Origin of the sequence: Paenibacillus sp. FSL F4-0243 (assembly GCF_037963295.1) — a bacterium.
Lineage (GTDB): Bacteria > Bacillota > Bacilli > Paenibacillales > Paenibacillaceae > Paenibacillus_AQ.
In genome coordinates this window covers 5,359,314-5,416,984 of sequence record NZ_CP150151.1, presented here as the reverse complement: position 1 = coordinate 5,416,984, position 57,671 = coordinate 5,359,314, and the positions used below count along the sequence as shown (strand labels likewise).

The following is a 57,671-nucleotide window of genomic DNA, read 5'->3' as shown; positions in this document are numbered from 1 at the left end:
TATTCATCGAGAATCAATACCGGAACCCGGAGGGAAATCCATACTTATGGGATCTAACCTTACTCGAAGCCGTGAAGGCAGAGTCGAATATCAGCCTGTTCCTAAATACCGATGTACGCGAAGTGGAAGCGGAAGGTGAGGCAGAGGATCGGACGATTCGCAGTGTGATTGGTTGGATGATGGGATCTGAGCGGTTGATTACGTTCAAGAGTGAGGCGTTCATCGATTGCACGGGCGATGGTTTGGTTGGCTTCCTGGCAGGAGCTGATTTCCGATTAGGACGTGAAGCACACCATGAATTTAATGAGGAATGGGCACCTGAAGTGCCTGATAACATTACATTAGGCAGTACATTATTGTTTTATACACAGGATACAGGAAAACCGGTTCGTTATGTTGCTCCATCGTTCGCGAAGGATATTACAACAACGTCGATTCCGATCCGTCGGGTCATTCGGAGTGGAGATTCAGGCTGTCACTACTGGTGGATTGAGTGGGGCGGTGAGCTTGATACAGTGGATGAGAATGAACGTATACGTGATGAGCTATCCTCTGTTATTTATGGGATTTGGGATTACATTAAAAACTCAGGTCATTTTGATGCCGAAAATATGACGCTGGAGTGGGTTGGCTCAATTCCGGGTAAACGTGAATACAGACGGTTTGTTGGCGATACGATCTTAACGCAAAATGATATTCTTGCTCAGCGTGAATTTGAAGACCGGATTGGATTCGGAGGATGGTCGATTGATCTGCATCCACCGCAAGGGATGTACGCAGAAGAGAGCGGCTCGAAGCATCTGCATGCGGATGGGATTTATCATATTCCATTTAGTTCGCTCTATTCGAAGAATGTGCGAAATCTACTCTTCGCGGGTCGGAATATCAGCGCATCTCATGTGGCTTTTGGAACAACACGCGTCATGGCAACCTGTGCGATCATGGGTGAAGCGGCTGGAGCAGGTGCAGCATTATCCGTCATCAAAGGTGTAACCCCTCGTGAAATTCGCAAGCAGCATATGCATGAATTGCAACAGGTGATGTTAAAGCAAGATGCTTCGATTATTGGATTGCGCAACGAAGATCCGCTAGATCTCGCGAGAAATAGTGAGATTCATGCGTCCAGTACGATGAAAGGCATAGTACTGGATCGACCAGCTGAAGCTTATGAGCTTTCTCATGACGTAGGAATTTTGTTTCCGGTTGAAGGAAATATCCTTGGGTTGAAGCTGCTTGTGTCAGCAAGTACTCAGTCAGAGCTGACCGTTGAGCTATGGACGACTGGGCGTGCGGAAAATTACGTTCCAGCAGAGTGTAGACAGGTTGATGTTGTAATAGTACAAGCTGGAGAGCAGCAATGGATTGATGTTCCGGTACAAGAGGAGCAGTGGAGTTCAATCGGCGAATGTAATATCTTCGCTATTATTCGAGCTAATGAGCATATTCAATTGCATATTTCAGAAACCCCAATCACAGGTGTTATTACATTTGAGCGAGGCGTGAAACCTGTAGTCGATTCAGCGCTGGAGGATCATCAGCCAGATCAGCCAGTGATGGAGTGGAGCATGAAACAGCTTGTACGCAGGCATTTCTGCTTTGCGGTAGATACATCCGCATATGCTGCATCCAAAGTCACTGACGGGTATGTTCGACCTTTTGCAGGGCCACATAGCTGGGTTTCTGAGCCGATGACTGCTGGTAGAACGGAGTGGGTAGAGGCGCGTCTCCCGGATGCTGCTTCAGTCTCTGAAATTCATTTTACCTTTAACGATGATGTTAATGAGGATCTTATCAACTTACATCACCATGAAACGCCATTTCTAGTGATTCCTGAACTAGTAAAGGCTTACGATGTAGAGTTACTCATTGATGGCGTGTGGCAAGTCATGTTCCGCATCAAAGACAATCATCGCCGGAAGAACGTACATCGTTTAGAGAAGCCTGTCCTTACGGATGCTGTTCGGATCGTTGTTCATGAAACCAACGGAGGAGAACGCGCAGAACTCGTGGAAATGCGGATATATTAAGAAGAAACGGCTTAGCCGTCCTTATAGGGACAGTATCCGTTTCTGCGAGAAATACAAAATATATAGGATAACGTAAAACTTATACTTTTTTGTATTTTAAAATAGAGATCATTTATAAATGATCGCCCTTGGAGGGAAGCCGTCAGGCTTCCCTTTTCTTGTTTTTTAGATTACACTAGTCAAACGATATTTTTATATAAAGGAGACAGCTAATGACCACGAATACTAATGGCCGTCCCCCTGAGGCCGTATACATTCATATTCCTTTTTGTACCAATAAGTGCTTTTATTGTGATTTTAATTCCTACGTTCTCAAGGATCAGCCGGTTATGGATTATCTCCAAGCCTTGGATCGAGAAATGGAGCTGACCGTCAAGAACACTCCACCGGGTGTTATCAAAACGATCTTTGTCGGCGGTGGTACCCCAACAGTACTGAAGCCGGATGAGATGGCTTATTTTCTAAAATCAGTTCGGACACATTTCCCAAACTGGGATAAAGATATCGAGTTCTCTATGGAAGCAAATCCGGGAACTACGGATATAGATAAGTTGGCGGTTATGAAAGAAGGCGGTGTGAATCGGGTGAGCTTTGGTGTTCAGGCGTTTCAGAACGAACTCCTTACGGGTATTGGCCGGATTCATAATGTTGACGATGTATACCGCAGCTTGGAGAATGCTCGTGCAGTTGGTCTTAACAACCTGTCGGTTGACCTTATGTTTGGTTTGCCGAACCAAACTGTAGAGATGCTGGGCGAAAGTATTCGTAAGGCCTTGGAGCTTGATTTACCCCACTATTCTATTTACAGCTTGAAGGTGGAGGAGAACACTCTTTTTCACACCTTATTTAATAAGAACAAACTTCCTCTTCCTAATGAAGAAGATGAACTGCAAATGTACCTCTTGTTGATGTCATCTATGAAGGAAGCGGGTTATAACCAATACGAAATCAGTAACTTCGCAAAACCAGGTATGGAGAGTCGTCACAATATCACTTACTGGCGTAATGAAGATTATTATGGTCTCGGAGCAGGTGCACATGGATATGTGGGGCGCCAGCGTCATATTAATGTTAAGGGTGTAAATCCTTATGTTGAAGCTACACGTAAAGGGTTGCCTCGATTAGACGCATACCCAATTACTGAAGCAGAAGCGATGGAGGACTTTATGATGGTTGGCTTACGTATGCATGAAGGCGTCTCTAATGAGGCTTTTCAAGCGCAATTTGGGCGTTCGATAGAGGATGTATTTGCGAAATCCTTGCATAAGATGCTGCATGCGGGTCTACTTGAGCACGAAGAGGGGACTTATCGACTCAGCAAGCAAGGGATCCTTTTCGGGAACGATGTTTTCGCGGAATTTGTAGGCGCACTGACAGAAGTTTAATTTTAAAATACCCCTTGAATTGTAATTCACTCTGTTGTATATTTATTCATATTATCAACAGAGGGGTGAATTAAAGTGCTTGCCAAGACGGAAATGATCCGCCATTCGTCTCCAGCAGGAGACGCACAGGTGATTTGCAGAAATGCTGTGATAGAAGATGTTGAACCGTTGTATCTGATGATAGAAGAATACGCACAGCGCGGGATCATGTTGCCCCGTTCCAGGCAGGCGCTGACACGCCAGATCGATCAATTCGTTGTTGCAGAAATTGGCGGCAGATTCGTTGGCTGTGGGTCACTCTTCAGACTCGGGAATGATCTTGTAGAGATTCGCTCGATCGGTCTGAATGACGAAGGTAAGGGCAAAGGTGTAGGCTCAATGATTTTAGAGAAGTTGGTTGAGGAAGCCAGAAACCAGAAAATCCCTAAGGTCATGGCACTAACCTACGCCGTAGATTTCTTTCTTAGAAACGGATTCGAAGTTGTTGAGAAAGAGATTTTTCCCGAAAAGGTATGGACAGATTGCGTGAATTGTAAAAAGCAGCATGCCTGCGATGAAATAGCAGTACTTAAGATGCTGAACTGACTTGACAATGTCAATGTCAGTTTGGTATTTTTGTATTAGTGGTTAGCACTCATCTGAGTCGAGTGCTAACGAATCGGAGCCAACAGCCGATAGGAGGGGATAACATGTTAACTGATCGCCAGAGAATGATACTAAATGCAATTGTAGATGATTATATTTCATCGGCAGAACCAGTAGGATCTCGCAGCATTTCTAAACGGGGTGATGTAGGGTACAGCCCTGCAACTATTCGAAATGAAATGGCTGACCTAGAGGATTTGGGTTATCTCGAGCAGCCTCATACATCGGCGGGGAGAATACCTTCCCATAAAGGATACCGATATTATGTGGATCATTTGGTACCGTGGAATTCCGCCGAAACGGCAGAGATGGGCACGATCCGCGCTTTTTTTGCCGAGAAGCTGAATGCGATGGAGCAGGTAATCCAACATGCGGCGATGATTCTTTCCAATATGACGAATTACACTTCCATCCTTCTGGGACCGGAGGTTTTTCATACATCATTGCGTCATTTTCAGTTGTTACCACTAGATGATAAAACCGCTGTAGCGATTATTGTTACAAGTACGGGTCAAGTTGAGAACCGTACGGTGAACATTCCACCGGAGATATCCGTTTCCGAGATGGAGAAAGTGGTTAACCTACTGAATAGTAAGCTGGTCAATGTACCACTCTATAAGCTGAAGACTCGGCTGTATTCCGAGCTTGGCGAGGAAATGCAGCGTCACATCTCACATTATGAAGAATTAATGCAAGTGCTAGACATTGCGCTGGAAAGTGATCAAGAGCAGCGTATCTATCTTAGTGGAGCGACGAATATGCTTACACAGCCTGAGTTCAAGGATGTTGACAAGGTGAAAAGCATTCTTGATCTGCTGGAAGAGACGCCTACATTGCTCAAAATGCTGGCCCCTACAACTGGCGGCACTGGTATCCAGGTCCGAATAGGGACGGAGAACAATCATGAAGCGTTCGCTAACTGCAGTCTGATCACCGCCACTTATTCTCTTGATGGGCAGGCACTGGGGAGCATTGGTATCCTTGGTCCGACACGAATGGAATATGCAAGAGTGATGGGGATCTTGGGCATTTTATCCCGAGATTTGACAGCGATGCTGGCACACTGGTATAAGTGAACAGAGTCAACATTGATTACGTGAATGATTTTAATGAATGATTTTAAGGAGGTGAAGACAACTTGAAAAAGGAACAAGTTCAAGATGCTAATGAATTCAAAGATGATTTGATAAATGAGGAACCTGAAGCTGATGTAGTTTCGGAAACCGACTCATTTACGGCAGAAGAAATTAGTGAAGGTGCTTCAGACACAGGTTCGGAGGTAAAACGTCTGCAGGATCTCGCTGATGAATATCAAGGACGTGCGTTGCGTGCGCAGGCTGATTTCGATAATTTCCGTCGTCGTACTCAGAAGGAGAAAGAAGAGTTGGCTCAATATGCCACCTCCAAGCTCGTGACTGAATTGCTTTCAGTACTGGACAATTTTGAGCGTGCTTTAGTGACTACTCCTAGCAGCCCAGAATCCGAAGCTTTCGTGAAGGGTGTTAATATGATTTTCCGTCAGCTAGATGGGGTATTGAAGTCCGAGGGACTTACGGCTATGGAAACAGTAGGACAGCCTTTTAATCCTGAATACCATCAGGCTATTATGCAGGTGGAGAGCGAGGAGTACGAAGAGGGTATCGTAACGGAAGAGGTCCAAAAGGGATACCTCCTGAAAGATAAAGTCCTTCGTCCTGCTATGGTCAAAGTCAGCATGTAATCTGTATATATAGGACGGGCAGTATCTGTCCACCATGTACCAATCGAATTTTTTAAATATTTTATTATTTTAATGAGCGAATGCTCCATATACCTTTAGAGGAGGCAAATTATTGTGAGTAAAGTTATCGGTATTGACTTAGGAACCACGAACTCTTGCGTTGCCGTAATGGAAGGCGGCGAAGCCGTTGTAATTCCAAACCCAGAGGGCGCACGTACAACCCCTTCGGTGGTAGGTTTTAAGAAAGACGGCGAGCGTATCGTCGGTGAAACAGCTAAACGCCAAGCAATTACTAACCCTGATCGTACGATCAGCTCTGTTAAACGTCACATGGGTACTAACCATAAAGAAAGCATCGATGGTAAAGACTACTCCCCACAAGAAATTTCAGCAATGATTCTTCAAAAGCTGAAATCCGATGCAGAAGCATATCTTGGCCAAACTGTTACTCAAGCAGTTATCACAGTTCCTGCTTATTTCAATGACAGCCAACGTCAAGCTACTAAAGATGCAGGTAAAATTGCAGGCTTGGAAGTTTTGCGTATTGTGAATGAGCCAACAGCTGCAGCTTTGGCATATGGTCTGGAGAAATCCGAAGATCAAACTATCCTTGTCTATGACCTTGGTGGCGGTACGTTCGACGTATCTATCCTTGAACTGGGCGATGGATTCTTTGAAGTAAAAGCTACAAGCGGCGACAACAAACTTGGTGGCGATGACTTTGACCAAGTGGTTATGGATCATCTGGTATCCGAATTTAAGAAAGAGCAAGGCATTGATCTGAGCAAAGATAAATCTGCTGTACAACGTTTGAAAGATGCAGCTGAAAAAGCGAAGAAAGAATTGTCGGGCGTACTGACAACCACTATTTCTCTTCCGTTCATCACTGTAGTTGACGGAGTACCTCAGCATTTGGAGATCAACTTGACTCGTGCGAAGTTTGATGAGCTTACTGCTGGTCTAGTAGAACGTACTTTGGGACCAACTCGTCAAGCATTGTCTGATGCTGGTATGACGCCTGCAGACCTTACCAGAATCGTTCTGGTTGGTGGTTCTACACGTATTCCTGCTGTACAAGATGCAATTAAGAAGCTTACAGGTAAAGATCCACACAAAGGTGTGAATCCGGATGAAGTTGTAGCTCTTGGTGCTGCTGTTCAAGCGGGTGTATTGACTGGTGATGTTAAGGACGTTGTATTGCTCGACGTAACTCCGCTTTCCCTCGGTATCGAAACTGCAGGTGGCGTGTTCACGAAGATGATCGAGCGTAACACTACAATTCCTACAAGTAAATCCCAAGTATTCTCGACCTTTGCTGACAACCAACCTAGCGTTGAGATTCACGTGCTACAAGGTGAGCGCCAAATGGCGAATGGCAACAAAACATTGGGACGCTTCATGCTGAACGAGATTCCACCAGCACCACGTGGCGTACCACAAATCGAAGTTTCTTTCGATATTGATGCCAACGGTATCGTGAATGTGTCTGCAACTGATAAAGGCACTAACAAGAGCCAAAAGATCACTATCACTTCTTCCAGCGGTCTGAGCGACGCAGAAGTAGAACAAATGATGAAGGATGCCGAGCTTCACGCTGAGGAAGACCGTAAGCGTAAAGAATTGGTAGAAGCGAAGAACAGCGCTGACCAACTCGTGTATTCCACTGAGAAAGTGATCAAAGATCTTGGTGATAAAGCTGATGCTTCCGAAGTTGAAAAAGCAAACGAAGCTAAAGATAAAGTGAAAGCAGCACTTGAAACTGACAATCTTGAAGAAATCAATGCAGCTACAGAAGCGTTGACTGAGATTGTACAACAGTTGTCCATGAAGCTGTACGAACAAGCTGCTCAAGCAGAGCAAGGTGCTGAAGGTGGCGCTGGAGCTGCTGAAGGCGCTCCTAAGAAAGACAATGTAGTTGACGCTGATTACGAGGTTGTTGACGAAGATAAGAATCAAGGGTAACCTTAAACGATAAGTGTATAGGGCGTAACTGATAAATTCTTATATAGTTAAGAAGGGAAGGTCAAAACCGGGTCATCCCGTGTTTTGACTTTCCTTTTGTAATATCAGTTTGCACACTCTTCGCGAATGCGCCTTCTGATATTGTAAGAATAAACATCTGCTGGAACTGGATGGTCAGATCCTGGGGTTTTATCGTATAATGGTTTCTTTGGCAGGTAATTAGGAATTTGAGTATGTAATGTACGGAGGTGAAAGCAGTGGCAGATAAACGCGATTATTATGAAGTGCTTGGCCTCAGTAGAGATGCTTCAGACGACGAGGTGAAGAAAGCGTACCGGAAATTGGCGCGCCAATATCACCCAGACGTGAATAAAGCAGATGACGCTGAAGCTAAGTTTAAAGAAGTAAAAGAAGCTTACGATGTTCTTAGCGACGGACAACAGCGAGCTAGATATGACCAGTATGGCCATATTGATCCTAACCAAGGTATGGGCGGCTTCGGAGGCGGCGGTGGCGACTTCGGAGGATTAGGCGATATCTTTGATATGTTCTTTGGCGGCGGCGGACGTCGTGATCCTAACGCACCACAGCGTGGTGGGGATTTGCAGTATACGATGACCATTGAATTCAAGGAAGCGGTATTCGGTAAAGAAACTGATATCACTATTCCACGTACGGAAACTTGCGATACCTGCTACGGCTCCGGGGCTAAACCGGGTACTAAACCAGAGACTTGTTCCACTTGTCATGGTAGTGGGCAACAGGAATTCGTACAGAATACACCACTTGGACAGATGCGTAATCGTCGTCCATGTTCACATTGCAGTGGTACAGGTAAGATTATTAAGGAAAAATGTACGACTTGTAGCGGACAGGGTAAAGTTAAGAAGCAGCGTAAGATTCATGTACGCATCCCTGCCGGTGTCGATGACGGTGCGCAGCTGCGCATGACTGGCGAAGGCGAGGGCGGCTTACGCGGTGGTCCTGCTGGAGACTTGTATATTGTCATCCGTGTCAAATCGCATGATTTCTTCGTACGTGAGAACGATGATATTATGTGCGAGGTTCCGCTTACATTTGCACAGGCTGCACTTGGCGATGAGATTGAGATTCCTACCTTAACGGAAAAAGTGAAGCTGAAGATTCCTGCGGGAACGCAGACCGGTACTTTCTTCCGCCTTAAAGGTAAAGGTGTTCCACGTCTACGTGGATCTGGCCAAGGTGACCAGCATGTTAGAGTCATTGTTGTGACACCTAGCAAGCTGAATGATGAGCAAAAAGATTTGTTGCGACAGTTCGCCTCTCTAAATGGAGAAAACACACATGAGCATGAGCAATCTTTCTTTGATCGTGTGAAGCGTGCGTTCCGCGGGGACTGATATTTCTAACTTCATTAATTGAGTAAATAAATAATACAGCAGAGCAGCGATCCTCCCGTTATTTGGGGATCGCTGCTCTGCTTTTTTGATTAAGGCAGTTTGCTCATGTCGACTGTTAGTAGGGACAAGCTAGCCAATCTCATGCGGTGCTTTTCAAGCCAATAGCGACTATGGGGTCCGTTAGCATGCCAAAAATCGCATAATCCAGCGTTTAAGGTCATCTGAGTCCGATGACTGACTCGGAAACGCAAATGTGACCTATAGACGAAAAAGCCCCAGCAGTCATTGGCTGCTGGGGCTTTCTTTTAAAGTGCAACTAGATGTTGTTCGAAGAACGTAGGTCCTCTAGCACACGGCTCAGAATTGTTGCTGCTTGTGCACGAGTCAATGTACCTTGTGGATTGAAGCTGTCCGCAGTAACACCTTTGAGATAACCTTTGGTTACAGCATAGGCTACAGCGTTGCGTGCCTCCGCAGCGATGTTATCGGCATCCTTAAAGCTTAAAGGTGTCTTGGCTACTGTAAGATCAGCACCAAGAGCCTTAGCGATGATAAGAGCTGCTTCCTCGCGAGTCAGCACATCACGAGATCCACTTTCTTTGATGCGAGTACTCCAAGTGTCACCTTTTCCAAGTAGACGGTCGAAGAGCGTTAGAAGCTCTGCCTGATTTAAAGTGTCAGCAGGCTTAAAGCTGCCATCGGCTCCTTTGCCGGCAATGATACCATGTGAAGCAAGGATTTCGATATCGGTTTGAGCCCAGTGTGTGCCAATATCTTTAAAGCTTATTTTTCGGGATGCTGCACTGTAAGAACCGTCACCAGTAACGTTAAACTGTAGAATCCCTTCTTTAGAGATAGAACCAGGTAGTAGATAGGACCATTTATGATCCTTTGATTCTACATAAGCGGCAGTCTTTCGTGCATCATGAAGACTGCTGGCTTTTAGATTAAGCTGAAGGATGATCGGCTTTCCGGTTGTCCAACCATTTTTGATAGTGAGAATGGAAGAACCGATATTTAATGCTGCTGAGCTACCTGCTAAAACTGCTGTGTTGCCCGCATCGGTCAGACTAATCGTAAGGGTTAAGCCGTTGCTGTTGATGAAATCCGGAAGTGTCGCCGCTGGAATAAGTACATTAAACCCATTACCATTTAGGCGGAGCGCATTCTCCGATTTCTTTAACTGCTCGGCTTGGGCCGGGGTAAGAGTAACAACAACTTGGCTATATTTATTGAAGCTTACATCGCTAAGATCAAGTACAGAAGTTTTATCTTTTGCATTCTGGATCGAATTTGCTAATGCAGTGTCTAAGATGTTGAACACCGCTGAAGACTTGCCACCTGCTGGATCTGCAGTCTCTACTAGCTTCCCAGATTTCAATGCAATTCCAGAAGCGGGAGCACTGGTTGCCGTAGGTACATTCGATTCAGGTGTAGGTGTTGGCTTCGGTGTTTCAGGTGTGTTAACAGTTACGCTTACCGTTCTCAAACCAGATGGGATCGTTGATGTTGTAGCATCATTCCAGACCTGTACATCGTATAGCTCTAAGTCGTATTTTCCCGCTTTAGATGGTTTGAAGGTTATTTTGCCTAGTGAGCCAGAGCCGTGATAAGCACCACCTGACAGATTGACGCTATACTGTGTCAGTTTGCGGCCGTCTTCTAGATCATAGGTTTGTGAGAATTCTGTAAGTGGAATACCTGAGAAATTCTCCTCTTGATACGTAGCCAGTTGTACGCTTGGCTGGATTACCGGTGTTTCAAGGGAATCGTCGTAAATGACAGCGAATGAAGCTCCATAGACGCCATAAACCTCATCTGTCACGGAATACCCAAGATCAACGGTTACCGGTTGTCCCACATCAATGGTGGCTGCAGATAGAGACGGAGTTACATTGAAAATACCATCTCCTGTGCTATAAAGCAGTCGCTGAGCATAATCATCGTCGTCCGCGCCATTACCTACTTTATCAACCACATAGATTTTGTACTCATTAAGCCCCTCGTTAACAGGAACGTCAATGGAAAAAGCACCATTACTTGCAATTACTCCACCGAATTTATAAGTATTCCCATCATAATGTTTACCTTCGGCGTACACGGTAAACCAATTTCCAATAGGTTGTGTATTAGAAATATAATAGGCCATTAGGTCATCATCAATAAAACCGCTGATTTGAGCCGCACCAGGATCGGTTGGCGCTTCACGTTCATACTCCTCAAGTGTGATGCCGGAAACTAATGGCTTCTCGGTATCAATTGTGAACTCGGTCTTTTGATTCTCGAGCAGTTGCCCATTAGGAAGCACAGGAGTGATGTAGTAATGACCATCTGCTAAAGTGGACTTGGCGGAGGTCTCCAGGTCTGTTAACGTTCCATCCCAATTTGTAATCTCGTAAACGCCACGATAGACCTTTTCATCGATAGAATAAACTTCACCTAAAACTGTCGCAGGAGCATCTATTGGAGAGGCTACGAAACTTATGCCATCCAGTTCTTCATTGACAGAGAAGGTAAAGGTGGTGTCGTCTGAGCGTCCATCCCCATTAGGAGAGATCTGTGGACTTTCAAAAGAAAGCTGATTAACAGGCTCTAAGTTGAATTTATCGCCGACAAGTGCATTAAAGGGAAGATGAAGAGTTTCAGTATCAGAGGTTAGGAACAGGATCCCTTCATATGCACCCTCTTTTGCGGTGTCAGATACCTTTAGTGTAAATTGTGCATATTGATCTACACCTGAGGTAACGCTGTTTGGTGCAATATTAATACTAATGTCATCAGGCACTTCTGTAAGCCATTTGCTGGATAGAGTATAGGTTGATCCATTCTTATTAAAATCTTCCACATAGACTGATTTCGTTACACTAGCTCCCTTTGAGAGCAAGCCAAAGGATAAGGAACCTGTGTAATAAGGGATTTCTACAGTCCCAGGAAGGCCGCTAATTAAGCTCTCTCCGACTTTAGCGATGGATTTAGCGTTTACCGATTTCTCCAGATTAATTAAACCTGCACCTTGTTGATACAGTGAGTAAGGATTCCCATCACGGTTAAAGATAGGATCAGCATTGTTCATTAGCAGTGCTTTAATTTCATTTGGCTTAAGATCAGAGTTTTCACTCAGTAGCAAAGCTACAGCTCCTACAACATGTGGGGTTGCCATGCTGGTGCCGCTTTTTAAGCCATAAGCGTGTTCGTAATCACCATTCCAGCTAGGAATTGTGGAGTTGATACTGACCCCTGGCGCAACAACATCAGGTTTGATTAGATAATCCGGCATCCCCGGACCCATTGAGCTGAAGTTTGCTAACTGATTGACTTCAAGCCCTATATAGTAACTGATGATATCTTTAGCAGCATCCAATTGAGCTTTTATCTTTTTGCCATCTGCTTGAGTAATTCCGTAGGTAGGAACGTAATTCCCAGGCGCACCAAGGGTGGGAGAGATTTCACCAGTAGTATTATTAGCAATTAGGACAAGTTTGGCTCCAGCTGCTTTGGCATTTAGAGATTTATCTCCGAAACTCAGCACACCTCGATCGACAAGGACTACCTTATCTTTGACGTCCAAATTTGTGTAATCGGAAGTACCTCCAAGACCAGTGTAAACGATCTTACTGCCAGCTATATTATCAACTAAGTCTGGGGAGTAAGTTGCTAAGGTCCCTGGAATTTTTTTAACATCGCCAATATCAAAGAATGGGGTATTCACTGGGGTAGTAGAAGCACCTACACTAAGTGCGAGTTGAGATCCAGCAGGTTCGCCCAATGTTCCTACATCCGGTCCAGCGTTACCGGCGGCAACTACAACATTCACGCCCGACTTTATGGCGTTGTCTATCGCGATTGAACTTGCGGAATAGCTTTGGTTAACATCAGAGCCCAGGGAGAGGTTAATTATATCGGCTCCATCAGCGACCGCTTTCTCAATACCCGCGATTACAACCGCTGTTGGACCGGAACCGTAAGGGCCAAGTACGCGATACGCGTACAAATCTACCTCAGGTGCAACATCCAAAATTGTACCTGCTACATGAGTGCCATGCGAGGTTTCATATGGGCTACCATTTTTTGGAGGGAAGTTGGCATCAGGAGGTGTTTCTGACGGATCATTATCCTGATCATAGGCATCGTAACCGCCCTTATAATTATCCTTTAATAAAGGGTGTTTTTTATCGATGCCGGTATCTACAACCGCTACCTGTACCCCTTCTCCTGTGTAACCTAATGCATGTAGTGTATCCGCACCTATAAGATTGCCACTGTCCGAATAAGAACGTGTAACAGGCAAAGTCGCTACCTCTAGACTGTCTGCTAACGCATGTACTTCATCATTTGGATAAACAGCTGCAACGCCCGGAAGCTCTAACAGCTTGTTTACTTGATTGGCTGGCAGAGTAATGGAATATCCGTTAAAAATCTCACTGTATTCAAAACCGATGTCGGCATCGATTTTCTGCGCTGAGGAAATAAAGCTTTTATGCTCTGAGATAATTTTACTGCGTTGTAAGGAGACTGAGGATCGTAAAGAAGAAGTTTTAGCCTCATTTTCATACACACTGACTGGTTTATTAGTTAATTCCACGATCACGGATACTGGTGCTGAACCTTTGAGCACACCCGCGTAGTTATGAGGGGTCACACTTTGAGACTGTACATTATTAGCTAGGTTAGTTGATGTTTCAAGGGATGAGTTCGCAAATGCAGCGGATGGAAAAAGGACAGAAACAGCCAGTCCGAAGCTCGCCGCCCCAATACCAAATTTTTGAATAGAGTGTTTAAAGGTACGTTTCAAATAAGTTCATCCTCCCAAATGAATTTTTATATTGCAGGGTGTATCTGTAGTTCTCCTCCTCAGCGTAAAATGTAAAAAATTATGAAAATTAAATTTATTCTACAGCTATAACTTCAAATCGAATATACAACTTTAGCACTATATTGCAGGGAAGCGTCGAGGAAAATGTCGAATTCCCAGTAAATAAGTGGAGTATGAGAAAAAAAGGGCATAAAAGAAGTGAAATGAAGACAATATAAAGGAATGCAACAGATATCTGAATTTCAAGCGAGAGCGGGGATAAGATGTCGGAAAGATCTATTTTGGCTTATTTTAAAAGTCCTGAGGAAGCGGAGGGTGTTGCTCGTAAGCTCCGTGCACTTCGGGCCATTGAAATTTCCGTTGATCGCTTCAGTAGATATGGAGGCACGAGCTTTAGCTCAGGGGTAAACCCAGTGACAGGCAATGTTGCCAGAATGGACTCCATGACTGCTGAGCGTGCACACACAGGTATACTAGCTGCTGCTGATACCAGCGCCAGTGGGATGAGTCATGGCGGAGATGGAGGACCGACGGGTAGAGATATTTTACTTACGGTGATCTTGAATTCGGAGTCCCATGATCAAGCATTACGCTTAATTGAAGAAGCAGGCGGGATGATTTGAATAATAATTTTCTTAATAAGAAGGGAGATGATCGATACTATGGATAGAGAGAACTCGCAAATATTCTCAAAGACCGAGAAGATGAAAATGCTGTACGAGGCGAAGGCAGAGGACGTAGAGTTTTCAGCAGCGGAGGCAGATCTGGAGGATATCGAAGCCCAGGCCCGGGCTTTAGAAGCAGACAAACGTCAGCTGCATGAAATTATGAAAAAAGAATAGATGCTAAAAACTAAGGCAGATACCTCACATTGTGGGGTATTTTTGCGTTCTGGTGTGTATAATTAGGAGAATAGCCCAAGCAGGAGGGAGAATATGGACAACGTTATTTTATGGATAGGTTTAGCACTACTTATCGCATTCTTAACTTTTATGAATCAGAAGCAACTGTACTCTTCAAAAGTAAAACAGGCCTACCGTGAGCTGCGGGAGCTAACTGAAAAAGTTCGGCTGGAACGATCTGAGGCAAGCGATTTATACCGTTGGGAAGTAGAATTAGCCGAGATGGAGAAACACCCGAACGAACTTAATAAACTGGATGCTGAGATTGGGCTTCGCCAGGCGTTTGTGATGTTTTTGGAAAGACACAGTCCTCTGGATGTAAGACTTCCAAGTTTAAAGGAGGCTGCATCCTATCAGAAGGATTCGGTATGGGGAATTAAGATCGGAGATTACGGATCCAAGAAATAAGGAAATGTACATATAAGAGGCTATGTTTGCTGGACCGTTTGGTATGTGCATTTTGCAAGAGACAAATTAGTATTAATAGGAACTTGCTTCGAACCCTGGCTGGAATTACAGCTGGGGTTTTTGTGGTTAAAAATAAATACGGAAAAACTCCCTGTATTTTTCTCCAGGCGCCTGAAAATGTGAGCTTTTAGGGAGAATCTCCCTCAAATAACTCTTAAAAATAGAAAAAGGCTTGATTTTATAAGATTATAGGGAGCATTTCCCTAAAAAAGAGATAAATCTTCGATATTCGTGTATTTATAGGGAGGTTTTCCCTAATTATCATCACTTAAAAGTATTTCAGGGATCAATCTATTAGAAATGAGCAATACTCGCTCGCCATTGGCCTTTTTTAACAACGAATTTTAATAAATTTAATAAGAATCATGTATTTCTCTCTGCGCAATAAGAGCGTATAATTGTTCAGATATACTTCATGATGACGCGACGAGTAACTTATAGATATCCAGGAGGAATTATTATATGGGAATGGTACACTCTCAGGGAGTTACCGATGAGCTTGTTGTCCGATCTTTAGAAAAAAATTTAGCGATTATAAGGTTTGATCTTGATCGACGAGTGGCTTATGTGAATGACGTTTTTGCTAGTTCGATGGGGTATAACAAAGAAGAGATGTATGGGATGCATCATAAAGAGTTTTGCTTTCCTCACTTTTTAAATAGCCCGGGCTATGAGCTGTTCTGGCAGGATCTTTTTTCAGGAAAAAGTGTTCAGGATAAGATCGAACGAATGGATGCAAAAGGAAATGCGGTATGGCTGGAAGCTACATATATGCCTGTCTTTGATGAAAATAATGAACAGGTCATTGGCGTATCTAAGATAGCGACTAATATCACGGATCGACAAAATAACATGAGTGTTGTGGTACAGCGGATGCAAGAGATGTCGGACAGCTTAAATCATAGAGCCGAGAAAGGCATTGAACGTAGTCAAGAACTATTGCTGAGTATCGATAAAATAGCCGAAGTATCCATTGAAAATACACAGACTCTAGCTAATCTGGAGACACAAGCGGTATCGATTCAGGGAATTGTACAAACTATTCGTAACATTGCTTCGCAAACGCAACTGTTAGCGCTTAACGCAGCAATTGAAGCGGCACATGCCGGGGAGTTTGGGCGTGGTTTTGACGTGGTTGCAAAAGAAGTTAGGAAGCTATCTTCCATGGTGCAGGATTCGATCATTCAAGTGAAAGATAGTGTGGATGCCATTACGCTGGAAATCAATAAGATCTCCAAAGGAACAAACCAGGTGCAAGAAAATATAGAAGCTAGTCAACAGCAGATTCAAATAGCCTTAGATGATTTCAATAATATTTCTTCCTCAGCCCAGGATTTAGATACACAAGCACGAGAGGTTATGAATATCATTTAATTTCTGTATGCTGTTAGCGTGAATATAAAGGAAAGCCAGTTCTCAGATTTATGGGGAGTGGCTTTTTGTGTTGCGAGTATAATTGCTATCTTTCATCTGTTATTACTAGCATCTATAGTTTATGCTCAGAAAAACGAACCTTTTCCAGAGATTGGTTGTCATATAGATATCACGGATAAGAAAGGAGGGAGAAAGATTTGCAGACTAATCGGGAATTATTCGAAGCCTACAACAAGGATGTATATCGGACCTGCTACTATATGGTGCATGACGCGGCGGATGCGGAGGACTTGACGCAGGATGTGTTCATTACCGTATTTCGCACGAATCGTGAGAACGTGGAGCATATGAAGGCTTGGATTATGAAAATAACAGTCAACCATTGCCTGAATCATTTGAAACGGAAGCGTACTTTACAGCAAAAAGTCTCAGACAATCTATATTTGTTTGAGAAATCTCCTGAAATTCCTGTGGAACAATTGATTGAAATGCGAGAGATGACAATGGAATGGGCAAAATATTTGAGAAAGCTACCTGTCAAACTTCGGATGGTGATTACGCTTAGGTACATGCATGATTTCAGCTTGGCTGAAGTATCGGACCTGCTATCCATCCCGCTCGGGACGACCAAATCAAGGCTGCACAAAGGGCTAAAGGTACTGCGGAGAATCCTGCTGGAGGCTGGGGTTCAAATTGAGGGAAAGGAGGGCGAAGTTTATGAAAAAGTTGGAGAATATGCTGGTGCATCAGTTAAATGAGGATAGAAAAGTGCCCTATCCAGATTTTGAAAACATGTGGGAGAGAATAGAACAGAATACTGAAACCTCTTTTCACACTCAGATGAGCAGTGGTAAGCAGAAACGGGGGAGAAACTGGAGCAAATTAGCCCTTGTTTCATCGTTATCCGTACTTCTAGCAGCGGCGCCGGTTTATGCGGCAGTTCATTATAACTGGGATACAATGCTTCGTGGAAGAGAAGGCATTCAGGCGGCACTGCCGCAAAACCTCGGACAACAGCTGGATCAATCAGTGACAAAGAATGGAGTAACGCTAAAGCTACATACCGCTGTCGTGGATGAGAACCGGACGGTGATTTTATACACCTTAGATGTAGGAGAACGGAAGGATAACGAATATTGGCGTGTGGGTGGGATGACTCTGAAAGGTCCTGAGGGGGAGAATAAGTCTGAAGCATTTAAATATCTGAATTGGGATGAGAAAAGCCAAATTTATTACGGTTATTTCGAAAGTGAATGGACACCAAAACAGGACACAGTGAATGCCCAGGTTGTTATGGATAATATCCAGGCCTTTAGTTTACAAACATTGGATTTACCGATGGATGTCGACTCGACGAAGACACAGAGCTTCCCTATTGGACAGGAAGGGATGCGTAGCATAGAAGTGAAGCCGTTTACCCAAGATCAAGACATGCTGTTGTTATCATCAAAAATTATTTTTGACCAGCCGGACGTGAAAAAGTGGGCATACCCAGAGATATTTGTGTATAAAAATGGAACGCTAATAAATTGGCAAACTGGCTCTACATTTGCTCTACCAGGAGTGAATGGGGAGTATACAGCGAAGCAATATTATAAAGCGGAAGATGTTTCCGGCGGTAAAATGACTTATAAGCTGCAATATATGAAGAAAGAAAAAGATATAGCAGTACCAAAGGTATTTAATATTCAATTAAGCAAAAAGCAGATGGAAAACGGGACAATGAGTACAAGCCTAAATCTGCCGCTCGAGGTAGCTGAAACGGACTTCATGCTGGAGAAGCTGGTTGTGACGCCAACGCAAATTCGAGTCATAGTTAGAAGTAAGGATAAATACTATAGCTTCCCTTATAAAAAGTACGCTCTTGAAATAGCAGGTAAGACTATTGAGAGTAGATCAAAGATATCTCCAGATGAGCCAGCGCTGACAGAGCTTCTATTCGAGCGACCATTTGATCTTGAAATTACAAAGGGGACTCCGATTACCTTTGTAGCTAAATATAAGGTGACTCAGCATGGTAGTTACAACATGAATAATGATGATAAAATACCCCTTCTCTTAACAAACATCTCTCAAAAGAAACAGACGATAATCCAGCAGCTCAGCGGATATCCCGTGAAGTGGACCTATTATATGCAGGGAGCCGATCTTTATGTCGAAACTGGAAGCGAAGATGCTCGTTTTGGTGGAATTAACAACACCCATATTGGGCTGGATAGAGAGCGCCTCCTAGGTAAAACGGTTATTCCTACTTTCACAGGAGATGGGAGCAACAAGACTATAGAGGTATATAAGAATTTTAAAGGTACAGAAGCTACTATTTATAATTACTTCTACACCACGGATGATCCGGAAAAAGAGACGAGAGTACAGATCCGGCCTTAAGATGTAGGCAATACGTAAGCGTATAGGAAATAGAATAACTTTTTTAGGGGATGAACCTTGTGTTCTTCCCTTTTTTTCGTTTACAGTGAGTAGACGTTGTAAAGGTTTAGCTATGAATAATTAAAGGGGGAGGAAATGATGGAAGTCACTCGCTGTGCTTGGGTCAATGATGATCCTCTATATATTGCCTATCATGATGAAGAGTGGGGAAAGCCTCTGTACGGTGACCAAAAGCTGTTTGAATTGCTTATGCTGGAAGGGATGCAGGCAGGGCTGAGCTGGTACACGGTACTAAAAAAACGGGCGCGTTTCAGAGAGGTATTTGACGGATTTGATCCGAATAAGATTGTCCATTATGATGAAGCCAAAATGGCAGAGCTAATGAGTGATCCAGGGATTATTAGAAATCGATTGAAAATTGATGCTATCATTCGTAATGCGGGTGTGTATTTGCAAATTTGCGAGGAATATGGCAGCTTTGCAGAGTATCTCTGGAGCTTTGTCGGAGGTGTGCCAACTATTAATCATTGGAAGACTCGTGCAGATGTACCTGCTTCGACGGCTCAGTCTGATGAGATGAGTAAGGCATTAAAGAAGAAAGGCATGAAGTTTGTGGGTACTACAATATGCTATGCTTTTATGCAGGCATCGGGGATGGTGGATGATCATTCGCTCAACTGCTTTTGTAGGCGTAAAGAGGACGTCGCAGGTCGTTGAGCTGTAGTTTGGCGTTACACCAATAAGAAATGTTATACTATGAAGCGAATGCTTTCGAAGCGAGTTTTGCACGAAGTAAACCAATGAAGCAAATGCTCACAAAACTAAGCCTATGCTTTCGAAGCGAGTTTTGCACGAAGTAAACCAATGAAGCAAATGCTCACAAAACTTTTAGGAGGATTACATAAAGATGTTATGGCATGAAGTGACGATACATACAACAGAAGAAGCACAGGAAATGATTTCGAATTTTTTATATGAAGCTGGTGCGGGTGGGGTTTCTATCGAGGAATCCGGCACACTGAATAAAGAACGGGATACACGTTACGGTGAATTGTACGACCAACCTTTGAATGATATTCCTGAAGGGGAAGCGGTCATAAAAGGGTATTATGCCGATTCCACAGATATGGATGCTGTTATAGAAGAATTGACTCCACGGGTAGCCGAATTGCATGAGTACGGGATTGATCCAGGCAAAGCGTTGATTTCTTGGAAGACTGTGGATGAAGACGAATGGGCGCATGCTTGGAAGCAATATTTCAAACCGCTACGCGTATCCAAACGTCTTACCATTAAACCAACCTGGGAGGAATATACGCCTGAGAGTCCAGATGAAGCCATCATTGAGATCGACCCTGGCATGGCATTTGGTACTGGGACTCACCCTACAACAGCTTTGTGCCTCCGTGCACTTGAAAAGAATATTAGCGGCGGTGAAGAAGTTATCGATGTCGGCACCGGTTCAGGAATTCTGGCTGTAGGTGCGATGCTGCTAGGTGCAAAATCCGTGTTGGCCTTAGATTTAGATCCGGTGGCTGTGGAAAGTGCACGGGAGAATGTAGCTCTTAACAAGCTTGAATCATCCATAACGGTAAAAGAGAGCGATCTTCTATCGCTGCTGGGCGGGGAAGGCGTAGCGGATACAGCGGCTGGAGAGATGTGGCCATCCGCTAGACCTGGTCACTCACTAGAAGGAGCCGTTCCTGCTAAGCAAGAGCAGGAAGGCAGCCTTGGCGTGACATTGCCTGTACAAATTGTAGTTGCGAATATTTTGGCGGAAATCATCGTATTGTTTACGGATGATGTGTACCGCGCGCTTCAGCCTGGAGGCCTCTACATTACCTCAGGTATATATAAAGATAAAGAAGGACTTGTAGCGAACGCGCTAAAAGCGTCTGGTTTTGAGATTATTGAAATATCCCGTGAGGAAGATTGGGTGGCGTTTACAGCCGGAAAGAGGTAAAGATGGATATATTACAAAATATAATTCGAGTAGATTTAGATCAGCTTCCTTTCCTGCTCATTACAATTTTAATTGCTTTTACAGTACATGAATTCAGTCATGCATATTTCGCGAATAAGTTCGGTGACCCAACAGCAAGATTACTTGGCCGCATGACGCTTAATCCTGCTGTTCATTTCGATTTCTTTGGTATTTTGCTGCTGCTAGTTGCTGGCTTCGGTTGGGCACGTCCGGTTCCGGTAAACCGCGATAACTTTAGTCGTCCTCGTCTCATGGGAGTCATCGTGTCGGCTGCGGGACCAATCAGTAACCTGCTCTTAGGAATTATTGGTGCTATAATATACGGTGCACTTGCGGCAACTGGAGTTCTAGATAATATCTCGAATGATCGCATGCTCGAGGCTGTATACTTATTCTTTGGTACCTTCATTCAATGGAACTTCTTTCTGTTTCTGTTCAATCTTATTCCGCTGCCGCCACTGGATGGCTATCGGATTGTGGAAGATATCGCCCCACGTTCGATCCGCGGCAAATTACAGCAATTTGAACAATGGGCTGTATTTCTGTTTTTATTGATTCTGTTTATTCCTGGGCTACGGACGTATACGATTGATCCGCTCGCAGGCTGGGCTAGTGAAATGTCGAGAACATTTGTACAGTTGTCTCTAAGAATTTTTGGCAGCTAAGGCAAGGGATGAAGTCTGTTCAACCTTTGTCAAACATTGTATTATGTAATTTGATCAAAATTTGATCGTTAATTTTCGTCTGACCAAACCTTATATTTCTTGAAGAAACGGGTGACGTTCTTATAAGGGCGACTAAGCCGTTTCTTCAAATATATGAAAGTATAAGTATCACTCTATACTTTATGACTTATATTTTTCGATTAAACGCTTAGCGTCCTTATAAGGACGCTGAAGGCGTTTATATTTGTTACTGAATTTATGAACAGGATGATGATGAGATGCAGCGATATTTCGTTACACCGGAGCAGTTTGGTGCGGATACCGTGAGAATTGATGGGGAAGACGCCCGTCATATCGCTAAAGTGATGCGTGGTAAGGCAGGGGACAAGCTTATTGTTAGCGATGGTGTTTCCCGTGAGGCATTAGTAGAGATTGCGCAGATTGAAATTGGGGAAGTCACTGTGAACATTTTGGAGTCCCTGGAGATGACGCATGAACCTCGAATTAAAATTACAGTCGCACAGAGCTTACCTAAAGCCGATAAGATGGAAACTGTCATTCAGAAGTGTACAGAGATTGGTGCTGTAGGCTTTGTTCCTTTTCTGTCAGAACGCACAATAGTGCAATACGACGAGCGTAAAGAAAGCAAACGACTGGATCGCTGGCGTAAAATTTGTAAGGAAGCTGCCGAACAGGCTCATCGGAACATCGTTCCGTCTGTAGGGTCACCGTTGTCCTGGAAGCAGCTTTTGCAGACTTTTAGTGAGTATGATGCTGTTTATTTCTGTTATGAAAAAGAGGAAGGCTTACAGCTTCGAAGCAGCGTCGCTCCATGGTTAGCATCGCTTTCGCCGCAGTCTGGCGGGAAAGTTATGGTTGTGGTAGGTCCTGAAGGAGGTTTTACTCCGGAGGAATGCCTCAAGGCAGAAGAAGCCGGGGCAGTAACCGTAGGACTAGGACGGCGAATTCTGCGCTGTGAGACAGCGGGCATGGTTGCCGCTGCTTGTATATTATATGAATCTGGAGAAATGGGAGGAGCTTAAGAGATGCCATCCGTAGCGTTTTATACTTTAGGTTGTAAAGTGAATTTCTATGATACCGAAGCCATTTGGCAGCTATTTAAAAATGAAGGTTACGAGCAGGTTGATTTCGAGGGTCCCGCCGATGTATATCTGATTAATACTTGTACAGTAACTAACACAGGTGACAAAAAAAGCCGTCAAATGATCCGACGCGCCGTGCGCCGTAATCCAGAGGCCATCGTAGCCGTAACAGGCTGCTATGCACAGACCTCTCCTGGGGAGATTCTAGATATTCCTGGAGTTGACCTTGTCATCGGTAACCAGGACCGCGATCAGATCATGACACATGTGAAGAATATTGAAGCCTCACGTCAGCCGGTCAATGCTGTGCGTAATATTATGAAGACACGTGAGTTCGAAGAGATGGATGTGCCAGGCTTTGCGGATCGGACGCGTGCTTTTATGAAGATTCAGGATGGTTGTAACAACTTCTGCACCTTCTGCATCATTCCATGGTCGCGTGGACTTTCTCGCAGTCGTGATCCAAAAAGCATCGTAGCTCAAGCGCATCAATTGGTAGAAGCAGGGTATAAGGAGTTTGTACTAACGGGTATTCATACCGGAGGTTACGGTGATGATCTTGATAATTACCGTCTTTCCGATTTACTGTGGGATCTAGATAAGGTAGATGGTCTGGAACGGGTGCGTATCAGTTCTATCGAAGCTAGTCAGATTGATGAGAAGCTGCTTGAGGTGCTGAATCGTTCCTCCAAAATGTGCCGTCATCTGCATATTCCTTTACAAGCCGGTCATAATGATGTGCTGAAAGCGATGCGCCGTAAATATACGACAGAAGAGTATTACGCCAAAATGCAATTGATCCGCCAGGCGATGCCAGATGTCGGGATTACCACTGACGTTATCGTTGGATTCCCGGGTGAGACCGATGAGATGTTCCGTGCCGGATACGATTTCATGAAGGCTGTAAATTACTCGGAGATGCATGTATTCCCGTATTCCAAGCGGACAGGTACTCCTGCAGCGCGGATGGAGAATCAGATCGATGAGGAGATCAAAAATGTACGCGTGCAGGAGCTGATTGATCTATCCGAAGAAATGCAATTAGCATATGCCCGTAAGTTTGTAGGACAGACGCTTAGTGTGATTCCGGAAAGATCCGCTAAAGGAGCTCCGGGCCGCAATATCCAGCATGGATTCAGCGACAACTATTTGCAGGTCTTCTTTGATGGAGAGGATTCACTTCAAGGAGAACTTTGTGAGGTGAAGATCACCGAAGCTGGTGTGAACGAATGCCGAGGCGAATTGGTCGGGGTTAGTCAGAGCGGTCTTAAGCTGGCTGTTCGTTAAGGAATAGACGTTAGTTAAAAGACAGCAAAGGAGCAAATCTCCCGTTAATGGAGAATTGCTCCTTTGTGTGTTTGGCGTTAGCTGAGAAATGCAACCGCATAGCAGAGGAATAGCTGCTACATGGGAGAGGTATAGCTCTCTCCTAATCTTGCGGTTTTCTATGGAGATACCAGCATACTTTCGGACTCCAGGGACAATATTCTTGGAAAAGTGGTACATATATTAGCAGTGATTTTGTAAAGAAGCCCAAAACAACGCCCATATCGCCCAGAAGGCGCGAAACGTGAGAAAGAGGGGTATAAATCCCCCAGATATCGCCCGAAAGGCGCGAAAGGTGAAAAAGAGGGGGAAAAATCCCCCAGATATCGTCCGAAAGGTGTGAAACGTGAGAAAGAGGGGTATAAATCCCCCAGATATCGCCCGAAAGGCGCGAAACGTGAGAAAGAGGGGTATAAATCCCCCGATATCGCTGAGAAGGTGGTGCGGAGCGCCTGAAAGAGAAGCTCTCGCTTACAATCACTATAAATGACTTGTACTAAGTCATCTTTTTAACTCTTTTATGGACGAAACTGGCATGATGAATCCTGATCGTTACGCAGAAATAATGCAGCTATTCCTGATAACGAATTCTTACGAATAGCGCCAAGAAGTGGTCAGATAAGAGACGGGGGGGAGCAGCAGCCACGGTAACTCATTGCTTTTGGGGTCCCCTGCATGATCAAAAAAACATCCGCAGGATCATGATCGAAACAATCCCAACCAGTACAGTTCCTAGCAAACTCCGGGTCTTTATAGCGATCCAAAAAGTAGGGATTGCCGCAAAAAGCTCAACGTTATTAGCTATAGGTGAGAATTTTCCATCATTTAAGAGGATCTCCTGACCTATTAGTGCCGCCATAACAGAGATAGGAACATAATTTAACCAGCGCATTCCCCATTCAGGCAATTCGAATCGGCTTAGAATCATTAATGGAGCCACCCTTGGAATGAAGGTTACCAAAGCCGCCCCTAGAATAATCAAAAATACATCCCATCTCACTTCCATTTTTCAAGCACCATCCCTACTGTTGACGCAATGACCGTTGCAATAATGACACCCACACTACCGGAGAATACGAAGGAGCTAGCTACAGCGATGATTACTGCTAGGATTGCGACAACTAAATCAAGTTTTATTTTATTACGATCAATCATGGAAATAACAAGGATGCCAATGAACATGGCAGGTAAAGCAAACTGTAGACCGAATTGATCTGGATCAGAAATCCACTGTGCCAAAAAAGCTCCTGCTATATTCGCAATAAACCAATTTAAATAGGCAGTGAGATTAAGGCCATGCATCCATTTTTCACTGATTTGTTGCTTATTCACTGTTTGATTAATAGCAACTCCAAAGGTCTCATCTGTCAGCAGGGTTCCAACCAGCATGTTTCTCAGTGGGGTAAGATGCCGGAAATAAGGTGACAGAGCTGCACTAAGCAAAATATGACGAAGATTCACGATAAATATCGTAACGATAATAGCAACAGGTGAGCTGCTTACAGCTATCATTCCAGCAGCTATAAACTGTGCTGAACCGGCATAAAGCATCAGACTGATCAAGGCAATCTCAGCAATGCTTAGCCCGGCTGTCTTTTGAACAACACCTGCTGCAAGTCCAATGCTCAAATAACCTAGTAGTGTTGGAATGCAATCTTTTACCCCTTTAAGGAAGCTATCCTCCTCTTTTGGAGTAGGGATTGTCTCTAGTTGAAAGTTCTCTATACTCATCATAGCCCCCTTGGTTCAAAAAAAGAATGTAGTAGCTAGCATATTACTTCCTAATATATTGATCAACCTATCACCTGATTATCTAGTCTGAAAGTCCTGAATTTGGCTTTATGGAGTTATAGGGTAAACACTTGGTGTACAATTGTCGATATAAGTAAAAGAGTGTGGGGATAAACCACCAAACGACATTATAACCTAAGGGAGAGAACAAATGACTGTGTACAGGAAAATGACGAAAATGCTCCTCATCATGATATTGTTAGCTACTGCGGTTTTTCCGGTAAGTGTCTTTGCAGCTGCCGGCGATATCAACTCGATTGAGTTTGAAAGCTCAGCCAAAGTACAGCTTACGGTTGGACAAACGCCAAAGCAACTGAAGGTATATGCGAATGTGGAAGGGTCCTCCTCCAAAAGAGATGTGACCGGTGCAGTGGTATGGAATTCTTCTAACACTAACGCTGTAAAAGTAGTAAATGGCTTATTGACTCCAATAGATAGCGGAAAGGCTATTATTACAGCTACTTATAATCATGCACTCGCTACTATAGAAGTAGAGGTTTCACATCCGATCAAAGAATTGAAGCTCGAATATAGCTCTGAAGGGAACTATAAATTGGGTGACGAAGAGGATAAACTGTTGGTCAAAGCCAATGCGATTGGTGGCGAAACAGCAACTTCTGCCAAGGATGTAACGGCTGATACCACTTGGAGCAGCTCCAATACAAGCGTATTGACGATTGCAGAAGGTAAAATCACACTGGCGGGTGAAGGTACCTCAACCATTACTGCCAAATACAAGGATCTAACAGCAACCTTTAAAGCTGTAGTCAAATTGCCTTATTCTGAAATTGAGCTTAAAAATGATAAGGGCATCGTAATTAAGGAAATTGAAATGCTCGTTGGCGATAATCCGGTGAAAGTAGCTGCGTTTACCAAAGAGACTACAAAGACGACCGCAAATGATATTTCAGAGAAAGCGGAATGGTCTTCTTCTAATACAACTGTCGCTACTGTAGACAAGGGAGAAATCAAAGTACTGTCCGCAGGAAAAGCTGTAATTACAGTATCTTATCTGGGGATTACACAAACTGTGGATGTATATGTACGTGCTCCTTACGAGGCATTATTGCTTACTCCATCAGGCGATCAATTCTTGTTTATGGGTGAGAGCTTGAACGTTAAAGCAGAAGTTAGAGATGCTGCGAATTCCACTCCGAATGTATCCAGTAGTGCAGTATGGAGTTCGGACAACCAGCTCGCGGCGACGGTTACTGCGGGTACTGATGCTGCAGCGATCACCGCAAAAGCAGTGGGAACATCGGTTATTAAAGCAGAGTACAGAGGGATTAGTAAAAGCTTTAAGTTGACGGTATACCCTACGATTACTGAGTTGGAAGCTGATAAAAAGGAACTGGACATGTACACAGAGGATTCCGTTAGTTTGCCAAAGGTCAACGGAACCAAGCTAGATGGAACGAAGCTGGATCTTAGTCAAGAAATCGAGTGGACTTCTGCCAACGATGAGATCGCCACCATCAAAGATGGCAAGCTCGTTGCTGAAAAGGCTGGTACTGTTAATATTGTCGGCAAAATAAAATCAGAGAATCCTACCTCCTCCAAAGCGGCTATCCGGGAAAAAAGTGTTGTAGTGAGTGTTACAGTTAAAGATAAGGTTCATATTTTGCTCGGACCAGAGGAAAACGTTGTGATTGTTACTGGTGAAGAGAAGGCTGTTCCTGAAGTCAAAGCTGTGATGGAAAATGGGAATGAACTCGATGCTACAAGTACTATGGAATGGGAGATTACCGGTACGAATGCAATTATCAAGACAACCTCATCCGGCAAGGTAATCAAAGGGCTGGTGAAGGGTTCTGCCACTTTAAAGGGAACCTACGCTAATAAGACTATTAGTATCCCGGTTACTATTGAACAAAAGGTTACTAAAATTGTTGTAGAACCGAATGCAATTGAATTGAATATTAAAGGTTCTAAATCCATAAAGGTAACGGCTTACTACTCTAATGGTAAGACGGGGAATATCTCCAGCAGCATGAATTGGGAGTCCTCGAATGAAGCAGTTGCCACGGTTAAAAGTACATCTGTTAAAGCCATAACAGAAGGAACTGCGACGTTATCAGGTTCTTACCAAGGGCTCGCTGCTAGTGTCAAAATTAATGTAGTTCCTAAGCTAATGAAGTTGACTGTCAACGAGAATAGACTGAAGATGGCTCCGGGAGCTGTTCAGAATGCAGTTGTGATTGCGCAGTATGATACGGGGAAGACCGCTATTGTTACGGGAAGTGCGGCGTGGACTAGCTCTAAGCCTTCTGTAGCTAGAGTATCTGCTAGCGGCCAGATTGTAGCTGTGAGCAAAGGAACGGCATCCATTAAAGGAAAGATTGGCACCAAGACAGTGACGGTAACCGTTACTGTGAAATAGATAAAGCAAATCACATAATAACTCTATAAGTGGTCTGGGTCTGCAAAGCCAACATTAATGTTGCTTTGCAGATTTTTTTATTTTAATCTATATTAATTCCGACTATTCCGATGTATAATTACATAAAATAAAAGAGAAGCGTTGGGGGAGATGAAAATATGGCAAAACAAAAGGTGTTATCGATTAAGACGATTGTTGCGATTGGTATCGGTTCTGCTTTATTCGTTATTTTGGGCAGGTTCGGTTCGATTCCATCCGGAATTCCAAACACTAACATTGAGACTACATACGCTTTACTGGCATTGTTTGCACTGTTGTACGGTCCGTTTGCCGGATTACTCATTGGCCTGATCGGACATACACTGAAGGATGCGATTTTTTATGGTTCCCCTTGGTTCAGTTGGGTGATCGCTTCTGGAATTGTTGGGCTCGTTGTTGGTCTGCTTGTGGCTAGAATTGGAATTCATGACGGGGAGTTCGGACGAAAGGAACTGATTCGTTTTAATCTGGCCCAGATTGTAGCAAACGCAATCGCCTGGTTCTTAGTAGCACCTGTACTGGATATTCTAATCTATGCAGAACCAGCGAATAAAGTATTCACACAAGGACTTATCGCCGGAGCATCCAATATAGTCACTGTAGCAGTGATTGGCTCACTACTCGCAATTGCATATGCAAAGACAAGAACGAAGCAAGGCAGCTTGACCAGAGAAGCCTGAGTAGCATATAATCCAAACCAAAAGCCGGTGGAGATCACCGGCTTTTTTATGGCTGTAAAACATATAATGGAAGTGAAATTCTTCAAACGAAGCTAAGAGGAAGGTCAAGGATGAAAAAAGCAGTGATTGAATTTAAGGATTTTAGTTTTCAATATCGAGCACAGCAGGAGCCTACACTCATAGATATCAACTTAACGATTGCCGAAGGGGAGAAGGTACTTATTGTGGGACCCTCTGGTTCTGGAAAAAGTACACTGGCTCATTGTATAAACGGACTCATTCCTTTTGCCTATAAAGGTGAAATGTCTGGGTCATTGCGAATTATGGGTCTGGAGCAGAAAGAACTTAGTATTGCAGCATTGTCGGATCAGGTCGGGACTGTACTACAAGACCCGGATGGACAATTTGTTGGATTAACGGTTGGAGAGGATATCGCCTTCAGTCTGGAGAATCACGCGGTTCAACAGGCCGAAATGATAGAAAAGGTAGTGGCTGCGGCAACAGCCGTGGATATCCACGAATATTTAGGAGCGTCACCTCAGGAATTGTCAGGTGGTCAGAAGCAGAAAACAACCTTAGCTGGTGTTCTGGTTGGTAATGTGGACATCCTGTTGTTTGATGAGCCTTTGGCAAACTTAGATCCATATACCGGCACAAAAGCGATTGAGCTTATTGACCGAGTGCAAAAAGAGACCGGTAAAACGGTTATTATTATCGAGCACAGGCTCGAGGAAGTACTTCACCGTGCGGTGGACCGCATTATTGTGATCCATGACGGACGCATTGCGGCGGATATGCCAGCAACTGAGCTATTAAGCACTCGCTTACTTTCAGAAGTAGGCATTCGGGAACCTCTCTATTTAACGGCTTTAAAGTATGCAGGATGTACGATTGCATCAGATATGAATCCACAGCATATAGATGAAATTCGGCTGGACTCTTGCTCCAGCAAGCTTGAGTACTGGTATGATAATAATAATTCGCAGCAGGATAAACGTGAGAGTCTACCTATCCTTGAGTTACATGATGTTTCATTCGGTTATGAGAAGAGCAGACCAGTACTTCATAAACTTAACCTTCTTATTCATAAAGGAGAAATGGTCTGTATAGCTGGGAGAAATGGTGCTGGGAAATCCACGGTATCTAAGCTTATCTGTGGCTTTTATAAGCCCACTTCCGGTTCGATATTGATGAACGGAAGGGATATTGCCAAGGATACGATTAAGGAGCGGGCAGAGCGGATCGGTTTCGTGATGCAGAATCCTAATCATATGATTTCTAAGACGCTTTTATATGATGAGGTTGCGCTAGGCCTTAAATTACGAGGGGTGTCCGAGGAGATTATTCGTGAGCGAGTGCATCATGTTTTGAAAATATGCGGTCTATACGCTTTTCGTAGCTGGCCCATCTCTGCGCTCAGCTACGGTCAGAAGAAACGTGTGACTATTGCTTCTATTATGATCCTGGAGCCGGAAGTGATCATATTAGATGAGCCGACTGCAGCACAGGATTATAGGCACTACAACGAAATGATGGAATTTCTTTTGACGCTTCGGGAACAGGGAATGACGGTCATTATGATTACGCATGATATGCATCTTATGCTGGAGTATGCCGATAGAGCTGTAGTGTTGTCTGATGGTGTTAAGCTTGCTGATGATAGCCCTGAGCGAGTATTAACCAATATAGAAGTAGTGAGGAATGCTAATTTGAAAGAGACCTCACTATTTACATTGGCTATGAGGGTCCAATTGGATCAGCCAGAAGAGTTCGTAAGAAGATTTATTGCATACGACAGGAGGAGCCGGGGCGGATGAAGGCCACAATGTTAACTTTTACGAAGCAAGATTCACCTATTCACCGTCTTACAGGCGCTACTAAGCTGATTTTATTTATAGTGTGGTCTGTGACAGGGATGATTACATATGATACAAGATGTCTAATAGTGATGTTATTATTTAGTTTGATTGCCTTTAGAGTCTCTAAAGTTCAATTTCAGGATTATGCTTTCGTATTATATTTTATCCTGATCTTCTTTGTGCTTAATCATATAGCTATCTTTATTTTTTCTCCTTTGGAAGGTGTAAAGGTTTACGGTTCACGTCATGATATTGTTCATCTTGTAGGTCGGTATACCGTTACATATGAGCAGCTATTCTACCAATTAAATATTGCCCTTAAGTATGCAGTAGTCATTCCCATGGCACTGTTGTTCCTTCTAACGACAAATCCTAGTGAATTCGCAGCGTCTTTAAACCGGATTGGTGTGAATTATAAAATTGCATATTCTGTATCGCTTGCGCTGCGGTACATTCCGGATATCCAAAGAGATTATGAGAATATATCATTCTCTGCTCAGGCACGGGGAATAGACATCTCTCGAAAAGAAAAGCTGCCTAAGCGGCTTAAAAATATCATTTCGATTCTAATGCCCTTGATTCTGACTAGCATTGAGCGAATTGAGAATATTAGTACGGCTATGGAGTTACGTGGCTTCGGAACTAATAGAAAACGGACTTGGTACAGCAGTCGTCCGTTCTCAAGAAATGACTATATTGCTTTAATCTTATTCGCTCTGATCGCAACATCTTCGACGGTAATCACTTTTTACGATGGATCGCGGTTTTATAATATTTTCGATTGAAGTATAATAGTACAGTTGTGGAAAGTTTGGGATCAGGCGTTACAGTATATTGTTACGATTGAAGACGTTTCTCCAGTCTTGACCATACAGGCAGGTAACATAATGGCAGTGCGATTAGCGAGCATACTACGTTAAAAATAGTCTGTGCATGGGCGATTTGTGAGGCGGCTCCTCCGCCAATCCATGCAGCAGTTGCTTGTAGGGGCCCAATAAGAGGTAGGAACAGTAGCGCACCGCTTACATTGAGGACAACATGCGACCAAGCGACAAAGACACCAGAAGACGAGCCACCGATGGAAGCGATGACTGCCGTGACGCAGGTACCGACGTTGGCACCGAGCACGATGGCTATGCCGAGCTCTGGTGGCATGGCACCAGAGGCAGCAATGCCCATGGCCATGGCGATAACTGCTGCGCTGCTATGTAACAGGGCAGTTAGGCAGGCACCAGCGGCGAGTCCCCATAGGGCACTTGTGGTAGCATGATTCAGGAACCAAAGGAATAGGCCACTCTCCTGAAGCGTCCCACCAATGGACTGCATGACTGCGATTCCCCATAGGACTAGGGCGAATCCTGATACAGCCAGGCTGATGAATTGCAGCGGCTCTGATATTTTCCGGCATAGTGCTGCTGCCCGTGATGTATGCGGTAACTCGCCAGCTATAACCGCTGCGGCCCACAGACTCAGTGAGGCAGCCAGCAGTGGCGATGCCATGGAATTGATCTGAAGTCCGATTAACTCTGTGGTCAAAGTGGTGCCGATGTTGCTGCCTAGGATAATGCCAAGTGTACGAGCATAGGTGAGCAGGCCGGCATTCACCATACCGATCGTTAGCACAGTTACAGCCGTGCTGCTCTGAAGCAGGGCTGACAGTACACTGCTTGCGATCAAGCCTTTGATAGGTGTAGAGGTTGCCTTATTCAGGCTTGTAGTTAACAGTGGCCCTGCAAGCTTGGACAACGCTGTTTCCATTAGCTTCATGCCAGCCAGAAAAATGACAAGACCATATATAATAGGGAAAAGCAGATCACGGAACATTGGGCATACTCCTTTGGACGAGGGTTGTACACCAATATATGAAAGTAACGTGTAGGACATGTATAAAATCATTTTTAGAGAAACAGGGAGTTGAAGTCATTGGCATCGGTTATTTTAGAACGCAATCGTAAAAAAAGATTAGAACAGGGCCATCCATGGGTCTACGCAGGTGAAGTTGCATCAGTTGAAGGAAACCCAGAAGCAGGGGGATTAGTAGATGTCCTAAATCATCAAGGCCGGTTTTTGGCCGTGGGCTATTACAATCCAGCATCGCAAATCCGGGTGAGAATTGTATCGCAGGGACCACTGGCGATCATGGATACAGCTTTTTTCGTAGAACGGTTTACGAATTGTCTGCAACATAGAGAACGTTTCCTCCCTGGGGCAGATGCATATCGTTTGGTTTATGGTGAGGCGGACTTTTTGCCAGGGCTTATTGTGGATCGGTTCGGGGATATTCTAGTTGTACAACTCCTTACACTCGGAATGGACAAGCGCCGTACAGAGATTGTTGAAGCACTTGTACAGGTTATGGCACCGCGTGGTATTTATGAACGCAGTGATGTTAGTGTGCGCGAACTGGAAGGGATGGAGCAGACTACAGGTGTGCTGTACGGGGAATGCCCACGTCATGTTACCGTAAGTGAGAATGGCCTTAAGCTGGTAGTAGATATCGAAGAGGGCCAAAAGACAGGCTACTTCTTTGATCAGCGTGAGAATAGAGCATCCATTGCCCCACTCATGAAGGGCTGGGGTGGACGAAGTGGCATTACGCTGCAAGAAATCGAAACAGAAGATGGCTCGTTACAAACTTTGCCGGTAAACAAGAGTGGTAAACACGTAACCTTCCCTTATTGGGATGGTGCTACAGTGCTGGAATGTTTCTCGCACACAGGTAGCTTCACTCTGCATGCTTGCAAGTATGGTGCGAAAAAAGTAACCTGCCTTGACGTTTCAGCTCATGCCATAGAGAGTGCCAAGGTCAATGTGGAGCTGAATGGCTTTAGTGATCGAGTGGACTTTGTAGTGGATGATGCTTTTGCCTACCTGCGCAATCAGGTAAAAGGTCTGGAGGAACGTTCGGAGCGGGCGACGATTGCAAGCGGAACGGAATCAACAGTAGCGTCTACAAATGCTAAATCCGGAGGCAAAACAACCAAAACAGATACCTCCAAGCCGATGACAGCAGGTGGAGGTAAAACTTGGGATGTAGTTATCCTAGACCCTCCAGCGTTTGCGAAAACTAAAAGTGCAGTAGCAGGTGCTTGCCGTGGTTACAAGGATATCAATCTACACGGCATGAAGCTGGTGAACGAAGGCGGATATTTGGTTACTGCAAGTTGTTCTTACCACATGCAGCCGGATCTATTCCTTGAGACGATTGCCAACGCAGCTAAAGATGCAGGTAAAGTATTGAGACTTGTGGAATGGCGTGCCGCAGGCAAAGACCATCCGCAGATTCTAGGCGTTAACGAAGGACACTATCTGAAGTTTGCGATTTTTGAAGTGCGGAGTAAGAAATAAGCTGGCTCTTCATATATAGGCAATGGATTTTAATCCGTAAAGGGAGTCTTCGATCGAGGCCTCTTTTTACGGATTTTTTGCTGTGTTCTAAGAAGAGTAGGATTCGGGATTAACAAGGTATGTCCGCTTAGTCCGATGAGTTGCCAAAACAGCACGAAATTCATGAATAGCGACTCCTGAGTCCGAATGTAATCCAGAAAGTATAAGCCGCTGTTTTCCATTACAAGACGGATATTTTATCGGTTATAGGCCGGTAGAATAGTCGAAAGGGTAAGACCAGAAGTTTCAAAAGTGAAACTTCTGGTCTTACCCTTTCAATATTGTATCTGACTTCATACGAGCTAATATTTAACTACTGGCTACTCAGAAAATTGTAAGGTAATATCGCCGTTATTTGTATAAGCAGATAATTTTTTCGAACCATTCTCTTTATTGGCAGGCAAATTGCTATCTCCTTTCTTTACCTTGCTTAAGATCGCGAAATCATCATATGACCCTGAAATTGAACCGCTAATATTTCCGTTTTTTGTTTCAAGGGTTATAGCCGTCCCTACATTCAATTTGTCCAGTTGGATATTTCCGTTATTTATGTTTACTTCCACTGTCCCTAAAAACACGATTGTTGGTAATACAATACTTTCATTTGATGTTTTTAAAGTCAAATTTTTTAAAGTTGCATCAGGTATCGATACCTGAATAGTTCTGGTTACTTGCGAGCCTTTTCCTCCGATATAGTCGTTCCATTCCTTATTACTGTCACTTACCATTGACAGTTCTTTATCGTCAGATAGATCAATCTTGTAAAAATCTTTCTCACTTTCATAGTAAACAATATGAATTTGTTCATCTTTAGATTGGAGTATATTTATTTTTTTGTCCTTTACATCAATTGTTAAGGTATCAATCTTTTGGGCAGGTATGGTGTAATTTTTTTCCTCCATGGAAGTGGAGTCGGAGGAACATCCTGCTAATGATATCAATAGTGTCACCAATATGCCTATAGTAGTTAGTAATTTTTTTGCAGTACTTTTCATTATAAAACGCTCCTTCGTTAAATCATTTTTCTTTTAAATATAGCCAGTCCTACGAATGCCAATCTTAAGCTGCTATGCAGACAAATTCCGATATGCAACAAAGGATAATCCTTTGATACATGATTTAGTTCTTCATATTTGCCTTCCTCTCTGGTAATAAATTCATTTTGTATTTCGTTGCGTTTATCAGTCGCATATGTTTTAATCATCATAAACTTTTGTGTTACAAAAAGGTCAAGAGGGTAGATATGAACAACTATTTTACAATTAAGCAAGCAGCAGAGATCGTAGAGATGACCACTGAGACCTTGCGGCACTATGATCGTATTGGATTAGTCAAGCCATGCCATAAAGATGAATTGTCGGGATATCGATACTATTCCGAGCAGGAGCTCGTAAAGCTGCAAACCATTGAACTGCTCAAAGCAATGGATCTTACTTTAATGGATATTAAAGATATTTTGCAGCAGAATGATCTCTCTAAAGTAATTGCATTTCTAAAACAAGCAGAAAAAAGAGCAGACGATAAAATTGCTCGTCTGCAGTATGCAAAATCGAAAATTAAACGTGCCTATCTACATTATGAAAATAAGTTCCACGACGGCTATAGTCAAAGTGAAAATTACTTTGTAAGACACATAGAGGAAAGGGTAATTATGCTTTCGAATAAAATGGAAAGCCCCACACTTAAGAATTTATGGGACTATCACAGACATTTCTATCAACAAATTGAAACGTCTCTGCATTCACAATTTCTGTTTGAAGATATGGCCGGAATGTTCACGACTGAAGGAATAACACGATTATTTGCTGTTTGCTTGAAATATCCGTCTTTAGAGGGGCTGACTGTGCTACCAGAAGGGGACTATCTGTGTGCAATTTGTACCGAAGAGAATAAGAATGCTGTATTACAAAATTTACTTGAAAGGGCAAAGACGGAATACGATGTGTGTCCAGAGTTTGTTCTTCATAACATTATTGTGACTGGAATATTGCAGTGGGATTATCAGATACAACTGTTCATTAAGAAACGCTCATGTTAGATTAAATACAAAGGAAAAGGTTTAGGAAAAGAAAAATGTTGATTGAAAGTCGCTAATTTAGCGACTTTTTTTGATTAAGGAATCATGTTTCTTGCCCCTGACTGAGGACAAGAACGTTATACTTCGCCGATTACTAAACAGCAAGTCACCACAATACGTTAGTTGCTGTTTACTTCGTAGCTTTTTTATTGTAAATCATTAGAAAATACTAGCAAACGCATGTTCTGATTTGTGCAGCTATGTTATACTGAGGGGACGAGGAACGACTGAACTTTTTCATTTGAACATTATCAAACGGTGAGTATTTCACCTTGTTTCATATACATTTTCTCCGCTACGGAAGGAGTCTATCATTTATGACGGTAACCTTTTTACTAGGCCGCTCTGGTAGTGGCAAGACAACAAAAATATGGGAGTCTATTTCTTCTTCATTAGAGAAGGAGCCTCTTGGCGCGCCGATCATTATTCTTGTACCGGAACAAGGTTCCTTTGGAGCAGAACGGGGGCTTTTGACCGTAGGGAATGTGAAGGGAAGCATTCGGGCGCAGACACTGAGCTTTTCTCGGCTTGCCTATCGAGTGAAACAGGAAACTGGAGGCAGCGCTAGTCTGCCGATCAGTGAAGAAGGTAAAAAGATGTTGATTTACAAAATCATAAGTCGCCGTAAAGAGGAACTGAAATTGTTCGGTGCCTCTGCCGACAGACCGGGTTTTGTGGAACGGTTGAATCAACTGCATACGGAGATGAAGCGTTGCTGCTTGGCTTCCTCTGATTTAGATGAGCAGTTATCCGCAATGCGAGGCGCTATTGCAAGAAGTCCTATTCTTGAAGGCAAGCTGGATGATTTACAGCTGGTATTCAGCGATTTAGAGAAGGAAATGTCACGCCTCTATATCGACGAAGAGGATCGTTTAGCGGAACTAGCTGAGCATATTCCTGATTCCTCTTACATTCGCGGGGCGGAGATTTGGGTAGATGGGTTCCACGGCTTTACCCCGCAGGAATTCGTAGTGCTTCGAGAATTGATGCAGCAAGCATCGAAGCTGACCGTGTCCCTTACACTTGATCGTTCGTATCCCTATGGAGATCAGTTGAATGAGCTTGAATTGTTTCACCCAACTGCGGTTACTTACATTAAACTGCGTGGAATAGCTGAAGAGCTAGGCATTGATGTGTGGGACGAGCTTCTGGAGCCAGCGGTTCTTCCGCGTTTTGAAGAAAGTCCTGTTCTTGCTCATCTCGAAAGGGGATATGACCGCCGAAAGGTCTGGATGGGTGCAGATGAACTGGCAAATGAAGCGATATCTATAGGCGCAGCAGTTTCTCATAGAGCAGAGGTTGAGGGAGCACTGCGTGAAATGATCAGACTGGCGCGAGATGAAGGTGCAAAATATGGTGAAATGGCCGTATTGATGCGTAATATTGGAGATTACGAGCAACTGATTAAACCGTTGTTCCAAGATTACGGAGTACCTTTTTTTCTGGACCAGAAGGTAAATGAGCTGCACCATCCATTGGTAGAGTTTGTACGCTCCGCATTGGATGTGGTGCGTCGACGCTGGCGCTTCGAGGATGTATTCCGCTGTGTAAAGACAGAGCTTTTGCTACCGCTGGACGGTAGTATTACGCGTGAGGATATGGACGCCTTAGAGAATTATGTGCTGGCTTGTGGGATTCAAGGGTATCGCTGGACGGATGGCCGTTCATGGAAAGGGATTCCTAGCTTGTCGCTGGAAGGCGGCAGACAGATGGATGAAGAACTGCTTGCTACAATGGAGCGATGCCGTGCTAGTATAACGGGTCCTCTATTTGCTTTTGAGAAACGGATACAGAAGAGTAGAAGCGGCCTTGAACTATGTACCGCAGTGTACAAGCTGCTTGATGAGACGGATGTTGCCCGAAAGCTGGAGAAACTTAGTGTCGGTGCTATGGAGAAGGGGCAACCCGAGAAGGCTAGAGAACATAGTCAGCTGTGGGGTGCAGTGCTTGATCTGCTAGATCAGATCGTCGAGATGATGGGCAACGAGAGACTTGAATTTGATGTGTTCACCGGAGTCCTAGAGACAGGACTTGCTGAGCTTAAGATGGGACTTGTTCCTCCCGCGCTCGATCAAGTACTGGTTGGTAACATGGATCGGACTCGACCAACGGGAGTTAAATACGCTTTTTTGCTTGGATTTAATGAAGGTGTTGTGCCTGCGCAGTTTAAGGAGGATGGAATTCTCTCGGAAGGCGAACGCTCTGTACTTGAGAACGCCGGTATGGAGCTTGCTCCTGGTGCTTCTCGTAAACTGCTGGACGAGCGGTTTTTGATCTATAATGCGCTAACGACAGGAAGTCGAAAGCTCTGGATTAGCTTCGCCACTGCTGATGATGAGGGTAAGGCGCTCCTTCCCTCTGAGGTAATCCGTCATTTGCATAGAATGTTCCCAAGGGTTCATGAGCACAGCTTGGCAGCACTTCCCCCTGCAGGACTACCAGAAGAAGTCAGAGATTCCATTCACCTCGGTTACATTGGTCATCCAGAACAGAGTCTTCGTGCATTGATTATGCAGCTACGCCAGTGGCGCCAGGGGACGGAGATACCTGAATTATGGTGGGATGTGTATAACTGGTTCGCTGCTGATGATATTCGTAGTCTCGAATTGAAACGTCTGCTCAGTTCATTGTTCTACCGTAACGTGGGAACGAAGCTAAAACGTGGAACAAGCCTTAGATTGTACGGTGGATCGACACTGCGAGGCAGTGTGTCCCGGATGGAGAAGTTTGTTGCTTGCTCCTTCTCCCATTTTGCATCTTACGGACTTAGACTGAAGGAACGCCAGCTATATAAGCTGCAAGCACCTGATATTGGACAACTGTTCCATGCTGCGTTAAGTGACATGGCGGTAAGACTGAAAGAAGAGGGCCGCGGCTGGGGAAGCTTGTCTCCTGAGGAATGTCAGCGTGAGGCAAGTGAGACGGTAGAACGTTTATCGCCGATGCTGCAGGGTGAAATTCTGATGAGCTCTAAACGTTACGGATACATCTCACGCAAGCTAAAAAATATTGTTGGACGTGCTTCTGTAATTCTGGGCGAGCATGCCCGCCGAGGCAGCTTTGAGCCGATAGGGCTGGAGCTGGATTTTGGACCGGATAAGGAGTTGCCTCCTTTAAGAATTACGCTGCCGAATGGCTGTGTGATGGAGGTTGTTGGACGGATTGACCGTGTAGACATGGCCCGTGGAGAGAATGGAATTCTTCTGCGGGTGATTGATTATAAATCGAGTCAAAAAGACCTCAAGCTGCATGAAGTGTACTATGGATTATCGCTACAGATGCTGACCTATCTGGATGTGCTGCTTACGTACTCGGAGCAATGGCTCGGGCAACCGGCGCTTCCAGCAGGGACACTGTATTTCCACGTACATGACCCACTGTTAACCTCATCTAACGGGATGAACAAGGAACAGGCAGAACAAGAATTGCTGAAACGCTTCAAGATGAAAGGACTGCTTACAGCAGACCGCGAGGTAGTATCCCTGATGGATACGACTTTAGACAAAGGGTATTCTTCTATCGTGCCTGTAGCAGTAAAAGCTGATGGCAGTTTTTATAGTAGTGCTTCTGTAGCTACACCAGAGCAATGGGGACACTTATTATCATCCGTTCGGGGAACGATCTCGGATATCGGGACACGCATTACGGAAGGTGATGTGGCGATTGAGCCATACCGGATTGGGCAAGAGACAGCCTGCACATTCTGTTCCTTTAGACCCGTCTGCCAGTTCGATGAAGCCGTGGAAGGCAATGGCTACAACAATCTGGGTAAGCCAGGGAAGGACGTTATTTGGGATCTGCTGTCCCGCAAAGGAGGAACTACACCGTGAGTATGAAGTCTGAAATAGAAGCGAAACCGGAAGGAAGCATATGGAGTGATGACCAGTGGCGCGCCATCGCTGAGAGCGGTGATGATATCCTCGTTGCCGCGGCGGCAGGTTCCGGTAAGACAGCGGTACTTGTAGAACGGATTATTCGCAAAATCAGCAAGGAAGAGAATGGCTTTAGCGTAGATAGATTGCTTGTAGCTACGTTTACCAAAGCTGCTGCTGCCGAGATGCGCCAGCGGATTAGGGAAGCACTAGATCGGGAGCTTGAGGAGAATGGAGAGAATGACCATTTACGCCGTCAGCTGTCGTTGCTCGGGAAAGCCTCGATTACAACACTACACTCCTTCTGTCTGGAAGTGATCCGGCGTTATTATCAGATTATTCCTATAGATCCTGGTTTCCGTATCCTGAACGAACATGAAGCAGAGATGATGCGGCAGGAGCTGCTTCAAGAGCTGCTGGAGGAAAAATACGGTGAAGTAGGTGAAGATGGCGCGGATAGTGTATTTGTACAGCTTGCTGACTGGTTCAGTGGTGAACGCAGCGATGATGCGGTACATGCGCTAATACAGCGACTGCATGATTATGCCCGCAGCCATCCTTGGCCAGAGCAGTGGCTTCGTGATACCGCAGCTGATTTCTCATTACCAGACACAGATAGCTTAGGTCGAACTCCTTGGGTGCTAAGTATTCTTGAAGAAGCGAAGCTGACCCTTGCGGGTGCAGCCAGTCAGCTTATCCAAGGCCGGGAGATCGCGCTACAGCCGGGTGGCCCGGCGCCTTATGCCGAGAATTTGACGACTGACCTTGAGATGGTAAATGCATTGCAGGAGGCTGTGAATGAACGGCCATGGGCAGAATTATATGATATTTTCATGGAAGTATACTTTGGAAAATTGAAAGCTTGTAAGAAGGATTCGACAGATCCTGGACTGCAGGAAATGGTTAAAGAACTGCGCGATAGTGTGAAGAAGAGTATTTTAGATCTTCAGAAGGCATTGTTTGGCCGTCCTGCAGAAGTTTTTTTGAGAGAACTGAACGAGGCGGCTCCTCTTATGGCAGAGCTTGCTGAGACGGTGATAGCGTTCGGTGAACGTTATCGAATCGAAAAAGCAGGACGGGGTCTCGTCGACTTTAGTGATTTGGAGCATTATTGTCTGCAAATTTTGCGCCATCCAGATTCTCTACCAGGCCATTCCCTGCCTTCTGATGCAGCGATGGAGTACCGTGCCCAATTCGATGAGGTTCTGTTAGATGAATATCAGGATACGAATAGTGTGCAAGAAGAGATTGTGCGGCTTATCTCCCGCGAAACACCTGGTAACCGATTTATGGTCGGAGATATGAAGCAAAGTATTTATCGGTTCCGTCTGGCAGAGCCGGGGCTGTTCCTGGATAAATACCGTAGCTTTGGCTCTAAGAATGCCGGAGGTGGCAGTAATACAGTTGGCGAATCCGAGTTAAGCGAGTTATCTGAGAAGCCTAATGAATCGTCCGGCGGTTCGGTTATCGATCTAGCCCGTAATTTCCGTAGTCGTATGGAGGTTGTAAATGCCGTAAATATGATTTTTCGGCAGATTATGAACGAGACAGTGGCGGAGATTAATTATGACGAACGTGCTGAGCTTGTGTATGGAGCGAATTTCCCGGGTGCAGCAGAGAAGGGGCCAGATACTTTTTTTGCACCAGAGCTATTATTGATCGATCGCGGAGCGGCAGCAGGTAAAGTAGAAGAGACTGAGGACGGTGAGACTCCACTTCAGGAAAGCGAAGCTATTGAAAGTGAGACTGCGCAACTGGAAGCACGGGCGATTGCTCGCCGCATTTCACAGATGACTGGCCTGAATGGCGGATCTCCGCTGCTGATTTATGATAAAGGGCTTAAGATTATGCGCCCAGTGATTTATGGTGATATCGTGATTTTGCTTCGTTCGGCGAGAATATGGACCCCTTTAATTATTGAAGAGCTTCGGATGGAGGGAATCCCTGCTTACGGAGATCTGAATAAAGGCTATTTTGAAGCTACAGAAGTAGAAATTGCACTCTCACTCTTAAAAATAGTCGATAATCCTCAGCAGGATATTCCACTCGCTGGTGTGCTTCGTTCACCTGTTGTTGGTTTAACTGAAGAGGAACTGGCTAAAGTTCGGATGTACAGCCATGGTTCTTTCTATCGTGCTGTACAAATGGCAGCGAACATGCAAGATGCAAATGAAGCTGAGGAAGAATACGATCTTTTCTCGGCTCATGTGATAGAAACAGCAAGTGCAGCGGAAGAGAAAGTTACCTCAGATAATAATGATGAAATCATTAATGAGGTGGAATCTGGAAGTGGAGCTTTACCGCAAATCAGCCAAAAGCTGAAGCATAAGCTTAAGAGTTTTCTAGAACGGCTTGAAAGCTGGAGAGATGCGGCTAGACAAGGCAGTCTCAGTGAGCTGATCTGGCGTATTTATGGTGAGAGCGGCTATCTGGAATGGGTTGGAGGCTTGCCTGGAGGCTCACAGCGACAGAACAATCTTAAAGCTTTGTATGATCGGGCTGTTCAATTTGAGAATGATACTGCGGCGCGTGGGTTGTTCCGTTTTCTGGTGTTCATTTCACGGCTTCGTGAGAATGGCGGAGATCTTGGTGTAGCTGGTGTTGGCGGCGAAGAGGGCAATGGGGTCAGAATTATGACCATCCATAAATCCAAAGGCTTAGAGTTTCCTGTTGTTTTTATAGCGGGTATGGCGAAGCAGTTTAATCGACAGGATTTGCATTCTCCTTTCCTGATGCACAAAGAGCTTGGCTTCGGGCCACGTTTTGTGGAGCGGGAAACACGGGTCAGCTACCCAACGCTTCCTTATTTGGCTATTAATCGTCGTACACGACTTGAATTATTGGCTGAGGAAATGCGGGTATTATATGTAGCTTTAACTCGTCCGAGAGATAAGATGATTCTAGTCGGTACCGTAAGAGATTTACCACGGAAAATTGCTAGCTGGAGCAGTGTGCAGAATCGGGATGAGCTACTGCTTGCTGATCATTTACTAGCCCGGGGTCGCAGCTATTTGGACTGGGTTGGACCGGCATTGATCCGGCATCCGGCGGCGGCTATTCTTCGGAAGCTAGGCGGCTCTGAAGGCACAGTCTCGACAGTGCTGCACAACGATGTCTCGAACTGGAGCATCAGTGTGCAGAATGCTTCCGAACTGAATTCCGGGGCGTTTCTTCCTTCGGATAACTCAGAGGACAAAGCAGAAGAACGTCAATCTATACTCAAGGCGCTGCAAAAAGGTGAATCTGTAAGTGTCTATGGATCAGTGAATAGCGATGAAATTGCTAGAAGACTAGAATGGCCCTATCCGTTTGCGGCTGCCTCTGGTATTCCGGCCAAAACCTCTGTTACAGAGTTGAAATCTTTGTTGTCGATGCAGGACCAGCCTTCTTATGATCTTCTAGAGGAAGGTGGCTATCCTGTCACCTCAACAGAAAACAATAAACGTACAGATGTGGCAGGAGCAGACAGTCTGCATTTGCGGCGTCCGAAATTTATGGAAAAGCGCAGTCTAACCCCAGCGGAGCGTGGGACAGCCTACCATACGGTTATGCAGCATATTCCGCTGGAGGGTTCTGTTGATCCTAAAGTTGTGGAAGAAACATTAGCCCGTTTGCAGAGATTAGCTATTCTAACTGCTGAGCAGGTGGAGGCGGTATCCCCCGATCAGATAGAGACTTTTTATACGAATGAGCTTGGTCGTAGATTAATAGATTCTTCTTGGAAGCTTAGAGAAATGCCGTTCAGTTATATGCTTCCCGCAGGTGAGGCTTATGGAGGGCTCGATTATATGAATAAAGCCGTCACAGAGCTAAGCCATGGAAATAATAATGAAGGCTTTAGTGAAGGAGTGCTGATCCAAGGGGTCATTGACTGCCTGTTCCGCGAAGAGGACCGGATTATTCTGTTAGACTATAAGACGGACTCTGTTTTAGAACATCAGGGTGGGTTAGAAGCGCTTAAGGAAAAATATCGTTTTCAGCTAGAGTTATACAGCAAGGCATTACATGATATTTTGGGAGAACCGATCAGCGAGATTTGGCTGTACTTTTTTGACGGCGGACATGCTGTGAAATTATAAATCTATTCATTACCGCATAGGAGCGGAGAAAGAGGACGAAGATGCGGATATTGCATACGGGAGATTGGCACCTCGGCCGAACGCTGGAAGGAAGAAGCCGGCAGAAGGAGCAAGAGCAGTTCATAGATGAACTGGTGGAGATCGCCGATTTTCATAAAGTGGATTTGATAATGATGGCGGGAGATGTGTATGATTCCGTTAATCCACCAGCGGCTTCAGAACAACTATTCTATGAGGCTGCTGCAAGGCTGACTTCAGGGGGCAGGCCCCTTGTTGTAATCGCCGGAAATCATGATCAACCGGAGCGCGTATCTTCAGTCTCACCGCTTGTATTAAGGCAGGGGATTACATTAGTGGGGCTTCCTACCTCAGTGCCAGTGACTGTTCATGCTGTACGCACGGGTGAGATCGCCAAAATCGCAGCTCTTCCTTATCCCTCCGAGGCGCGTCTCGGTGAACTGCTTGCAGGAGATAGCGGAGAAGAGGAGCTTCGACTGGCTTATAGTGCACGGGTTGGCAAGCTCATGCAGCTGTTGGGACGGGAATTCACGCCGCAGACTGTAAATTTGGCGATGAGCCATATTTATGTGCTTGGTGGTGTGGAAAGTGATTCGGAACGTCCAATTCAAGTGGGCGGAGCGTATACCGTTGATCCTTCTGCTTTGGCTTGTGGAGCGCAATATACTGCACTAGGTCATCTTCATCGCGCACAACGTGTCAAAGGGGAAGGAATGATCCGTTACAGCGGATCTCCGCTGGCATACAGTTTTTCTGAAGCAGGACAGGCTAAATCGGTGACGCTGATTGATGTTGCGCCGGGTGGTGAGCCAACCTTTGAAGAAATCTATCTTCGCTGTGGGCGTCCGCTTGTAAGATGGAGCTCCACAGGTGGATTGCAGGAGGTATATAACTGGCTGGATGAAGGTAGAGATGCTTCTGCTTTTATAGATTTGGAGATTCGGCTTAGTGAAGCCATGTCGATGAATGATATTCAGCGCCTGCGCAAATCACGCGAGGGGATCATTCATATTCGTCCCATCTACCCGCAAATGGAGATGGAGCTCGAACAAACTGCCCGTTCACGAATGCCGGTGCAAGAATTGTTCCGTAAATTCTATCAGCGTCAGACAGGTGGAGCGGAACCGGAAGATAAGCTAATAGAGCTGTTCTTACAGCTAACCGAAGAAGAACGGCGTCAGCCGGAGGAAGGAGAGGAGAACTAAGGTGAAGCCTATTCTATTAAAAGTAGCAGGTTTACAGAGTTATAGAGAAATGCAAGAAATAGATTTTGAAAGTCTGTGTGAGACGGGTCTGTTTGGGATTTTTGGACCTACGGGCAGCGGCAAGTCTAGCTTGCTGGATGCTATTACTTTGGCAATGTACGGGAAAGTGGAACGTGCCGTTAACGGAACACAGGGGATTATGAATCACTCTGAAGATTCACTCAGTGTAGCTTTTACCTTTGAGCTCACTTCTTCTGCAGGGGCACGTCGTTATCGTGTTGAAAGGAAGTTCAAGCGGACTGGTGAACAAACTGTCAGCAATACGATTAGCCGTTTCATTGAAATCACACCTGACGGTGATAATGTTATGGCGGATAAGCTCGCAGATGTTACGCGTTGCGTGGAAGAGCATATCGGTCTAAAAATGGATGACTTCACGCGAGCGGTTGTATTGCCGCAGGGGAAATTTGCCGAATTCCTATCGCTTCGTGGCGTAGATCGCCGGCAAATGCTGCAACGCCTGTTCCATCTGGAACAGTATGGCGATCAGCTGGCAATTAAGCTTAGTCGCCGGGTGAAGGAGAATGAGGCTGCGCTCCGCGCGCTGGAAGCGGAGCAGCAGGGTCTTGGCAGTGCAGGCAAAGGTGATGTAGAGGCAGCGGCGGAGCGCCTCGAGCAGGCCACCCTTTATGCTGCGGAATGCCGCCGAAAGCTGGAGGCGGCGCTGCAGGTCTCGGAGCGTTTCGCGCGTATACGCGAGCTCCAAGAGGAACGGACCCGCCGCGAGTTACAGCGGCAGGGGCTGCTCGCCAAGGAGGAGGAGATTCTCCTCCTTGAACAGAAGCTCGGCCAAGCTGACGAGGCCGAGGCAAGGCTTCCCGCGCTGAAAGCATGGCGCAGCGCGGAAGAAGCCTTTAAGAGCCGATTGGCCCGCGCGGAGGGCCAAGAGGTGATGGCCGCCGCCGCCGAGCAGGAGGCGGCGCGTGCCGCTGCCGTCGCGGCTGCTGCGCAGGCCGCACTTGCGGCGGAAGAGCCGGCCCTCCGGGAGGGGGTTGGCACCTACCGCCGCGCGCTCGAGCTCGAGTCCGAGCTCGGCGGCCTACGGCGCGAACTCGCGGCTCTGGGCGAGCGCCGCGAAGAGGCCTCCCGCAAGCTAGCGGAGCTGCGGGAGGGCATGGCCCGGGAGCGTGAGCTTTTGGCCAAGGGCCAAAAGCGCCAGCAAGAGCTGCAGCAGAGCTTGCAGCCGCTCGGTGTCCGCTCCCAGGAGCGGCAGTCTCTGCAAGAAGCGATGCAGAGACTGCAAGGGCTACACTCCGCCGAATCCCAGTGGGATAAGGCGGAGAAGGAGCGCCGCGAGCGTGACGCTGCACTCGCGGCTGCGCAGGCGAGACTCGCGGAGGACGAGGGCCGTCGCGAGCTGCAGGAAGCTGCTCGCGGGCAACTGATCCGCGAGGCGGCGCTGCATCAAGAGAAGCTGCTGGCGACAGAAGAAGCTGCGCGTACCACAGCGGAGCGTCTGGAGCAACATGTCAGCTCTTTGGAAGAGGCTATGAAGGATCAAGAGCTTCACAGATTGTCGTTAGCACTAGCTAAGGAGCTGGAAGAAGGACAACCCTGCCCTGTATGCGGCAGCGAGCATCATCCTGCACCTGCATTATTGCAGGATAGCTTAGAGCAACAAGAACTGGAAATGAAGCTTCAGCAAGTTCGAACATTGTCTAGACGGGCTTTGGAAGCTCGTCATCTGTTCCGTGGTCTTCGCGAACAGGATCAAGTATGGCTGGAGCAGGTATTTGGAAATGAAGTCATCGAAGCGGCAAATCACCCTGCAGCTGCAGGTTCAGAAGTAAGTAGTGCAGTTACTTCCACCGATTTAATCATTCCAGATGAAAAAGCCTTGGCAGAACTTGAAGCTGCACATTTGGGATTAAAAGGACAGTCAGGTGAAGTACGCCGAACTGCGGTACAGTGGCAGCAATCGATGCAGGAGGTCCAGCAGCTGTGCCTCAAAGAAGCGGCAGCTGTCGCAGGTGAACGGAGCTGGGTAGAAGGAATTGCTGCCAAAGCTGAGGAACTCAGCGCCCAGCTAACGGCTCTACGGCAGAACTGGACACAGCAGTTCCCGGATATGGCACCTGGAGAAGTGGAACAAGCTTACCGTGATCTGTTAGCTAAGGATGCACAAGCTGAAGAAATTAGATCTCGACTTGATATCAGTGTCAAGTTTCTGGAGGAGAAAAGTGCTTCAGTGCAGAACCTTCAAGAGACCATAACGGGGGTGGATAAAGAGCTGGCTCAGTGGATCACACAGATCGAAGGCAAGGAAGAATTGCAGCGTGAAAAAGAACAGCGTCTACTGGAGTGGACGAATGGTCGTGCTGCTGCTCCTCTTCTAGCGGAATGTGAAGGACGTCTGCAGGAATTGTTAACTGATCTGGAGACAAGCAAGCAGTCACATCTCGCAGCGGCGGAGAAGGCTCAGCATGAGGTTAAGGAAGCAGCGATTACTCGCCAGGCTGCGGAATCTGCGCGTGAACATTACGTAGCAGCTACCAGTCATTGGGAACAAAGCTTGGCTTCTTCACCGTTTAGTTCAGCCACTGAGGTTGAAGGAGCAGCGCTCACATCCGAAACAAGGGAAATGGCTTATTCCCGAGTACGTGCTCATCGTGCCGAAGAAGCTGAGGTCTCGTTGCAACTGCGTAATATTGAAGAGAAGCTTGACGGAGCCAGCTTAAGTGAAGAAGAATGGCAAGAAAGTCAGGGGATCTTAAGAGAAAGCAAGGCTGAGGATGAAGTATCTCTTCAGGCAAGAGCACGTGCAGAGCGTGATCTGGAGGACCTGCGGCATCGACATATTCGCTGGATGGAGCTTGAAGCTAAGCGGATTGAGCACGCATCTATGCAAGATCAACTCTCCAAACTACAGACGGTCTTACGTGGGAACGCCTTTGTTGAGTACATTGCTGAGGAACAATTGATGCAGGTGTGTCAGTCCGCTTCCCAGCGGCTTCGATTCCTGAGTAAGCAGCGTTATGCATTGGAGGTTGATTCGGGTGGCGGCTTTGTGATCCGTGATGACGGGAACGGCGGGGTGAGAAGACCTGTCTCAACCCTGTCTGGTGGAGAGACCTTCCTAACATCCCTTTCGCTGGCACTTGCTCTTTCAGCTCAGATCCAGCTGCGTGGGCAATATCCGTTGCAATTTTTCTTCCTAGATGAAGGGTTTGGTACTCTCGACCCAGAGCTGCTGGATACAGTGATTACTTCACTTGAAAGGTTGCATAATGACCAGCTGTCTGTCGGTATTATCAGCCACGTTCCAGAGCTTCGTGCAAGGTTGCCGCGCAAGCTGGTGGTAGTTCCTGCTGAACAAGGTGGAGGGGGATCGCGTATCCTTTTGGAAAAAATGTGAAGCATTTTAAACTGTGTGATCGATATCACAGATACAGCATCAACGCGCTGTTATAATACAGCTAAGCCGACATTACTTTAGAAACACCTCGGCGGACGTATGACCGGGAATGTACTCCTTTTCATACGTCCGCCGCCGAATCAGCTTTATAAGCTGTGAAGGGTGTTTCTCTTTTTTTGCCTTTTTAGGCCCTACGGGTATATATATAGCTCAACTTCATTTGTAAACGGATTTCATTCTGTAATAGATACAGTTTTAGAGTGTGGATGTTGAATCTTCTAGCGTCTTTCGTAATTGGTGATTATCCTGTATGATTATCTTATGATGAAGTGAAATTTCACCAATTTTTAGGAGGCAAGCACTCTATGGAGACCGTGTTTAGCAAAATTATTGAGGGTACTATTCCTTCCAAAAAAGTATTTGAGAACGAACGTATTCTTGCATTCTACGACATCGAGCCGGCTGCACCGGTGCATGTGTTGATCATTCCAAAGAAGTTCATTGCTTCTATGAATGATGTCACACCTGAGGATCTTCCGCTAATTGCAGAAATTCACAGTGTAGCGCAACAGATCGCTATCGACCTTGGGATTGCCGAATCTGGTTATCGTTTGATCAATAATTGTGGTCCAGATAGTGGACAAGCTGTGCCTCATCTTCATTATCACTTGCTTGGTGGGGCCAAGCTGGGAGCTCTTACAGGAAACTCAGCTTCTCACGCATAGTACAATCATTAAATGTTGAAGAACTTGCCAGAAAAAAAGAATAACACGAAGGTTGACACCCTATTTCCGTTTGACCTATAATGGAATTTGATAAACCGTGTTATGCTCTTGGACGGTATGGTCGGAGGGAGGGGAAACTGTGTCTGAAACGAAAGTTCGCAAAAACGAGACAATTGATGCTGCACTTCGTCGCTTTAAACGTTCCATCGCAAAAGATGGTGTCTTGGCTGAGGTGAAGAAACGCAAACATTACGAAAAGCCAAGCGTTAAGAAAAAGCTGAAGTCTGAGGCTGCTCGTAAGAGAAAGTTTTAGGAGGATTACCCACGCATGAATCTTAGCGAGAGATTGAACGAAGATATGAAGCAAGCGATGAAGAGTAAGGACAAGTTCACGCTCTCCACGATTCGAATGGTTCGTTCTACAATAAAGTATCTTGAAATAGATTTGAAGAGAACATTGGACGACAACGAAGTGCTTGATATCCTTAGTCGTGAAATCAAACAGCGCAAAGATGCCCTCCAAGAATTTGAATCAGCGGGTCGCGACGAGCTTGCCGCGAGTACGAAGGCAGAAATCGAGATTATTATTAAGTATCTTCCCGAGCAACTTTCCGAAGAAGAAATTAAAGCAATTGTACAGCAGACCATCCAGGAAACCGGTGCTTCTTCGAAAAGCGAAATGGGTAAGGTCATGAGCGCACTGATGCCTAAGGTCAAAGGTCGCGCCGATGGTAAACTCGTGAACCAAGCGGTTCAGCAATTTCTGCAATAATATAGCGCCAGCACCCCTTGTAAAAGGGGTGCTTTTCTTTGTTTTGAAACGTAATTACGCTTACAACGTAATAAAGTTTATGTGTCCCGGGTCAAGTTGAAGAAGGGAGGTAAAAACATTGAAAAGATTACGGAAAATTATGTTAGCCAGCATTCCAGTTGTTTTACTGCTATTGCTCTTAACGCCGTTTATCCCGAATGTCAGCGCTGATGTAACGGTACCAAAAGCACCAAAGGCTGCGAATGGTGAGATGAAGAAAGGCCCTGTGTTTATTATTCCGGTCGATCAGAAAATTGAAAGAGGTCTGCAAAGCTTTTTGGAAAGAGGCTTTGCCGAAGCTGCTAATTATGGAGCGGTTCTAATTGTACTGGAGGTGGATACACCGGGTGGACTGGTGAGTTCAGCAGAACAGATTGGGACGATGGTAAGAGATAGTGACATACCTACGGCTGCTTTTATTAAAGGTGATGCCGCTTCCGCAGGCAGTTACATAGCACTTAACGCAGGTGCAATCATCATGAAGCCGGGCAGCATGATCGGTTCTGCATCTCTAGTAGATAGTAGCGGCCAGAAAGTAGATGACGCGAAGATGGTCTCCTACTGGAAATCAAAAATGATTGGAGCCGCTGCTCTAAATGAGCGTGATCCTGATATTGCTGCGGGAATGGTCGATAGTAATTTGGTTGTGGATAAGCCAGATCTTGGCGTATCTAAAGCGCAGGGTGAAATTATTGCCTTGTCTAGTGACGAAGCTTTAAAAGCTGGTTATGCTGATCAAATTACAACCACTCCAGAAGAGGCGATTACTTGGTTAGGTTATACTACAGATGACATTTTTCGTGTGGAGCATACGGGTGCCGAGAAAATGTCGCAATTTCTGACGAATCCGATTATTATGACGATTTTGCTATTCATCGGGATCACAGGCATTGTGATTGAGTTGATCGTTCCGGGCTTCGGTGCACCTGGGATTATTGGGACATTAGCCTTTGTTTTATATTTTTTCGGAAATTCTGTAGCAGGGTTTGCCGGATCAGAGACTTGGCTTTTGTTCATAATCGGACTTGTCATGCTTGTGCTGGAGCTATTCGTGCCGAGCTTTGGGATATTGGGGATACTTGGTTCCGTGAGCCTTGTGGCAGGTGTCGTACGCGCAGCATACAGCTTCACACATGCATTGTTTAGTCTCGGTATCGCATTCGCGGCTGCAACAGTAGTCATTGTGATTGTGGCTGTCGCATTTAAAGAACGTGGAATTTGGAATAGGTTTATTTTAAAGGATACGCTCTCTAAAGATCAGGGATTTGTACCTGTTGAAGAAAAGTTAAGCTTAGTTGGAGCTATAGGAAACAGTATTACTCCACTTCGTCCATCCGGAACGGCTATGATTGGCGGCGAGCGAGTAGATGTCGTTACTGAAGGCAGCTTTATTAGCGTTAATGCACCGGTCTCTGTTGTAAAAGTTGAGGGCGGACGGATTGTAGTGAAGGAAATTAAGGAATAAGGTAAAAGATAAAGGGTATGGCGAATAGTAGCTCCACAATAATTTACTGGAGGTTGTAAAGTTATGGAAGCATCTTTAATTACTTTTTTGTTGATTGCGGTAGTCGTAGTCATTTTGTTGAGTGTCTTTTTAAGCTTCTTCCCGGTCATGCTCTGGATTTCTGCATTGGCGTCAGGGGTTAGGATTAGTATTATTACCCTAGTAGCGATGAGACTGCGTCGTGTAACGCCAAGTCGAATCGTTAATCCAATGATTAAAGCGACTAAGGCAGGTCTTGGACTGAATATTAATCAACTGGAGAGCCACTATCTCGCAGGTGGTAACGTAGACCGGGTGGTTAATGCGCTTATTGCAGCACAACGTGCAGATATTCCTTTGGAATTTACACGCGCAGCGGCTATTGATCTTGCAGGACGCGATGTGCTTCAGGCGGTACAAATGAGCGTTAACCCTCGTGTAATTGAAACACCAGTTGTTGCGGCTGTCGCTAAAAACGGGATTGAAGTCAAGGTAAAAGCACGTGTAACTGTACGTGCTAATATCGACCGTCTCGTGGGTGGTGCGGGTGAAGAAACAATCATTGCCCGTGTTGGTGAAGGGATTGTAACGACAGTAGGTTCAAGTGATTCACATAAAGATGTCTTGGAAAACCCGGATTTGATTTCTCGGACGGTATTGTCGAAAGGTCTGGATTCAGGTACTGCTTTTGAGATCCTTTCTATTGATATTGCGGATATCGATGTAGGCAAGAACATCGGTGCGTATCTTCAAACCGAACAAGCAGAAGCGGATAAACGTATTGCACAAGCTAAGGCAGAAGAACGCAGAGCAATGGCTGTCGCTCATGAGCAAGAGATGAAAGCGCGTGTAGTTGAGATGAAGGCGCTTGTTGTGGAAGCTGAATCTCAGGTGCCTATGGCGATGGCTGAGGCACTCAGAAATGGTCAAATCGGTGTGATGGACTACATGAACATCAAAAATATCGAGGCGGATACCCAAATGCGCGGTTCCCTCGGCAAAATGAATGATCAGGACGACAATAACCGTCCTAACAATAATAAATAAAAGGGGATGTGAATCTCCATGAGCTGGATCTATATTGTTGCGGTTATTATCTTCGCGATTGTATCCAATGTGAACAAAGCTACGAAGAACAAACCCAAAGGTACTACACGCGGAGGGATGCCGACCTTTGGTGGAGGAGACGGGAATCCTCTCCACCGTAATAAGGATGTAGACGGGAACAGAGATCAGCCAGAACAGTCTGTTAGCGGGTTTCCTGCTCCTGTTACTACATCCTCCCGTGAGTATGACGCATCACCTGCCTTTCCAGAGCCTGCGTACATCCCGACACCAGATTATTCTACTGGAGAAGGTATGTCTTTGGAGCATGCTGATGACGGAGTTGAGTTACGCACACAAAGAATGCAGGAAGAGGTCCGGCGTCTTCAATCTGCTTTTGATGGAATAGCGGGAGCAGATCCCAGGTCGAAGAAGACGAAGAGTTCATTCCCTGATACAGATGTTCAGTCAAATAGAACAGGGAATAGGGATGAGCTGCGTAATGGTGTGGTTTGGGCGGAGATTCTAGGACCTCCGCGTGCTCGCCAGCCGCATTCCTCCCGAAGATCGTAATTTTCGGTCAAGTAACAATTAAGCCTTAGCTTTCTTATCTTAACGATAGGAAAGCTGAGGCTTTTTTTATGTTTTTTATACCTGAAAGGTGCTCCTTTATGAGTTCTTCTCATAAACAAAAGCGTTGCCGCATAAGGTGTACAGAAGGCAGGAAGGGGGAGCGTCTACTTATGACCCGTATTGGCCGCAGGCTGCGGGGATGGACAAACGGGGTGTTGGATTTACCACAGGACTTACTACAGGAAATGCCCCGGATCACCCTGATCGGCAATAAGGAACTGTATATCGAGAATCATCGCGGCGTGCTGCATTTTTCCTCGGGCCAGCTTAAGCTCGCGTTAGCTAAAGGATCGCTTGAAATCACAGGCGAGGATCTTGTCATTCGCAATATTCTTGGTCAGGAGCTGGCAGTAGAAGGCATTATCGGAGAGATCAGATATAAAGAAAGCGAGGGGAAATCATGAAGGAACCACCTCTTTCATCACTGCGGGGATTCGTTACACTGCATGTGACGGGGCCTCAGGTGGAGAGATTCATTAATGTCATTTCTGAAGCAGGTATAGTGATTTGGGATGTGAGGCCCGCTGAGGGCGGCGCTTCCCTTAAGCTGCTTCTGAATGATTTTTATGTCCTCCGTCCGATTTTAAAGAAGACAGGCTGTCGGATGCATGTTACAGGAAGAAGCGGACTGCCTTTTTTGATGGCGCGGCTTTGGAAACGTAAATTTTTTGGCATGGGAATATTGATATTCGGGATTATGCTCTTTATGTTATCTACGATGGTATGGAGCATTAGAGTCGAGGGGAATGAAAAAATTGCCTCCGAGGATATATTGGCAGCTGCTCGCCAGGAGGGGGTGTATCCTTTTCAATGGATATGGCGTCTGGATGAGCCGGACAAGCTCTCTAAGGGGCTCCTGGCCCAATTACCCGGCGTTTCATGGATAGGGGTGCAGCGGACGGGGACGAGCATTAAAATTCAGGTGGTAGAATCTAAACAGCCGGATATCAAACCTCTGCTTAGTCAGAGGCATTTGATTAGCAGAACAGATGCGGTGGTAACTGAAATATATGCGGAGCAGGGCAGACCGGTTGTAGCGCGTAACTCACGGGTTAAAAAAGGGGATATCCTGATCTCGGGTGCTTTAGGCGACGAAGAGAATGTACAGTACGTGGTGGCTAAAGGTGAGGTTAAGGGTCTAGTGTGGCATGAATACAATATAGAGGTGCCTCTTACAACAACAAATAGCTCATATACAGGGGAGCGTAAGGACCGAACCTATCTGGTGCTTGGTAAATGGGCTATCCAGCTATGGGGTTATGGCGATTCTCCTTTTGAGAAATCACGAACACTTACTGAGCATGATCCGCTGTCCTGGCGGTCCATTAAGCTGCCGCTGGGCCTAATGACTGAGAAAGAAATGGAGATTAGTGAAACAAGTGAGACATTAACTCCAGAGGCTGGATTTGAAAAGGGAATAGAGCGAGCGAAGAATGATATTTTGGCACGTTATGGCGTTGATAGCGTCATCAAAAGTCAAAAAGTTTTGCATGAGAAGAAAGAGAATGGTAAAGTTTATATGAAAGTGATCTTTGAAGTAGAAGAAAAAATTTCCGAAGAACTGCCAATAGTAAACAATTGAGGAGAATGAGGCTACTTGTCAGAACAGACTGCAAGCATTCGTATTACTTTGCAAAATGCGGGAGAAGCGCAATCGCTGTTCGGCCCGCAAGATGGATTCCTAAAAATCATCGAGAGTGAAATTCCTGCTATTATTGATTCCCGTGAAGCAGAGTTAACGATACGTGGTGCGGAGCGGGAAGTAGACATGCTGGGACAATTGTTTAATGTGTTGCTGTCCCTCATTCGGAGCGGTTACATACTTACTGAACGTGATGTGCAGTACGCTGTGGAGCTGGCGAAAGACTTTCGAGTCGATCAATTGCTCGATTTGTTCAAGGGAGAAATTACAACAACTTTTCGTGGAAAGCCTATCCGTGTCAAAACGATTGGCCAGAAGCATTATGTGACAACGATCAAGAAGCGTGATATTGTATTCGGAATCGGTCCTGCAGGAACGGGTAAGACCTACTTGGCGGTAGTGCTTGCAGTTACGGCACTTAAAGAAGGTTCTGTTAAGCGTATCATTCTTACGCGCCCAGCAGTAGAAGCAGGAGAGAGTCTAGGGTTCCTCCCAGGGGATTTGCAAGAAAAGGTAGATCCATACCTCCGTCCGTTATATGATGCCTTATACGACGTTATGGGGCCCGATCAGGTGGCTAAGGCACTTGAACGGGGGTTGATTGAAATTGCTCCGCTCGCTTATATGCGTGGTCGTACGCTGGATGATTCATTTATTATTTTGGATGAAGCCCAGAATACAACGCCTGAGCAAATGAAAATGTTTTTGACTCGACTCGGCTTCGGGTCCAAAATGGTGATTACGGGTGACGTTACCCAGATTGACCTGCCTCGCGGCAAGAAATCCGGTTTGATTGAGGCTAAAGCGATTTTATCCGGCATAGAAGAACTCGGTTTTGTTTATTTTGCGGAGCAGGATGTAGTACGGCATTCCCTGGTGCAGAAAATTATCGTTGCCTATGACCGCTCTGCCGAAAACCTCCAATAAAGGGGATTGTCTTCATGGCTTCAAAGCAACCATCTAAATTAAGCGGATTTGTATATACGAACAACGGATGGAAGTATAGCGCGGCGACACGCTATGCTCTTTTCCTGTTACTCGGACTTGTGTTCTACTTCAGTCTGTCGCCCGATCTACTGCCTAAGCGGTACGATATTAAAGAGAATACGCTCAGCGCGAAGGAGATAACAGCGCCTAAGCAAATTTTGGACAAGAAGGCAACACTAAAGGCAGCGGAAGAAGCAGCCGAAGGTGTATCTCCTAAGTATAAAATTATCCCGATGCGGGCCGATAATCTTGTGACATCACTGCTGGACCGGATTGATCGCCTGAATCAGGATGACCTGATTTCGCAAAGTGATAAAACTGAAATTTATCGTGATGAAATCCCGCAGAGAGCCAGTGATTTTATTTTGAATTTCATAGCCTCAAATCGGGGCGGAGGCACTTATTCCGATCATCTTTTGGAAGAAATGCAATCTGTCATAAAAGAGCAGACCTATGTCATTCCAGATGAAACTTACATTAAGATTCCGCGACTGACCTCTCAGGACATTATCGAAATGAAGCCTGTCGCTCGTGATATTGTGACTAGGCTGATGAACGATCAAATCACGGACGCCCAGACTGCGCGCGCCAAAGTGGCGGAGCAGGTCAGTATCAGCTCTCTGAGTCAGCGTACGGCGCGTGAGGTTGTGCAAGAGTTAGTCCGGCTCGTTATTACAAGCAATAAGTTCTATGACGAAGATGCAACGAAGGAAGCGAAGGTACAGGCTCGTGAGAACACACCTGATGTGTTTATTGAGCAAGGGGACGTTCTTGTCGCTAAAGGGCAAAAAATCACCCCTGAGCTGTACGCCCTTTTGGATGAGAATGGCTTGCTAAGCAATGAGGTCAACTATTGGCCTCAAGTTGGATTGTTATTACTTGCTACCATGCTATCTGCAGGTCTGATGGTGTTTATCCGTTACTCTGGCGGAACTGCGGGCTTCAAGTATAATAATTCCCAGTTATTAATGCTGGTGCTTGTGTTTGTTATTACGATCATCTCCATGCGATTGACCGCAATTTTGCAGACGGATGTCCATTCCTATCTCGGGTATCTGGCACCGGTAGCTATCGGCGCTATGCTGATCACGATGCTTCTGGATATGACATTAGCGTATTTCTGTTCAATTCTGATCAGTATACTCGCCAGTATCATTTTGAATGTTCAGCAGAATTCGGTGTTTGATTTTACCTTTGGCTTCTTTTCAATTGTTGTTTGTTATGTAGCTATTTTTGCCACTCATCGTGCAGGCCAGCGTTCCACATTATTAAAAGGCGGGATTATGGTATCCCTTTTTGGCTGTGTGACCGTCTTTATGCTGACCCTCTTAGCTGGTGGTGAATGGAAAGATGTAAGCACGCTGTATGCCGTTGGTTTTGCTTTTGCGAGTGGACTTTTGACTGCA

The 57,671-nt window shown here is 45.4% G+C and carries 43 protein-coding genes (2 of these 43 cut by a window edge); 38 read left to right on the top strand and 5 right to left on the bottom strand.

Going from position 1 to position 57,671, the window contains the following annotated elements; genetic code table 11:
* From NSS87_RS24125 to dnaJ, 7 genes are all read left to right on the top strand, one after another.
* A protein-coding gene (locus tag NSS87_RS24125) for an FAD-dependent oxidoreductase (protein ID WP_339243230.1) crosses the window boundary here: on the top strand, positions 1–2,027 show its 3' portion. 223 nt of this gene lie to the left of the window's left edge; the window shows 2,027 of its 2,250 coding nt (coding positions 224–2,250); its start codon lies beyond the left edge, outside the window; it ends in the stop codon at positions 2,025–2,027.
* 212 nt (positions 2,028–2,239) lie between these two features.
* Positions 2,240–3,412: a radical SAM family heme chaperone HemW gene (gene hemW / locus NSS87_RS24120; protein ID WP_042191005.1), complete on the top strand. Its 1,173-nt coding sequence runs from the start codon at positions 2,240–2,242 to the stop codon at positions 3,410–3,412.
* A 93-nt stretch (positions 3,413–3,505) separates the two neighbouring features.
* Positions 3,506–3,997 (top strand): N-acetyltransferase, encoded by a 492-nt coding sequence (locus NSS87_RS24115; RefSeq protein WP_042194380.1) that lies wholly within the window; start codon positions 3,506–3,508, stop codon positions 3,995–3,997.
* A 104-nt stretch (positions 3,998–4,101) separates the two neighbouring features.
* On the top strand, positions 4,102–5,133 hold the full coding sequence (hrcA, locus tag NSS87_RS24110; protein ID WP_042191003.1) for a heat-inducible transcriptional repressor HrcA: 1,032 nt from the start codon (positions 4,102–4,104) through the stop codon (positions 5,131–5,133).
* A gap of 62 nt (positions 5,134–5,195) precedes the next feature.
* The gene (gene grpE / locus NSS87_RS24105) at positions 5,196–5,777 is read left to right on the top strand and encodes a nucleotide exchange factor GrpE (RefSeq protein WP_339243228.1); all 582 of its coding nucleotides are present in this window, start codon (positions 5,196–5,198) and stop codon (positions 5,775–5,777) included.
* A gap of 114 nt (positions 5,778–5,891) precedes the next feature.
* The gene (gene dnaK / locus NSS87_RS24100) at positions 5,892–7,739 is read left to right on the top strand and encodes a molecular chaperone DnaK (protein WP_042190999.1); all 1,848 of its coding nucleotides are present in this window, start codon (positions 5,892–5,894) and stop codon (positions 7,737–7,739) included.
* A 257-nt stretch (positions 7,740–7,996) separates the two neighbouring features.
* Positions 7,997–9,118, top strand: coding sequence for a molecular chaperone DnaJ (gene dnaJ / locus NSS87_RS24095; RefSeq protein ID WP_042130386.1), 1,122 nt, complete (start codon positions 7,997–7,999; stop codon positions 9,116–9,118).
* Between the two features lie 316 nt (positions 9,119–9,434).
* On the opposite strand, the gene NSS87_RS24090 is transcribed toward dnaJ, so the two are convergent.
* Positions 9,435–13,910 (bottom strand): S8 family serine peptidase, encoded by a 4,476-nt coding sequence (locus NSS87_RS24090; RefSeq protein ID WP_339243224.1) that lies wholly within the window; start codon positions 13,908–13,910, stop codon positions 9,435–9,437.
* Between the two features lie 284 nt (positions 13,911–14,194).
* Between NSS87_RS24090 and NSS87_RS24085 the strand changes: the two genes are divergently transcribed.
* From NSS87_RS24085 to mtaB, 11 genes are all read left to right on the top strand, one after another.
* Entirely contained in the window at positions 14,195–14,554 is a 360-nt protein-coding gene (locus NSS87_RS24085) for a hypothetical protein (RefSeq protein ID WP_042190997.1), read from the top strand.
* 39 nt (positions 14,555–14,593) lie between these two features.
* Positions 14,594–14,773, top strand: a complete 180-nt coding sequence (locus tag NSS87_RS24080) for a YfhD family protein (RefSeq protein WP_042130382.1) — start codon at positions 14,594–14,596, stop codon at positions 14,771–14,773.
* 93 nt (positions 14,774–14,866) lie between these two features.
* Positions 14,867–15,241: a hypothetical protein gene (locus NSS87_RS24075; RefSeq protein ID WP_339243221.1), complete on the top strand. Its 375-nt coding sequence runs from the start codon at positions 14,867–14,869 to the stop codon at positions 15,239–15,241.
* A gap of 522 nt (positions 15,242–15,763) precedes the next feature.
* Positions 15,764–16,675, top strand: coding sequence for a methyl-accepting chemotaxis protein (locus NSS87_RS24070; protein WP_339243219.1), 912 nt, complete (start codon positions 15,764–15,766; stop codon positions 16,673–16,675).
* A 197-nt stretch (positions 16,676–16,872) separates the two neighbouring features.
* A complete protein-coding gene (locus NSS87_RS24065) occupies positions 16,873–17,433 on the top strand; it encodes an RNA polymerase sigma factor (RefSeq protein ID WP_339243218.1) in 561 nt (186 codons plus the stop codon).
* A complete protein-coding gene (locus NSS87_RS24060) occupies positions 17,393–19,060 on the top strand; it encodes a DUF4179 domain-containing protein (RefSeq protein ID WP_339243216.1) in 1,668 nt (555 codons plus the stop codon). The genes NSS87_RS24065 and NSS87_RS24060 overlap by 41 nt, the downstream gene beginning before the upstream one ends.
* 138 nt (positions 19,061–19,198) lie before the next feature.
* On the top strand, positions 19,199–19,777 hold the full coding sequence (locus tag NSS87_RS24055) for a DNA-3-methyladenine glycosylase I (protein ID WP_042190988.1): 579 nt from the start codon (positions 19,199–19,201) through the stop codon (positions 19,775–19,777).
* 190 nt (positions 19,778–19,967) lie between these two features.
* Entirely contained in the window at positions 19,968–21,023 is a 1,056-nt protein-coding gene (prmA, locus tag NSS87_RS24050) for a 50S ribosomal protein L11 methyltransferase (protein WP_076299675.1), read from the top strand.
* Between the two features lie 2 nt (positions 21,024–21,025).
* The gene (locus NSS87_RS24045; protein WP_042190984.1) at positions 21,026–21,709 is read left to right on the top strand and encodes a site-2 protease family protein; all 684 of its coding nucleotides are present in this window, start codon (positions 21,026–21,028) and stop codon (positions 21,707–21,709) included.
* 278 nt (positions 21,710–21,987) lie between these two features.
* Positions 21,988–22,752: an RsmE family RNA methyltransferase gene (locus NSS87_RS24040; protein WP_076284799.1), complete on the top strand. Its 765-nt coding sequence runs from the start codon at positions 21,988–21,990 to the stop codon at positions 22,750–22,752.
* A gap of 3 nt (positions 22,753–22,755) precedes the next feature.
* Complete coding sequence (mtaB, locus tag NSS87_RS24035) at positions 22,756–24,099, top strand: tRNA (N(6)-L-threonylcarbamoyladenosine(37)-C(2))-methylthiotransferase MtaB (protein WP_339243213.1); 1,344 nt, start codon at positions 22,756–22,758, stop codon at positions 24,097–24,099.
* 718 nt (positions 24,100–24,817) lie between these two features.
* Here the strand turns inward: mtaB and NSS87_RS24030 are convergent.
* Entirely contained in the window at positions 24,818–25,144 is a 327-nt protein-coding gene (locus tag NSS87_RS24030; RefSeq protein WP_042190979.1) for an AzlD domain-containing protein, read from the bottom strand.
* Entirely contained in the window at positions 25,135–25,869 is a 735-nt protein-coding gene (locus NSS87_RS24025) for an AzlC family ABC transporter permease (protein ID WP_076284796.1), read from the bottom strand. The genes NSS87_RS24030 and NSS87_RS24025 overlap by 10 nt, the downstream gene beginning before the upstream one ends.
* 211 nt (positions 25,870–26,080) lie before the next feature.
* Here NSS87_RS24025 and NSS87_RS24020 point away from each other — a divergent pair, with 211 nt between their 5' ends.
* The 4 genes from NSS87_RS24020 to NSS87_RS24005 all read left to right on the top strand — a co-directional run bounded on the left by NSS87_RS24020 (position 26,081) and on the right by NSS87_RS24005 (position 31,672).
* Positions 26,081–28,309, top strand: coding sequence for a hypothetical protein (locus NSS87_RS24020; protein WP_339243210.1), 2,229 nt, complete (start codon positions 26,081–26,083; stop codon positions 28,307–28,309).
* A 158-nt stretch (positions 28,310–28,467) separates the two neighbouring features.
* A complete protein-coding gene (locus NSS87_RS24015) occupies positions 28,468–29,028 on the top strand; it encodes an ECF-type riboflavin transporter substrate-binding protein (RefSeq protein ID WP_042190972.1) in 561 nt (186 codons plus the stop codon).
* Between the two features lie 110 nt (positions 29,029–29,138).
* Entirely contained in the window at positions 29,139–30,845 is a 1,707-nt protein-coding gene (locus tag NSS87_RS24010; RefSeq protein ID WP_339243207.1) for an ABC transporter ATP-binding protein, read from the top strand.
* On the top strand, positions 30,842–31,672 hold the full coding sequence (locus tag NSS87_RS24005; RefSeq protein WP_339243205.1) for an energy-coupling factor transporter transmembrane component T: 831 nt from the start codon (positions 30,842–30,844) through the stop codon (positions 31,670–31,672). Before NSS87_RS24010 ends, NSS87_RS24005 begins: the two co-directional genes overlap by 4 nt.
* A gap of 52 nt (positions 31,673–31,724) precedes the next feature.
* On the opposite strand, the gene NSS87_RS24000 is transcribed toward NSS87_RS24005, so the two are convergent.
* The gene (locus NSS87_RS24000) at positions 31,725–32,711 is read right to left on the bottom strand and encodes a Na/Pi symporter (RefSeq protein WP_339243204.1); all 987 of its coding nucleotides are present in this window, start codon (positions 32,709–32,711) and stop codon (positions 31,725–31,727) included.
* A 99-nt stretch (positions 32,712–32,810) separates the two neighbouring features.
* Here NSS87_RS24000 and NSS87_RS23995 point away from each other — a divergent pair, with 99 nt between their 5' ends.
* A complete protein-coding gene (locus NSS87_RS23995; RefSeq protein ID WP_339243202.1) occupies positions 32,811–34,235 on the top strand; it encodes a class I SAM-dependent rRNA methyltransferase in 1,425 nt (474 codons plus the stop codon).
* A gap of 359 nt (positions 34,236–34,594) precedes the next feature.
* Here NSS87_RS23995 and NSS87_RS23990 read toward each other — a convergent pair whose 3' ends face one another.
* Positions 34,595–35,269 (bottom strand): DUF4097 family beta strand repeat-containing protein, encoded by a 675-nt coding sequence (locus NSS87_RS23990; protein WP_339243200.1) that lies wholly within the window; start codon positions 35,267–35,269, stop codon positions 34,595–34,597.
* Positions 35,270–35,517: 248 nt separating this feature from the next.
* Here NSS87_RS23990 and NSS87_RS23985 point away from each other — a divergent pair, with 248 nt between their 5' ends.
* From NSS87_RS23985 to NSS87_RS23915, 15 genes are all read left to right on the top strand, one after another.
* Positions 35,518–36,312 (top strand): MerR family transcriptional regulator, encoded by a 795-nt coding sequence (locus NSS87_RS23985; RefSeq protein WP_339243198.1) that lies wholly within the window; start codon positions 35,518–35,520, stop codon positions 36,310–36,312.
* 356 nt (positions 36,313–36,668) lie between these two features.
* Positions 36,669–40,181, top strand: coding sequence for a helicase-exonuclease AddAB subunit AddB (addB, locus tag NSS87_RS23980; RefSeq protein WP_339243196.1), 3,513 nt, complete (start codon positions 36,669–36,671; stop codon positions 40,179–40,181).
* A 2-nt stretch (positions 40,182–40,183) separates the two neighbouring features.
* Entirely contained in the window at positions 40,184–44,302 is a 4,119-nt protein-coding gene (locus NSS87_RS23975; RefSeq protein WP_339248657.1) for a UvrD-helicase domain-containing protein, read from the top strand.
* Between the two features lie 41 nt (positions 44,303–44,343).
* On the top strand, positions 44,344–45,525 hold the full coding sequence (locus NSS87_RS23970; protein ID WP_339243193.1) for an exonuclease SbcCD subunit D: 1,182 nt from the start codon (positions 44,344–44,346) through the stop codon (positions 45,523–45,525).
* Position 45,526: 1 nt separating this feature from the next.
* Complete coding sequence (locus tag NSS87_RS23965) at positions 45,527–48,940, top strand: AAA family ATPase (RefSeq protein WP_339243191.1); 3,414 nt, start codon at positions 45,527–45,529, stop codon at positions 48,938–48,940.
* A gap of 365 nt (positions 48,941–49,305) precedes the next feature.
* Positions 49,306–49,665, top strand: coding sequence for a histidine triad nucleotide-binding protein (locus tag NSS87_RS23960; protein WP_042130338.1), 360 nt, complete (start codon positions 49,306–49,308; stop codon positions 49,663–49,665).
* Between the two features lie 139 nt (positions 49,666–49,804).
* Entirely contained in the window at positions 49,805–49,978 is a 174-nt protein-coding gene (gene rpsU, locus NSS87_RS23955; RefSeq protein WP_036657994.1) for a 30S ribosomal protein S21, read from the top strand.
* A gap of 15 nt (positions 49,979–49,993) precedes the next feature.
* Complete coding sequence (locus NSS87_RS23950) at positions 49,994–50,437, top strand: GatB/YqeY domain-containing protein (RefSeq protein WP_042190953.1); 444 nt, start codon at positions 49,994–49,996, stop codon at positions 50,435–50,437.
* Positions 50,438–50,555: 118 nt separating this feature from the next.
* Positions 50,556–51,941: an NfeD family protein gene (locus NSS87_RS23945; protein WP_262495769.1), complete on the top strand. Its 1,386-nt coding sequence runs from the start codon at positions 50,556–50,558 to the stop codon at positions 51,939–51,941.
* A 63-nt stretch (positions 51,942–52,004) separates the two neighbouring features.
* Positions 52,005–53,006: a flotillin-like protein FloA gene (gene floA / locus NSS87_RS23940; protein WP_042190951.1), complete on the top strand. Its 1,002-nt coding sequence runs from the start codon at positions 52,005–52,007 to the stop codon at positions 53,004–53,006.
* A gap of 18 nt (positions 53,007–53,024) precedes the next feature.
* A complete protein-coding gene (locus NSS87_RS23935) occupies positions 53,025–53,576 on the top strand; it encodes a hypothetical protein (protein ID WP_339243185.1) in 552 nt (183 codons plus the stop codon).
* A gap of 170 nt (positions 53,577–53,746) precedes the next feature.
* Positions 53,747–54,040, top strand: a complete 294-nt coding sequence (gene yqfC / locus NSS87_RS23930; RefSeq protein WP_060621997.1) for a sporulation protein YqfC — start codon at positions 53,747–53,749, stop codon at positions 54,038–54,040.
* Positions 54,037–55,218, top strand: a complete 1,182-nt coding sequence (yqfD, locus tag NSS87_RS23925; RefSeq protein ID WP_042190946.1) for a sporulation protein YqfD — start codon at positions 54,037–54,039, stop codon at positions 55,216–55,218. Before yqfC ends, yqfD begins: the two co-directional genes overlap by 4 nt.
* Positions 55,219–55,233: 15 nt before the next feature.
* On the top strand, positions 55,234–56,205 hold the full coding sequence (locus tag NSS87_RS23920) for a PhoH family protein (protein ID WP_042190944.1): 972 nt from the start codon (positions 55,234–55,236) through the stop codon (positions 56,203–56,205).
* A 14-nt stretch (positions 56,206–56,219) separates the two neighbouring features.
* Positions 56,220–57,671, top strand: the 5' portion of a protein-coding gene (locus NSS87_RS23915) for an HDIG domain-containing metalloprotein (RefSeq protein WP_339243181.1). 804 nt of this gene lie beyond the right edge of the window; the window shows 1,452 of its 2,256 coding nt (coding positions 1–1,452); its start codon is at positions 56,220–56,222; the stop codon falls past the right edge of the window.

Coding starts and splice junctions, on each gene's coding strand:
- NSS87_RS24055 (WP_042190988.1), top strand. CDS start 19,199: ATGGAAGTCACTCGCTGTGCTTGGGTCAATGATGATCCTCTATATATT.
- NSS87_RS23960 (WP_042130338.1), top strand. CDS start 49,306: ATGGAGACCGTGTTTAGCAAAATTATTGAGGGTACTATTCCTTCCAAA.
- NSS87_RS23935 (WP_339243185.1), top strand. CDS start 53,025: ATGAGCTGGATCTATATTGTTGCGGTTATTATCTTCGCGATTGTATCC.
- NSS87_RS24000 (WP_339243204.1), bottom strand. CDS start 32,711: ATGTTCCGTGATCTGCTTTTCCCTATTATATATGGTCTTGTCATTTTT.
- NSS87_RS24030 (WP_042190979.1), bottom strand. CDS start 25,144: ATGGAAGTGAGATGGGATGTATTTTTGATTATTCTAGGGGCGGCTTTG.
- NSS87_RS24025 (WP_076284796.1), bottom strand. CDS start 25,869: ATGAGTATAGAGAACTTTCAACTAGAGACAATCCCTACTCCAAAAGAG.
- NSS87_RS23985 (WP_339243198.1), top strand. CDS start 35,518: ATGAACAACTATTTTACAATTAAGCAAGCAGCAGAGATCGTAGAGATG.
- NSS87_RS24010 (WP_339243207.1), top strand. CDS start 29,139: ATGAAAAAAGCAGTGATTGAATTTAAGGATTTTAGTTTTCAATATCGA.
- NSS87_RS24075 (WP_339243221.1), top strand. CDS start 14,867: ATGGACAACGTTATTTTATGGATAGGTTTAGCACTACTTATCGCATTC.
- hrcA (WP_042191003.1), top strand. CDS start 4,102: ATGTTAACTGATCGCCAGAGAATGATACTAAATGCAATTGTAGATGAT.
- mtaB (WP_339243213.1), top strand. CDS start 22,756: ATGCCATCCGTAGCGTTTTATACTTTAGGTTGTAAAGTGAATTTCTAT.
- NSS87_RS24015 (WP_042190972.1), top strand. CDS start 28,468: ATGGCAAAACAAAAGGTGTTATCGATTAAGACGATTGTTGCGATTGGT.
- NSS87_RS24115 (WP_042194380.1), top strand. CDS start 3,506: ATGATCCGCCATTCGTCTCCAGCAGGAGACGCACAGGTGATTTGCAGA.
- NSS87_RS24045 (WP_042190984.1), top strand. CDS start 21,026: ATGGATATATTACAAAATATAATTCGAGTAGATTTAGATCAGCTTCCT.
- NSS87_RS23950 (WP_042190953.1), top strand. CDS start 49,994: ATGAATCTTAGCGAGAGATTGAACGAAGATATGAAGCAAGCGATGAAG.
- NSS87_RS24020 (WP_339243210.1), top strand. CDS start 26,081: ATGACTGTGTACAGGAAAATGACGAAAATGCTCCTCATCATGATATTG.
- NSS87_RS23990 (WP_339243200.1), bottom strand. CDS start 35,269: ATGAAAAGTACTGCAAAAAAATTACTAACTACTATAGGCATATTGGTG.
- NSS87_RS23970 (WP_339243193.1), top strand. CDS start 44,344: ATGCGGATATTGCATACGGGAGATTGGCACCTCGGCCGAACGCTGGAA.
- yqfC (WP_060621997.1), top strand. CDS start 53,747: ATGACCCGTATTGGCCGCAGGCTGCGGGGATGGACAAACGGGGTGTTG.
- NSS87_RS23975 (WP_339248657.1), top strand. CDS start 40,184: ATGAAGTCTGAAATAGAAGCGAAACCGGAAGGAAGCATATGGAGTGAT.
- hemW (WP_042191005.1), top strand. CDS start 2,240: ATGACCACGAATACTAATGGCCGTCCCCCTGAGGCCGTATACATTCAT.
- addB (WP_339243196.1), top strand. CDS start 36,669: ATGACGGTAACCTTTTTACTAGGCCGCTCTGGTAGTGGCAAGACAACA.
- NSS87_RS24060 (WP_339243216.1), top strand. CDS start 17,393: ATGAAAAAGTTGGAGAATATGCTGGTGCATCAGTTAAATGAGGATAGA.
- floA (WP_042190951.1), top strand. CDS start 52,005: ATGGAAGCATCTTTAATTACTTTTTTGTTGATTGCGGTAGTCGTAGTC.
- yqfD (WP_042190946.1), top strand. CDS start 54,037: ATGAAGGAACCACCTCTTTCATCACTGCGGGGATTCGTTACACTGCAT.
- NSS87_RS24040 (WP_076284799.1), top strand. CDS start 21,988: ATGCAGCGATATTTCGTTACACCGGAGCAGTTTGGTGCGGATACCGTG.
- NSS87_RS24070 (WP_339243219.1), top strand. CDS start 15,764: ATGGGAATGGTACACTCTCAGGGAGTTACCGATGAGCTTGTTGTCCGA.
- prmA (WP_076299675.1), top strand. CDS start 19,968: ATGTTATGGCATGAAGTGACGATACATACAACAGAAGAAGCACAGGAA.
- NSS87_RS24085 (WP_042190997.1), top strand. CDS start 14,195: ATGTCGGAAAGATCTATTTTGGCTTATTTTAAAAGTCCTGAGGAAGCG.
- NSS87_RS24005 (WP_339243205.1), top strand. CDS start 30,842: ATGAAGGCCACAATGTTAACTTTTACGAAGCAAGATTCACCTATTCAC.
- NSS87_RS24080 (WP_042130382.1), top strand. CDS start 14,594: ATGGATAGAGAGAACTCGCAAATATTCTCAAAGACCGAGAAGATGAAA.